Source organism: Citricoccus sp., assembly GCF_035445025.1.
Taxonomy (GTDB): domain Bacteria; phylum Actinomycetota; class Actinomycetes; order Actinomycetales; family Micrococcaceae; genus Citricoccus.
In genome coordinates this window covers 1-56,383 of the sequence record NZ_DAOMPX010000003.1, presented here as the reverse complement: position 1 = coordinate 56,383, position 56,383 = coordinate 1, and the positions used below count along the sequence as shown (strand labels likewise).

Sequence of the window (56,383 nt, the reverse complement as noted above, 5' to 3'; positions counted from 1 at the left end):
GCGGAACAGGTGACTGGGCATGGGACGAGCGTAGCCCGCCGAAGCCCGCTCAGAACTCGACGTCGGTGGGATTCAGCACGCGGGCCAGGAAGTCCTGGGTGCGCGGCTGCTGCGGGTTCCCGATGACCTGGGCGGCCGGGCCCTGCTCGACCACTACGCCGCCGTCCATGAACACCACGCGGTCGGCCACCTCGCGGGCGAAGCTCATCTCGTGGGTGACCACGAGCATCGTCATCCCCACGCCGGCCAGCCGGCGCATCACCGCCAGAACCTCGCCGACGGTCTCGGGGTCCAGCGCGGAGGTCGGCTCGTCGAAGAGCATCAGCTGCGGGTCCATGGACAGCGCGCGGGCGATCGCCACGCGCTGCTGCTGGCCGCCGGAGAGCTGGTCCGGGTAGCGTCCCTCCATCCCGGCCAGCCCCACGCGCTCGAGGTTGGTCCTCGCGACGTCGGCGGCCTCGGCCTTGCCCCGGTGCAGCACCTTGACCTGGGCGACGGTGCAGTTCTCCAGGACGGTCAGGTGCGGGAAGAGGTTGAAGTGCTGGAAGACCATGCCCACGTGCCGGCGCATGGCGTTGAGGTCCACGTCCTCGTCGGTGGCCTCGAACCCGCCCACGGTGACGGTCCCGGAGTCGGGGACCTCCAGCAGGTTCACGCAGCGCAGCAGGGTGGACTTGCCGGAGCCGGACGGGCCGATCAGGCAGACCACCTCGCCGGGGGCGACCGTCAGGTCGATCCCCTTCAGCACGTGGTTGGAGCCGAAGGACTTGTTCAGTCCGGTGATGGAGACGCCGGAGGCGTGGACGGTGCCGGCGGCCGGGGAGGCGGGGGAGGGATTCGTCATGGGATCGGCTTTCTCGGGATCGTCGTCCGGGCCGTCAGGACCGGGAGCGGCGAGCCCCGCGGGACTCGAAGCGGCGGGCGAGCAGGGACAGCGGCACCGTGATGATGAGGTACATCAGCCCGGCCACCAGCACGGGGGTCAGGCCGGCGCCCAGGGCGGTGATCCCGTCCCGGCCGAACTTGGTCAGCTCGAACTCGTGGGCGGCCAGGCCCAGGACGTAGACCAGGGAGGAGTCCTTGGTGAGCAGGATGACCTCGTTGGTCAGCGGCGGCAGCACGAGGCGGAAGGCCTGCGGGATGACGATCGTGACCATGGCCCGCCAGCCCGGCATGCCCAGCGAGCGGGCGGCCTCGTACTGGCCCTTCGGCACGGCCTGCAGGCCGGCCCGCAGCGTCTCCGAGATGTAGGCGGCGGACACCAGGCCCAGCGAGGCCATGACGACGACCGGGATCGGCCACTGCACCCCGAAGGCGAAGGGCACGCCGTAGCCGAAGGCCAGGAACACCAGCAGGGCGGGCACGCCGCGGAAGAACTCGGTGTAGACGGTGGCCAGCCAGCGGTAGGGCGGGAACGCGGACATCCGCATCAGGGCCAGCACGATGCCGCCCACCAGGCCCACGGCGAACGAGGTCGCGGTGTAGAGCAGCGTGTTGCCGAACCCGATGAGGATGATGTCCGGGAACATCGGGGCCACCGCGGCGAAGTTGAACACCGACTCGCCCACGGTCTGCCAGTCGACGGCCAGCAGGACGACGATGATCGCCGCCACGAAGACCGCCGCCTGGATGCCCAGGGAGATCCGGCGACGGCGGCGCGCGCCACCCGGCCGGGCGGCGTCCGGGTCCCGGGACGTCGCCGGGGCGGAGCCGGCGCCGGGCTCCGGCTGCGGGACCGGGGCGTGCCCGGGCTGGTTCTCACTCACTGCGCGGCCTCCTCGCCGAACCAACGGACCCGGGACTCGTTCAGGGTGCCGTCCTCTTCCATGTCGAGCAGCGTCTGGTTGACGAAGCTCAGCAGCAGTGCGTTGTCCGGGGAGATGCCCATGCCCAGCTGCTCACCGGTCTCGAAGGTCTCCACGACCTCGTAGGCCGGGTCGTCCTTGAGCTGGTAGAGCAGCACCGATCCGTTGCCGAGCACGGCGTCCGCGCTGCCGGAGCGCAGGCCCTCGACCTGCATGCCGCCGTCCTCGAACTGCACGATGTCCAGGCCGTTCTCCTCGGCGAAGAACTCGCCGGTGGTCGCCTGCTGGACGCCGATGCGCTTGCCCTGCGCGGACTCCAGGTCCGTGATGCCCGAGTCGACCGGGGCCACGAGCACGAGGTCGTCGTCCAGGTAGGGGATCGAGAAGGCCATCGTCTGCCGGCGCTCGTCCGTGATGGTGATCGAGGAGATGTTCACGTCGCAGCCGGTCAGCGAGGCGCCGGACTGGATGGCCTCGAAGGAGGAGTCCACGATGCTCAGCTCCGCGCCGAGGTCGTCGGCGATGCGCTGCACGATGTCGATGTCGTAGCCCACGGTCTTGCCGCCCTGCTGGAACTCGAACGGGGGGTAGGGGATGTCCGAGCAGACGGTGAGCTGGCCGGGGTTCAGCAGCGGGACGGACTCGTTCACGGCGACCTCGCCGCCGTTGCCGGTGCCGCCGGAGTCGGCCGGACCGAGCACCGCGCACCCGGACAGGGCCAGGGTGCCGGCGCAGAGGGCGGTCGCGGCGAGTCGCCGGACGCGTGAGGGGGGCATGATCGGCCTTCCGTGGAGCGGGGATGGTCCAAGGCAGTCAGGATAGTGCCCAGTGGGTCCGCCGTCGACGCGCACCGCCGTCGGGGACCCCGGGACAGCCCGGTACCGCGCGCGTACGGTGGTGCCGATGGCCGCCTGAACCGGGGAATAGCGCGGTGCGCGGCAGGGTTGAGTCAAGTACACTCAAGTTCGAGTAGGAATCCACGTTCCGCCAGTGACCGCCCGGGGGACCGGGAGGGAGGAGTACGCCATGGACGCGAAGTTCACCACGAAGAGCCAGGAGGTGCTGTCCGCCGCGGCCATGCACGCCTCGACGGCCGGCAATCCGCAGATCGAGCCGGCCCACCTGCTGAAGGCGCTCATGGACCAGCGCGGCTCCGTCGCCGTCGCGGTCCTCAAGGCCGCCGGCGTCGACCCGGACGTGGTGTCCACCGCCGCGTCCACCGCCATCAAGCAGATGCCCGCCACCTCCGGCACCTCCGTGGCCCAGGCGCAGCTCTCCCGCCAGGGGCTGCTCGCGGTGCAGGCCGCCCAGCAGCAGGCCGAGGCCCTTGGGGACGACTACGTCTCCACCGAGCACCTGCTCCTGGGCCTGGCCGCGGACGCCGGCCGGGCCGGGGCGGCCCTGCGGGACGCCGGTGCGAGCCTCGAGGCCCTGTCCGCCGCGGTCAAGGAGGTCCGGGGGGACACGCGCGTGACCACCCCGGACCCGGAGAACACCTTCCAGGCGCTGGAGAAGTACGGGACCGACCTCACGGAGATCGCCCGGGCCGGCACGCTGGACCCCGTCATCGGCCGTGACGCCGAGATCCGCCGCGTGGTCCAGGTGCTCTCGCGCCGGACCAAGAACAACCCCGTGCTCATCGGCGAGCCGGGCGTGGGTAAGACGGCCGTCGTGGAGGGCCTGGCCCAGCGGATGGTGGCCGGGGACGTCCCGGAGTCGCTGCGCGGCAAGTCGCTGATCAGCCTGGACCTGGGATCCATGATCGCCGGGGCCAAGTACCGCGGTGAGTTCGAGGAGCGGCTCAAGGCCGTGCTGGAGGAGATCAAGGCCTCGGACGGGCAGATCGTCACGTTCATCGACGAGATCCACACCGTGGTCGGCGCCGGGGCCTCGGAGGGCGCCATGGACGCCGGCAACATGCTCAAGCCCATGCTGGCCCGCGGCGAGCTGCGCCTGATCGGCGCCACCACCCTGGACGAGTACCGGGAGAACATCGAGAAGGATCCGGCCCTGGAGCGCCGTTTCCAGCAGGTCTACGTGGGCGAGCCCTCCGTGGACGACACGATCGCCATCCTGCGCGGCCTCAAAGAGCGCTACGAGGCGCACCACAAGGTGGCCATCGCCGACTCGGCCCTCGTGGCCGCGGCGAACCTCTCCGACCGGTACATCTCCGGCCGGCAGCTGCCGGACAAGGCGATCGACCTGGTCGACGAGTCCGCCTCCCGGCTGCGCATGGAGATCGACTCCGCCCCGGAGGAGATCGACCAGCTGCGCCGCTCGGTGGACCGCCTGACCATGGAGGAGCTGGCCCTGCAGGACGAGACCGACCCCGCCTCGGTGGAGCGCCTGGCCGCGCTGCGCGAGGAGATGGCCAACCAGAAGGAGCAGCTCGCCGCGCTCAACGCCCAGTGGGAGTCCGAGAAGGCCTCCCTCAACCAGGCCGGTGACCTGCGCGTGCGGCTGGACGAACTGCGCTCGGCCGCGGACAAGGCGCAGCGCGACGGCGACCTGGCCGAGGCCTCCCGCATCCTCTACGGCGAGATCCCGGCGCTGGAGAAGGCACTGCAGGCCGCGGTGGAGGCCGAGTCCGGCGCGCCCAGCGGCGAGCAGGCGATGGTCTCCGAGGAGGTCACCGCCGATGACATCGCCGAGGTCATCTCCGCCTGGACCGGGATCCCGGCCGGCCGCATGCTCCAGTCCGAGCAGGACAAGCTGCTGACCATGGAGGACCACATCGGCGAACGGCTGATCGGCCAGCGCCAGGCGGTGAGCTCGGTGTCCGACGCGGTGCGCCGCTCCCGGGCCGGGATCTCCGACCCCGACCGGCCCACCGGCTCGTTCCTGTTCCTCGGCCCCACGGGCGTGGGCAAGACCGAGCTGGCCAAGGCGCTGGCGGAGTTCCTGTTCGACGACGACCACGCCATGGTGCGCATCGACATGTCCGAGTACTCGGAGAAGCACACCGTCTCCCGGCTCGTGGGTGCCCCTCCGGGGTACATCGGCCACGAGGAGGGCGGCCAGCTGACCGAGGCCGTGCGGCGCCGCCCGTACTCGGTCATCCTGCTGGACGAGGTGGAGAAGGCCCACCCCGAGGTCTTCGACATCCTGCTGCAGGTGCTCGACGACGGCCGCCTCACCGACGGCCAGGGCCGCACCGTGGACTTCCGGAACGTGATCCTCATCCTCACCTCGAACCTGGGGTCCCAGTTCCTGGTGGACCCGGCGCTGGACGACGCGGCCAAGCGCGCGGCGGTGATGAAGGTGGTGAACGCGTCCTTCAAGCCGGAGTTCCTCAACCGGCTGGACGACATCATCATGTTCGACGCGCTGTCCATCGAGGACCTGACCCGGATCGTGGACCTGCAGGTCGCCTCGCTCGCGCGGCGGCTGGCCTCGCGCCGGCTGAGCCTGGAGGTCTCGGACGCGGCCCGGGAGTGGCTGGCGCTGACCGGCTTCGACCCGGCCTACGGCGCCCGCCCGCTGCGCCGGCTCGTGCAGCGGGAGATCGGCGACCAGCTGGCCCGCGCCCTGCTGTCCGGAGAGATCGCGGACGGGGACACGGTGACGGTGGACCGGACCGGGGACCAGGGCTCGGAGCAGGACCGCCTGAGCGTGGCCCGCAGGGGCTGAGCGTCAGGACCCCGCGGCGCCCGGGGTGCTCCAGTCCTGGAACGCGGGCTCGTCGACGAGGGAACCGGTGAGGGTGCCGTCATGGGCCACCGCCACGCAGTCCACGCGGCGGTCACCGGCGGCCCAGGTGCCCTCGGTCGGGTGGGAGATCTCGACGACGACCTGGGCGTCACCGGTCTGCCCCAGCTGGATGGTCCCGCAAAACTCCTCGGCCTCCGGCCGCATCCGGTCCCCGGGGAACTGGCCGTCGGCGGGCCACAGCTTGCGTCCCACCAGCTCGGCCTCGTGCTCGCGGCTGCACTCGACCACCGTGGCCGGCTCCGGCACGGCGGTGAAGTCCGTCAGGCAGTCACCCGGCTGGACCTGGCCCGGGGGCACGTCGCGGGCGATGATGCCGTCCAGGCCGGGGTCCGCGTCGCGGGACACGGAGGGCTCGGGGGTGCCGGCGTCCCCGGTGCGCGGGTCCAGCTGGGAGGAGACGAGTGGCCACACGACGAACAGGGCCAGCGCCAGGACCACCGCCGCGCCGATCGCCACCCACCAGCCGCGGCGTGGCCGCTGCGGGGGGACGTCCTCGGACGGCCTCGGCGGCAGGTAGGGGACGGAGCCGGACCCCTGCTCGCTGGGGCGGTCCTCGTTCGTGTCCATCAAGGGGTCCTTCCGTACCGGTGGGACACCCCCGTCGGCGCGGCCGGCGGGCCCGCGCGGCCGGCGTCGTGTGGTCGCCGGCGTGAGGGGGCGGACGTCACGTTCCGGGCGGCGCCAAGGGGTGCTGAAACATGTTAACCTAGTGAGCACGAACCATCATGACAGCGCATACTCCGGTCCAGCCCTGCCTAGAAGCTGACCACCCGGAGACGGAGAACAAAGGGGGTCACGCTCATGGGGCGCGGCCGTCAAAAGGCTAAAGCAACCAAGCAGGCCAGGGACATGAAGTATTTCTCCCCGGCCACAGACCTGTCGGCGCTCGAACGTGAGCTCGCCGGCAGCCGTGGTTCCAGCCGTGACGATGACCAGTACATCGCCTACGCGGACAAGTACACGGACGTCGAGAATACCGAGGAGGACGACGATCCCCGTTACGCGGGTTGATGGTCGTCATGACTGCTGAAGGACCCCAGGACCCTGACCTCACGACGCCGACCGGCTCCGTGAGGTCAGGGTCCTCCTTGCGCCCCGGGCATCCCGCGGCCGACGGCCATCGCGCCGCCCTGCGCTCGATCGCCCGCGTGGTGGAGGACTCCGCCCCGCTGCAGGACCCCGAGGTGGCCCGGGCCGGGATCCGGGAGCTGCTGGCCGGCGCCGCGCCCCTGGTCATCACGGGTGCCGGGGTGTCCACCGACTCCGGGATCCCGGACTACCGCGGGCCCGGCGGCTCGCTGCACCGGCACCGCCCGATGACCTACCAGGAGTTCCGGCACGACGACGGCGCCCGGCACCGCTACTGGGCGCGGTCCTTCGTCGGGTGGCGGCAGATGGACACCGCGGAGCCGAACGAGTCGCACCACATCCTCGCCGGCTGGCAGCGCGAGGGCCTGCTGGCCGGGATCGTGACCCAGAACGTGGACGGGCTGCACACCGCCGTGGGGACCCCGGGGCTGGTGGCCCTGCACGGGGACCTGGACCGGGTCGTCTGCCTGCACTGCGGCGCCGTGGAGGACCGGCGTGACTTCGACGCGCGGCTGGTGGCCGCCAACCCCGGCTACCTCGAGGCCGTGCGGGTGGACCCGGAGCTGGTGAACCCGGACGGGGACGTGACCCTGGGCCAGGAGTGGGTGGACCGGTTCACCATGGCCGGCTGCCGGGAGTGCGGCTCCGTGGAGCTGAAGCCGGACGTCGTGTACTTCGGGGAGAGCGTGCCGGCCGAGCGCAAGGCCGCGGCCCGCGAGGCCTTCGAGCGCGCCGGCGCGGTGCTGGCGATCGGCACGTCGCTGGCGGTGATGAGCGGTTTCCGGTTCGTGCTGGACGCGGAACGGGCCGGCAAGCCGGTGGCCGTGATCAACGGCGGCCCCACCCGGGGGGACACCCGGGCCACGTTCCGCTGGCGCACCCGCGTGGCCCCGGCCCTGGCCTGGCTCGACGCCCGGCGCTGATCAGGCGCTCCGGGACCTGGTCGGGGCCGACGGTGGCCCGGCCGGGCCCGACGACGCCCGATCAGGACTGGGCGTAGGCTCCCGTGAGCAGGACGGCGCCGCCGTCCACGCCCTTGGCGCCCTGCATGAAGTCCTCGCCCGCACCGGCGGCCTCGTCGGTCAGCGTGCCCACGGTGCCGGCGACCCAGGACCTCAGGCCGCGTGAGTGCAGTCGGGCCACGGCCTCGTCGGCGGCCTCGGGGGCCACCACGGCCACCATGCCCACGCCCAGGTTCAGGGTGCGCTCCAGGTCCGCCAGCGGCACCCGGCCCAGCTGGGTGATGAGCTCGAAGACGGCCGGGATGGCCCACGTGCCGCGGTCCACGGTGGCCATCAGGCCCTGGGGCAGCACGCGCGCCAGGTTGGCGGCCAGCCCGCCGCCGGTGACGTGGGAGAAGCCGCGCAGGGCCGGCTCCCCGGAGGCCGTCGTCACGGAACCGGCCGAACCGGTCACGGGATCGCCGTTGAGGTGGCGCACCAGGTCGAGGCAGTCGCCGGCGTAGATGCGGGTCGGCTCGAGCAGCTCCTCACCGAGCGTGCGGCCGAAGTCGGTGACCTCCCGGTCGAGGGACCAGCCGGCGGAGTTGATGACACGGCGCACCAGCGAGTAGCCGTTGGAGTGGATGCCGGAGGAGGCCATCGCGATCACGACGTCGCCCTCGCGCACCCGCTCCGGGCCGAGCAGGGCCGAGGCCTCGACCACGCCCGTGACCGCACCGGCCACGTCGTACTCGTCCACGCCCAGCAGTCCCGGGTGCTCGGCGGTCTCCCCGCCCACCAGGGCGGCGCCGGCGATGGAGCAGCCCTCGGCGATGCCCCGCACGATGTCCGCGATGCGCTCCGGGACGACCTTGCCGCAGGCGATGTAGTCGGTCATGAACAGCGGCTCGGCGCCGACCACCACGATGTCGTCCACCACCATGCCGACCAGGTCGAGGCCGATGGTGTCGTGCTTGTCCAGGGCCTGGGCGATGGCGACCTTCGTGCCCACCCCGTCCGTGGACGTGGCCAGCAGCGGCTTCGAGTACTTCAGCAGGGCCGAGACGTCGTACAGGCCGGCGAAGCCGCCGAACCCGCCGACCACGTCAGGACCGTGGGTGGCCTTGACGGCCTCCTTCATCAGGTCGACGGCGCGGTCACCGGCCTCCACGTCCACACCGGCGGCGGCATAGGTGATGCCAGCGTGGCTGGCGGACTCGGCGGGGTTCACGGCATCGGTCACAGCGGGGTCCTGTCGGTCTCGGTCAGCAGGGGTTCCAGGGAGGCTCCGGGGCCCGGGTCCTCACCGTCGGCACCCGGCCGCTCGGCCGGGTCCACCGTGGGGGCCGGTCCGGCGGTGGCCTTCTCCAGCAGGTGCTTGCCGCGCTCGTCCTCGACGGGCAGCGCGATGGGGTAGTCGCCGGTGAAGCAGGCGGTGCACAGCCTCTCGCGGGGCTGCTCGGTGGCCTGGATCATCCCCTCCTCGGAGATGTACTTCAGCGAGTCGGCGCCGATGGAGGCGGCGATCTCCTCCACCCCGGCGCCGTTGGCGATCAGTTCGGCCCGGGAGGCGAAGTCGATGCCGTAGAAGCAGGGCCACTTCACCGGCGGGGAGGAGATGCGCACGTGCACCTCGCGGGCTCCGGCCTCCTTGAGCATCCGCACGATGGCCCGCTGGGTGTTGCCGCGCACGATCGAGTCGTCCACGACCACCACGCGCTTGCCGGCCACCACGGCCGGCTGCACGTTGAGCTTGAGCCGGATGCCCAGCTGCCGCAGGGTCTGGGAGGGCTGGATGAAGGTGCGTCCCACGTAGGAGTTCTTGACGAAGCCCTGGCCGAAGGGGATGCCGGACTCCGTGGCGTAGCCGACCGCCGCGGGGGTGCCGGACTCGGGGACCGGGATGACGACGTCGGCGTCCACCGGGTTCTCCCGGGCGAGCGCCCGGCCCATCTCCCCGCGGGACTCGTACACGGAGCGGCCGTTGATGGCGGCGTCCGGGCGGGCGAGGTAGACGTACTCGAAGACGCAGTGCGCGGGGGTGGGCTCGGCGAAACGGGTCGAGCGGATGCCCTCCTCGTCGATCGCGATCATCTCGCCGGGGGAGACCTCACGGATGAACCCGGCGCCCACGGTGGCCAGGGCGGACTGCTCGGAGGCGACCACCCAGCCGCGCTCCAGCCGGCCCAGCACCAGCGGGCGCACCCCGTGCGGGTCGCGCGCGGCGTAGAGGGTGTGCTCGTCCATGAACACGAAGCTGAACGCGCCGCGGATCTGCGGCAGCAGCGCCACGGCGGTCTCCTCGAGGGTGGATCCCTCCTCGCCCTGCAGCAGCGCGGTGACCAGGGCGGTATCCGTGGTGTTGCCCTGGGCCAGCTCGCCGCGGGTCTGCCTGCCGTAGCGCGCCTCCACCATCCGGAACAGCTCGGCGGAGTTCACCAGGTTGCCGTTGTGCGCCAGCGCGACGGTACCGGCCGACGTCGCCCCCAGCGTGGGCTGGGCGTTGGCCCAGTTGTTCCCGCCGGTGGTCGAGTACCGGCAGTGCCCGACGGCGATGTGCCCGGTCAGGGTGTTCAGGGTCGCCTCGTCGAACACCTGCGAGACCAGGCCGAGGTCCTTGTAGACGGAGATGCGCTGGCCGTCCGAGGTCGCGATGCCCGCGGACTCCTGGCCGCGGTGCTGCAGGGCGTAGAGGCCGTAGTAGGCCAGCTTGGAGACGTCCTCCCCGGGTGCCCAGACGCCGAAGACGCCGCACTCGTCCTGGGGCCCCTTCTCCTGGGGATCGAGGTCGTGGGTCAGCCTGCCGTCACCGCGCATCGTCGTCACGTCCCTCATTGTCCCACTTCTCCCGCCACTGCTGCAGGTCGGAGGGGTCCACGGCGTAGTCGGCCTGCGCCGGGTCCGTCACGGCCCGGGCGTGCACCGTGCGGGCACGCGCGCGGGACCGCCGGTCCAGGACCAGCCAGACCAGTCCGGCCACGCCGACGCCGATGATCCCGAAGACCACCACGAAGTACCCGAAGACGGACCCGAAGGTGAACTCCGGGTTCTGCCGTCCGGTCAGGGAGACCGCCAGGGCCGCGAGGACCCCGAGCGCGGCGCCGCCCAGCAGGAAGACGTGCACCTTCGGGGCACGCCGGACCACCAGGTCGCGGTGTTCCAGGGCGTCCGGGTCCGGCCGCATCGGGGTGGCGGCGGGATCGTCCGCGGGGCCGTCGGAGGCAGAAGTCATGCCGTCCATGGTACTGGGGTGCGGGCGGGGGCCGGGCCGTGCGTCGCCGCCCGCGGCGCCGGTCCCGCGCTGACGCTACCGGGCCAGCGGCAACCAGGCGGACAGGTCGGCCCGGGACCCGGAGGCCAGCACCCGCCCGTCGGCGACGGCGGCGTCCCAGCCGATCAGTCCCGTGGCCAGGTCCAGCCAGGTGGCGGGGTCCGTCTCGATCACGTTCGGCGGGGTGCCGCGGGTGTGCCGCGGACCCTCGATGCACTGGCACACCCCGAACGGCGGGACACGCACCTCCACGGAGTTGCCCGGGGCCCGTTCCGCCAGTTCCTCCAGCAGGTACCGCACGGCCGTGGCCCGGGTGGAGCGGGGCAGGGCGGCGGCCTCCTCGGGCCCGTCCCGGCGGGCGGCGGACCAGGCACCGACGGCGGCGCGGCCGGCGTCGGGGGCGATGCGGCGCTTGACGGACACGGCCTCAGTCCAGCAGGTCCAGCACGGGCCGGGCCAGCTGCACCCGGCCGACCGGTTCGCCGCGGCCCAGGATCTTCGGGACGACCGTCTCCAGCACGCCCGGCAGGGCCTCGAGGTCCACCTGCCCGGGGGCGAACTGGGCGAGCAGCACCAGGGCCACGAGGTTGCCGGCGCGCGTGCCGCCGTCGAGCGCCTTGACCGCCACCGAGGTGCCGTCCGGGGCGGCCATGGCCATGACGCCGTCGGCGCCGAGCTTGGCGAGCAGGCCCAGCTCCCGGATCACCACGGTGTTGGTGTTGGTCTCCCCGTGGACGGCCCAGGGGTGCTCGAGCATGGCGGTGGCCACCGCGGCGGCGTGCACCTCGGCGTCCCGGCGGTCCGGGGCGGCCGCGACCGCGCCGAAGCCGCGCGCGAGACCGGTCAGCGACAGCACCGGGGCCGGGGCCCCGCACCCGTCCACGCCCCAGCGGGTCACGGGCTCGCCGCAGTACTGCTCCAGCACGGCGGCGACCTCGCCCTGGACCGGATGGTCCAGGTCCAGGTAGGTGGCGGGGTCGTGCCCGCCGTGCTTGCAGGCGGAGAGGAAGCCGGCGTGCTTGCCGGAGCAGTTGTAGGCCAGCGGGGTCTGCACCGGGCCCTCGGGGCCGGCGTCGCGGGCCAGCTGGATGATGCCGGCCGGGTCCGCGGGCCAGGCCGGCGGGCACTGCAGGAAGGACTCGTCCATGCCCGCGTAGGACAGGATGGTCGCCGCGGCCTGGCGGTGCCGGGCGGTGCCGCGATGGGAACCGCAGGCCAGGGCGATCTGCTCGTCCACCAGCCGGGCGCCCTGGCGCAGCGAGGCGATGGCCTGCAGCGGCTTGAGCGTGGAGCGCGGGTAGATGAGCGCCTCCGGCGCCCCCAGGGAGGCCAGCACGGACCCGTCCGGGGCGGTGACCACGGCGGAGCCGGTGGTGCGGGACTCGATGAAACCGTTGCGGACCACGTGGACCAGTTCCACGGCCTCGGCGGGGGAGAAGGTGGCGGAGGGCGACTGACGCGCGGCGGACTTCTGGGGCATGGTCACCACTGTAGGCGCGCACCCGGCGCAGGGCCTCCCGGACCGGCCGGTCAGAGTCGTTCCCGTCGGCGCCGTCAGCGCCGGCGGCGCCGGACCCAGGCGGTGATCGCGATCGCGGCGGCCAGCGAGCACGCCAGGGACACCACCGCGACGGTCACGTCGCCGCGCTCGAAGCCGAACAGCCGGCTGCCGAACCACATGATCAGGGCCGTCGTCATCCACACCAGCACGAACGTGTAGACCGTGGACAGGGTGCTGGCCCCGGCGCCACCGGTGCGGGGCGCCCGGCCGTAGAGCCGGCCGTAGGAGAAGTCGTCGTCATCCGGGCCGCGGGACGGGGTGCTCATGGGTTCAGGCTACGGGACCGTCTAGGCTTGGGCACCGTGAAGATCCTCGTCCTCGGCTCCGGCGGCCGTGAGCATGCCATCGTCCGCGCCCTGCTGCGCGACCCCTCCGTCCGCGAGGTCCACGCGGCACCCGGCAACGCCGGCATCGCGCTCGACGTCCCCGTCCACCCGGTGGACGCCACGGACGCCACGACCGTCACCGAGCTGGCCGGCGAGCTGGGGGCCGACCTCGTCGTCGTGGGGCCCGAGGCCCCGCTGGCCGCCGGCGTCTCCGACGCCCTGCGCGAGGCCGGGTTCACCGTCTTCGGCCCCTCGCGGGCCGCGGCCGAGCTGGAGGCCTCGAAGTCGTTCGCCAAGGACGTCATGGCCCAGGCCGGCGTCCCCACCGCCGCCGCGCACTCCTGCGCCACCGCCGAGGAGGCCGCCGCGGCGCTGGACGAGTTCGGCGCCCCCTACGTGGTCAAGGATGACGGGCTGGCCGCCGGCAAGGGCGTGGTGGTCACCTCCGACCGCGACGAGGCCCTGGCCCACGCCCAGGCCTGCTTCGCCGCCCACGGCACCGTGGTCATCGAGGAGTACCTGGACGGCCCCGAGGTCTCCCTGTTCGTGCTCTCGGACGGCACCAACGCCGTCCCGCTGGCCCCCGCGCAGGACTTCAAGCGGATCGGCGATGCCGACACCGGTCCCAACACCGGCGGCATGGGCGCCTACACCCCGCTGGACTGGCTGCCCGAGGGATTCGTGGACGAGGTCATGGACCAGGTGGCCCGCCCCGTCATCGCCACCATGGCCGACCGCGGCACCACGTTTGCGGGCGTCCTCTACTGCGGACTGGCCCTGACCGCCCGCGGGATCCGCGTCATCGAGTTCAACGTGCGCTTCGGGGACCCCGAGACCCAGGCCGTGCTGGCCCGGTTGCGCACCCCGCTCGGCCGGCTGCTCATGGACGCCGCCACGGGCTGCCTGGCCGGGGTGCGGGCACTGGAGTGGTCGGACGAGTACGCCGTGGACGTCGTCGTCGCGGCCGAGGGCTACCCCGAGGCCCCCGTCAAGGGCGGCCCCGTGACCGGGGTGGAGGACGCCGAGGCCCTGGAGGGGGTGTCCGTCCTGCACGCGGGCACCGGCCCCGGGCCCGACGGCGGACTGGTCGCCGCCGGCGGACGCGTCCTGGCCGTCGTCGGGCTGGGACAGACCCTGGCCGCGGCGCGCGAGCGCGCTTATGCGGGCGTGGAACGGATCACGCTGCCGGGGTCCCGGCACCGCACGGACATCGGGCTGAAGGCCGAACGCGGGGAGATCACCGTTCCCGCGGGGGAGGCGCTCTGATGGCCGACTACTCCAAGGGGCTCGGCGCGACGGTTCTGGAGCTGCCCGGCTGGCGGCACGTCTACTCGGGCAAGGTCCGGGACCTGTACGAGCCGGCCGACGCCGCACCGGGGCAGTCCGCGACGCTGCTGGTGGTGGCCTCGGACCGGATCAGCGCCTACGACTTCGTGCTGGAGACCGAGATCCCGGACAAGGGCGCGGTCCTGACCCAGCTGTCCCTGTGGTGGTTCGAGCAGCTGGACGTGCCGCACCACGTGGTCTCCGTGGACGTCCCCGCGGCCGTGGCCGGCCGGGCGATGGTCGTCAAGCGGCTGGACATGTTCGAGGTCGAGTGCATCGCGCGCGGTTACCTCACCGGCTCCGGCCTCGCCGAGTACCGCGAGTCCGGGACGGTGACCGGGATCCGGCTGCCCGCAGGGCTCGTGGACGGCTCGCGGCTGGCCGAGCCCATCTTCACCCCCTCGGCGAAGGCGGACGTGGGCGAGCACGACGAGAACATCACCTTCGCGCAGATGTCCCGGCTGATCGGGGAGACCCCGGCGCAGCGACTGCGGGAACTGACCCTGGACGTGTACACGCGGGCCGAGCGGATCGCCCGGGAGCGCGGCATCATCCTGGCGGACACCAAGGTCGAGTACGGGCTGGACGCCGACGGCCGGATCGTGCTCGGTGACGAGGTGCTGACCCCGGACTCCTCCCGCTTCTGGGACGTCGGGGACTACGAGCCCGGCCGCGCCCAGCCGTCCTTCGACAAGCAGTTCGTCCGCGACTGGCTGACCTCGGCCGCATCCGGCTGGGACCGGCACTCCGGCGAGGCGCCCCCGGCGCTGCCGGCCGACGTCGTGGCCAGGACCCGCGCGCGGTACGTGGAGGCCTACGAGCGGCTGACGGGACGGGCGTTCACCGCCTGATCCCGCATCCGGGCCACCAGGTCGTCCAGCCAGGTCCCCACGTTGCGCCGGGCCTCGTGCGTGTCCGGGTAGCGGCAGCGCAGGTGCACGCCGGTGCCGTCGATGATGAACCACAGCATCACCCCCGTGGTCCGGATGGCGGCGCTCACGTACTGGGCGTTCAGCGCGTGTGAGTCGACCTGCACCGGCAGGCGCCGCAGGTCCAGCCAGGAGACGGCGAGCATCCCGGGGGCCTCCGGCATGCCGCCCCACGGGGCCATGATCCCGGCCAGCGGCCAGGATCCCAGCCGGATGGCCTCCCGCACGGCCCCCGCACACGCGCCGGGATCGGGATCGGCGGACTCGAGCACCGAGTTGGTGATGAACCAGCCCACCGCATCGTGCCACCGCTCCTCGTAGCGGCTGTGCACGGGGAACACCGCACGCAGGTCCGCGCCGGCCACCTCGCGGGTGGTGACGGTCAGGACCGACACGGTCATCGCCAGCGTGGACACGCCGGCTTCCCGCGCCCGGGTGGCGAAGGCGGTCATGCCCGTCACGTTCAGCACGTCCCGGACCTCCACGCGTTCCGGCTGCGGGGCCGGATCCCCCAGGGGCAGCGGGAACCGGGGCATCACCCCGCCCCCGGCCTCGATGACCTCCGCCCAGCGGCGGTGGACCTCGGCGGGGGCCCCGGGCCGGTCCAGCAGGCACCGGCTGTGCTCGGCGAAGGCCGGGGCGCCCGTCAGCCCGGGGTCCAGGCCGTCCGCCAGCCGGTCGAGGGCGGTGAGCAGGTCGCGGGCGATGACCAGCAGGGACCACATGTCCACGTGGGCGTGATCGGCGCCGACCACGATGGTCGGCCCGTCGGCGGTCTCGATGACGCAGAACCGGTGCGAGGGCCGGGCGAAGGGCGTGCACCCGGCGTCCAGGACGGCGCGCAGGGCGTCGTGCATCGCCTGGCCCGGGGCCACCTCGTGCCGGACCCACGTGCCCGGGCCGATGCCGGCCTCGCGCAGGGTGGGGGCGCCGTCGTCGTCCCGGACGAAGACCGTGCGCAGGGTGCCGTGCGCGGTGACGACGGCGCGCCAGGCCGCCGCGAGGTGATTCCGCGGCACCGGGGCCGGCAGGCTGAAGGCCAGCGCCATCCAGGAACCGGGCCGGTCCCCGCCGCCCACGTGCCGGGCCTGGTCGAAGGACACGGGGAGGGTGCCCTCCGCGGGGGACACCGCCAGGTCGTAGGAGAGCAGCGGACCGAACGGCAGGCGCAGGGACGCGACATGCGTGAGGCGCATGGCAGTACTGTAGCCTGCTGTCCTCTCAGGACGGCACGGGAGAACGGAGCTGACATGCACAGGTTCACGGTGCCGGGCGCCGAGATCGCCTGGTCGTTCAGCGATGAGTCCGGCCATCCGGTCGTGCAGCTGCACGGGCTGACCTCGAGCCGGTCACGGGACCGGGTCCTGGACCTGGACCTGGGCCGCGGACTGTCCGGCACCCGGTTGTTGCGCTACGACGCCCGGGGACACGGCCACTCCACCGGCCGGCGCGAGCCGGAGGACTACCGCTGGCCCGCGCTCGCCGAGGACCTCCTGCGCCTGCTCGACCACTGGTTCCCGGGAGAGGCCGTGCACGGGGTGGGCCCCTCCATGGGTGCCGCCACCCTGTTGCACGCCGCCGTCCGGGACCCCGACCGGTTCAGCGGGTTCACGCTGCTGCTGCCCCCGACCGCCTGGGACACCCGCACCGCGCAGGCCGGTGACTACCGGCGCCTGGCGCGGTTCATCGAGGACCACGGGGTGGAGCGGTTCGTCGCGGCCAGCCGGTCCATGCCGCGGCCCCCGGCCACGGTGGGCACGCCGGACACGGTGCCCCACGTCAGCGGTGACCTGTTGCCGTCCGTCTACCGGGGGGCGGCGATGAGCGACCTGCCCACCCGGGAGCAGGTGGCGGGGATCGGGGTTCCCACGACGGTGCTGGCCTGGGCGGACGATCCCGCCCATCCCCTCTCCACCGCCCGGGCGCTGGTCGAGCTCATGCCCCGGGCCACGCTGCAGGTCGCGACCACCCCGCAGGACGTGTCCCGCTGGCCGGCCGTGCTGGCCGAGGACGTCCCCCGCGCCTGACCGCCCCCCCACGCGGCCCCGCCCCGCGGGCGCCGGAAGGCGGGGATCACCCGACCAGGGAGTCCTGCCAGGCGGCGTGGAGTTCGGCGAAGCGGCCTCCGGCGGCGATCAGCTCCTCGGGGGTCCCGTCCTCGACGATCCGCCCGTCGTGGACCACGAGCACGCGGTCGGCGATCTCCACGGTGGAGAGCCGGTGCGCGATGATCAGCGCCGTCCGGTCACCGAGCAACCGCTCCAGGCCGGACTGCACCAGGCGCTCGCTGGGCAGGTCCAGGGACGAGGTCGCCTCGTCCAGGATCAGGACCGCGGGGTCGGCGAGGAACGCGCGGGCGAAGGACACGAGCTGCCGCTGCCCGGCGGACAACCGCCCGCCGCGCTTGGTGACGTCCGTGTCATAGCCCTCGGGCAGGGACAGGATGAACTCGTGGGCACCCACGGCCCGCGCCGCCGCCTGGATCTCCTGGTCCGAGGCATCGGGCCGGCCCAGCGCGATGTTCTCGGCCACCGAGCCGGAGAACAGGAACGCCTCCTGCGTCACCATCACCACGTTGTGCCGCAGGTCGGCGGCGGAGAGCTGGTCCAGCTCCACCCCGTCCAGGGTCAGCGAGCCGGAGCTCAGGTCGTAGAAGCGCGCGATGAGCTTGACCAGGGTGGACTTGCCGGCGCCGGTCTGGCCCACCACGGCCACGGTCTGACCGGCCGGGATCGTCAGGTCGAACGCGGGCAGGATCACCTCGCCCTGGCCGTAGCCGAACTCGGCGTCGCGGAACTCCAGGCGCCCCTGGGCCCGGGGCAGCGGCACCGGGGTGGGGGACTCCCGCACGGTGGGCGCCTCCTCGAGCAGCCCGGAGACCTTCTCCAGGGCGGCCGTGGCGGACTGGAAGGAGGAGTAGAACATCGCCACCTGCTCCATCGGCTGGAACACGCGCTTGCCGGCCAGCAGCAGGGCCACCAGCACGCCCACGGCCAGGGTCCCGTCCAGCACGCGGAACCCGCCGAGGACCAGCAGCGCCACCACGGTCAGGTTGCCGGTGACCAGCAGGGTCGGCTGCAGCACGCCGAACAGGTTCAGCGAGTGCACCATGTCGTCGCGGTACCTCGAGGCCAGCCGGTCGTAGGTCTCGTCGTTCGTCCGCTCCTTGCGGAACGCCTGCACCGCGCGGATGCCGGTCATGGTCTCCACGAAGTGCACGATCATCCGCGCGGAGGACACCCGGGACCGGCGGTACACCGCCTCCGAGCGCACCTGGTACCAGCGCACGGCGATCGCCACGGGCACGAAGGCCCCGAGCAGCACCAGCCCGGAGCGCCAATCCAGCACGAAGACCGAGACGGTGGTGAACAGCATGAACATCAGCCCGGACACCAGCGAGGACACGCCCTGGTCCAGCAGTTCCCGCAACGAGTCCAGGTCCGAGGTCTGCCGCGAGATCACCCGGCCGGAGGTGTAGCGCTCGTGGAACTCCAGGCTGAGCCGCTGCGTGTGCCGGAAGACCCAGACGCGCAGGTCCAGCAGCATCGCCTGGCTCACCCGGGCGGTCAGCCAGGTGTAGGTGCCCAGCAGCAGCCCGGCCGTCAGCGCGGCCGCCACGTAGGTCCCCCCGACGGCGGCCAGCACGGGGGCGGGGGAGTCCCCGTCCCGGAGCGTGGAGACGACCTGCGGCAGCCCCCAGTCGATGCCCCAGGCGATGATCAGCGGGAACGACGCGCGGGCGGCGTTGGAGACCACCACGAGCACCACGGTCAGGAGGAGCTTCCACCGGACCGGCCGGGCGAGGTCCTTGAGCAGCGTCCAGGACCGGGCCCGCACGTAGCGCCGCTCGGCGGCATCCAGGTCCAGGCGCTCCTCGCCCCGGGTGCCCAGGAGGGTGGCGTCCCGGCGGCTCATGCCCGGTCTCCCTCGGTGCCGGTCATCGCGGTGATCCCCCCGGAGTCCATGACCGACTCGATGGAACGGTCGGCCTCGAAGCTGGAGATGATGAAGCGGTAGTCGGCGGAGCGGGCCAGCAGCTCGGCGTGGGTGCCCACGTCCAGGATCCGCCCGTCCTGCAGCACCGCCACCCGGTCGGCCAGCGCCACCGTGGAGGGCCGGTGGGCCACGATCAGCGTGGTGGTCCCGGCCAGCACGCTGCGCAGCCGGCGGGTGACCGCCTCCTCGGTGCGCACGTCCAGGGCGGAGAGCGGGTCGTCCAGCACGAGGACCTCGGGCCGCGCGGCGATGGCCCGGGCGAGGGCGATGCGCTGGCGCTGGCCACCGGACAGGCTCAGCCCCTCCTCGCCGATCTCGGTGTCGAGTCCCTCCGGCAGCCGACGGGCGAACTGGGCCTGGGCGGTGTCCAGGGCCAGGTCCAGCAGCTCCTGGGCCGCCGCCGGGTCCGCGAGCACCTGCTCGGGTGCGCCCAGCAGCACGTTGTTCCGGATGGAGTCCGAGAACAGGGTGGAGTCCTCGAACGCGATCGAGACCCGTCGCCGCAGCTCCACCAGCTCGTACTCCCGCACGTCCCGGCCGCCCACCAGCACCTGCCCGGCGGTGACGTCGTAGAGCCGGGGGACGAGCTGGACCAGGGTCGACTTGCCGGAACCGGTCAGCCCCACCAGGGCCATCGTCTCCCCGGGGCGCAGGTCCAGGGTGATGTCCCGCAACAGCGGCTCGGCGCCCTCGGGGACATCGGGGTAGCGGAAGCGGACGCCGCGGAAGGCGAGGGCCCCGGGGATGCCGGTGGCACCGCCGGTTCGGGGTGCCACCGGATCCGCGATGTCGACCGGGGTGTCCATGACCTCGGCGTGCCGGTCGATGGCGGTCTTGGCGGACAGGGACATGCCCATCAGCTGCCCGACGGACTCCACCGGTCCGCCCAGCACCGCGGTGGTGGCGAAGAACCCGGCCACGGCGCCCACCGTGAGGTCCCCGGTGGCCACGAGGTAGATGCCGACGCCCAGGGACAGCCCGATGACCGTCTCCGGCAGGGCCACGATCAGCGAGATGAACTTGGAGAGCACGGCGGCCTTGTGGACCTCGGTGCCGCGCAGGGTGTCGGCCTGGCCGCGGAAGCCCTCCAGCGCCTCCCCGCCGCGGCCGAAGGCCTTGAGCACCCGGATGCCGTGCACGGACTCCTCGACGGTGGTCGCCAGGTCCCCGGCCTGGTCCTGGGAGAGCCGGGAGGCGGCGCGGAAGTCGTTGCGGAAGTGGAAGGAGCGCCACATGATCGGCACGGCCCCGGCCAGGTAGATCAGCGCCAGGACCCAGGAGGTGGCGAACAGCAGCACCAGGCCCACCACGATCGTCACGATGGAGACCACGAACATCACGGTGCCGAACGCGATCCACCGCCGCAGCAGGGACAGGTCACCCACGGACCGGGAGAGCAGCTGGCCCGAGGGCCAGGAGTCGTGGAAGGACACCGGCAGCCGCTGCAGCCGCCGGAACAGGGCGACCCGGGCACGGTTCTCCACCCCCGCGGCCGGGGGCAGGATGAAGACACGGCGCAGGTAGACCAGCGCTCCCTCGGCCACGCCGAGCACGGTCATGATGGCCACCGCCGTCCACACGTCCGAGGCGTCCCCGCCGGGGCGCAGCACGGAGTTGACCAGTTGCTGGATCACCTGGGGGATGGCCAGGGCCACGAGTCCGGCCAGCATGGCGGAGGCCAGCCCGGCTCCCCAGCGCCAGCGGATGCCCTCCAGGTAGGGCGAGAGCCGCCGGAGGGCCTCGGCGAGGCTGCGCTCCTCGCCCCGCACGCGCCGCAGGGATGGACGGGCGGACGTGGACACGGCGGGACCTCCGGGTCGAGGGGGTGGGCGATCCACCATCCTACGGGCGCCCGGGACGTTCTGAAAGACTCCTTTGACGCAGGTCAGCGCGCGACGACGTCCAGCACCACGGCCTCGGGCCGGCAGGCGAACCGGAAGGGCGCTGTGGGGGAGGTGCCGATGCCCGCGGAGACCTCGAGGGGGACGGTGCGGCCGTCGAGGCTCCACTGCGTCAGTCCCGAGGCCTGCCACGTGGGCAGGTCGCAGTTGGTGACGAGGGCGCCGTACCCGGGCACGCAGACCTGGCCGCCGTGCGTGTGCCCGGCGAAGATGACGTCGGCCCCGTCCGCGACCATGGCGTCCAGCACCCGCCGGTAGGGGGCGTGGGTGACGCCGATCCGCAGCGACCGGGCCGGCGTCGCACTGGAACCGCGGAAACCGGGCCAGGCGTCGCGGTCCAGGTGCGGGTCGTCGGTGCCGGCCAGGTCCAGCCGGATCCCCTGCAGCACCACGGACGTGTTCCGGTTGGCCAGGCCGGTCCAGCCGCGGGCCTCGAAGGCGCTGAACAGCTGGTCCGCGGGCAGCCGGACCCGGTCCGGGTCCTGGCGGGACGGTCCGGCGAGGTAGCGCAGCGGGTTGGCCGGCGTGGGCGCGTAGTAGTCGTTGGAGCCGGGGACGAAGACCCCCGGCACGTCCAGCAGTGGGCCCAGGGCCTGCAGCAGCGGACGGATCGAGGCGGGGGAGGCGATGTTGTCCCCGGTGTTCACCACCAGGTCCGGCTGGAGCGTGTGCAGCGTGGACAGCCACCGCAGCGTGTCCGCGTGGGCCGGCATCAGGTGGATGTCGGACAGGTGCAGGATCCGGAACGGCCGGCCCCCGGGGGGCAGGATCGGCAGCCGCTCGGTGCGGACCGCGAAGTTCCGGGCCTCCACCAGGGTGCCCCAGGCCACGGCCGCCGCGGCGGACAGGGCACCGGCCCCGGCCACCGCGGCCGGGATCGCCCACGTCCTGCGCGGACCGGTCACCTTCTCAGCCCCCACGGCGGGCCTCCTCACTCCGTCGAGACGACGGTGTCGGGATCGTAGTACGGACGGGGTCCACCGTAGTTGCCGACCGGGATCCGCTGTCCACCCTCGCGCGACCCCTCGGTGCGCGGATCCGAGCTCGGGCCGTCGAACGCGGTGAAGTCGTCGGTCGGGTAGTTCCCGGCCACGTCGCGCATGTAGTCGGCCCACATGGGCCCGGCGATGATGGAGCCCCAGACGTCGTCATAGGTGATGCCGGCGATCCGCTTGCCCTCCAGGGAGACCTGGTTGCGGAAGTTCCCGACCCACGAGGCCGTGGTCAGGCCGGTGGTGGAGCCGATGAACCAGGTGGACGAGGACCAGTTGTTCGTACCGGTCTTGCCGGCGATCTCGAACGGCATGTCCGTGGCGATCCGCTCGGAGGCGATCGCCTTGAGGGTGTTGTTCAGTTCGGCCACCTCCTGGGAGTCGGCGACCTTCTCGCACTCCACCGGGGGCACCTGGTAGGTGTTGCCCCGGGTGTCGGTCACCTCGGAGATGACGCGGGGTGCGCAATAGTTGCCGTCGTCCGCGAGGGTGGCGTAGGCGGCGGCCATCATCAGCGGCGACACCTCCTCCGAGCCCAGCACGAAGGACGGGTTCCGCGGGTCGATGGACTCGCCCGTGCCGGCGTTCTGGATGCCCACCCGGTCCAGGAGCCCAGTGATGGCGCACAGGTCCTGGGTGTGGGCCGCCGCCACGGTGGCGGTGTTGATGGACCAGTACAGCCCGTAGTCCGCGCGCATCGGCTTGTTCATGTCGGCGATCGCGTTGCGGACGGTCCAGCCGTTGCCGTCGACCAGGAGCGGGATGGTCCCGCCCTCGCCACAGGAGCCCTTGAACCGCGTGTAGGTCGGGTACTCGTTGATCCGCGCGTCGAGGGTGTCCGTCATGGAGTGCCCGGACTCGATGAACGAGAGGAACACGAAGGGCTTCATGGTGGAGCCGGCCTGGAACCCGGCGCCGCCGCCCATGGTCTTGTTGACGTTGAAGTTGATGGTGGTGCCGCCCTCGGACTCACCCGGGTCATAGGTCGTGTTCTGGGCCATGGCGCGGACGTTGCCGGTGCCCGGCTCGACCGTGACGAGGGAGGCTCCCAGCTCGCCGACCGTGCCGCGGTCGCTCTCGAAGGTGGTGTACGGGGCGTTCTCGCGGGCGACCTTCTCCGCCTCCTTCTGAAGGGTGGAGTCCAGGGTGGTGGTGATCTGCAGCCCGCCGCGGTCCAGCAGCCGCTGGCGGGACTCGAGGTCCGGGCCGAACGCCTCGGAGGACTCCACGGTGCGCTTGACGTAGTCGCAGAAGTAGTTGCCGAAGTCGGCGGACATGCACCCGGAGGACAGCGGGGTGACGTCCAGCGTGATCTCCGTGGCCACGGCCTGGTCGTGGGTGGCCTGGTCGATCTTGCCCGTGCGCAGCATGGCGGCCAGCACGGTGTTGCGGCGCTCCAGGGCGCCGTCCGGGTTGTTCACCGGGTTGTAGCCGTTGGGGGACTGCACCATGCCGGCGAGCAGGGCCGACTCCGGGATGGTGAGGTCCTTCGCGTTCTTGTTGAAGAAGTAGCGGGATGCGGCCTCCACGCCGTAGACACGGCCGGAGAACAGCACGATGTTCAGGTAGCCCTCGAGGATCTCGTCCTTGGTCATCTCCTTCTCGATGGCCACGGCGAGCTTCATCTCACGCAGCTTGTCCGCCACGTTCTTGGTGCCGGAGATGGTGGTGCGCTCGTTGTTGAGGTACTGCGCGTTGACGAGCACGTTGTTCACGTACTGCTGCGTGAGGGTGGAGGCGCCCTGCGTGGTGTCCGAGGTGGCGTTGTTCACGAGGGCGCGCGTCAGGCCGCGGGGGTCCACGCCACCGTGCTCGTAGAAGCGCTCGTCCTCGATCGCGACGATCGCGTCCTTCATGTTGTCCGAGATCTGGTCCAGCTCCACCGGGACCCGGTTCTCCGCGTAGAAGGTGGCCAGGACGTTCCCGTCCTTGTCCAGGACGCGGGAGGGCACCGAGAGCGGCTCCTCCTTCAGCTCCGCCGGCAACTGGTCCAGCATGTCCCCGCCGGCCGTGGCCGTGGCCCCACCCATCGCGGCGGCGGGCAGCAGCAGCCCCGCCGCGAGCACGCCGCACAGGGCGCTGACGCCGAGGAAGGCGACGATCTTGCCCAGCGTGGTGGCAGTGTCGAAGAAGGGGGACGTGCGGTTGACCATGGGGGCGATTCTACCGGCAGCATTCTCCCCCGCGCGCGAGGGAGGTCCGGCTAGGGTGGAGCCCATGACAACCTGGGAATACCTGATCACCCCGCTGCCCCTGCACACCCCCAAGCAGGTCCTGGACCTGCACGGCTCCGAGGGCTGGGAGCTGGTCACCGTGATGACCGGCCCCGAGGGCGGCGCGGTGGCCTACCTGAAGCGGCCGAAGCAGTGACCGGCGCACAGTCGGCGGTGGAGACCCGCCTCGCCGAGCTCGGGCTGACCCTGCCGCCGGTGACCGCCCCCGTGGCCGCCTACGTGCCCGCGATCCTCGACGGGGACCGGGTGCACACCTCCGGCCAGCTGCCGTTCGAGGGCGGACAGCTCGGCGCCACCGGCAAGGTCGGCGCGGAGGTCGACCCGGCGCGGGCCGCCGAGCTGGCCGCCGTCTGCGCGGTCAACGCGCTGGCCGCCGTGAAGTCCGTGATCGGTGACCTGGACCGCGTGGAGCAGGTCGTGAAGGTGGTCGGGTTCGTCGCCTCCGACCCCTCGTTCACCGGTCAGCCGCAGGTCATCAACGGTGCCTCCGAGCTGCTGGGCAAGGTCTTCGGCGACGCCGGCGCCCACGCCCGCTCCGCCGTCGGGGTGGCCGTGCTGCCGCTCGACGCGCCGGTCGAGGTCGAGATCTCCGTCCGTATCCGCTGAACCGCACCGGAGGGCGCACATGACCGAACCGTATGCCCCGCGCACCGGCATGGCGGTGGGGCACGGTCCGGTCCACCGCCCGGTCCGGCCGCCGCGACGCCGCACGTTCGAGCTGCCCGAGGACCAGCAGGCCGCGGCCCGCAGCTGGCTGGTCCACGGGGAGCGGCGGCCGCGGGCGGCCCGGCGGGCCTCCTCGGTGGCGATCGTCCGGGACGGGCTCAACGGCGTCGAGACCCTGTTGCGCTACCGGGCCGGGGCCACGCCGCTGGGCGCCGTGGCCTTCCCCGGCGGCTCGCTGGAGCCGTCCGACGAGGACGAGTGCGACTGGTACGGCCCGACGCCGGCCCAGTGGGCCCGGGTGCTGGGGCTGGAGGACCACCGGCTCGCCCGCCGGCACGTGGCCGGGGCGATCCGTGAACTCTTCGAGGAGACCGGCATCCTGCTGGCCGGCACGGACCCGCACTCGGTGGTGGAGAACCCCGGGGGAGGGGAGTGGATGGAGGCCCGCCGGGCCCTCGACGAGCAGCAGACCACCCTCCCGGCGCTGCTGAACCGGCGTGGGCACGGGCTGCGCACGGACCTGCTGCGGGCGGTGGGGCGCTGGCACAGCCCGCACTTCGCGCACCGCCGCTTCGACACCCAGTACTTCGCCGTGGCCGTGCCGCACGGCCAGGACGCCACGCTGCTGGCGGGCAAGGGACTGTGGGCGGAGTGGATGCCGGCCGGCCTGGTGCTCGCCGGCCGGCGGGGCACGCGGCTGGGGGACGGGATCGGCCGGCCGGAGACCGTCGGCCGCCGGCTCGGGGCGCTGACCGTCCCCGCGGTGGAACTGCTGCTGGAGCGGATGGCCACCGCGGGGTCGACCGTGGAGTTCCTGATGGGCCTGACCATCCGCGGCGGCGTCCCCGAGTACACCCCGGAATTGCTGGAGACCCTGGAACTGGAGGTCACCCTGCCGGGCGGGCGGTGGGGACGCTAGGCCCTCAGCGGGAGCGCTGGCGCAGGCGCTGCAGGTCCAGGACGACGACGGCGCGGTTCTCCAGGCGGATCCAGCCGCGCTGCACGAACTCGGCCAGGGCCTTGTTCACGGTCTCGCGGGAGGCGCCGACCAGCTGGGCCAGCTCCTCCTGGGTGAGGTCGTGGGCCACCAGCAGGCCGTCGGCGGCCGGCCGGCCGAAGCGGTCGGCCAGGTCCAGCAGGGCCTTGGCCACGCGGCCCGGCACGTCCGAGAAGACCAGGTCCGCCAGGGACTCGTTGGTCTTGGACAGGCGCTGGGCCAGGGCCCGCAGCAGCTGCATCGAGACCTCGGGGGTGGACTGGATGACCTTGCGCAGGTTGTCGTGGCGCAGCCCGGCCAGCCGGGTGGCGGAGACCGCGGTGGCCGAGGCGGTGCGCGGCGCCGGGTTGAACAGCGCCATCTCACCGAAGATCTCGCCCGGGCCGAGGACGGCCAGCAGGTTCTCGCGGCCGTCCGGGGCCGTGCGGCCGAGCTTGATCTTGCCGGACATGATGACGTAGAGCTGGTCGCCCTGGTCACCCTCGTGGAAGGCGGAGGCGCCCCGGGAGAGCTCGACCTCCGTCAGCTCCGAGGTCAGGGCCGAGAAGACCTCGTCATCCAGGTTGGTGAACAGCGGGGCCTTGCGCAGTACCTCGAGATCCATGTGTCCTTCGTCCTCACTGTTGACAGGCGTGTACGGGCATGCCGCCGGAAACGACATGCAATGACTCACGGACCATTCTGCCCCATGCCCGGCCATCGTGACGGTAAAATGGGTTCTCACGCGTGCGCCGGTGGCGGGACGCAGGATGGAGGGGTGCTTGGTGCTCGGACTGACCTGGCTGGACTGGGTGCTGCTCGTCGTCCTGCTGGTCTTCCTCCTGGCGGGGTACCGCCGGGGCTTCTGGGTGACGCTCGGCACCATCGTCGGGCTGGTCGCCGGTGCGGCCGCCGCGTTCTTCTCCATCCCCCTGGTCTCGGACTGGGTGCCGGATCCGTCGTGGCGCCTGATCGCGATCATCGCCGCCGCCCTCGTGCTGGTGCTCATTGGCCAGGCCGTCGGCGCCGGGATCGGCCGCGCCATCCGGTTGCGCATGGCGCTGCCGGCCCTGCGCACCGCCGACCGCCTGGCCGGGGCCGTGGTCAACACCGCCGTGGCGGCCGGCCTCATCGCCTTCGTGGCCTTCTCCGCGTCCTCCATGGGGCTGCCGCCGGTGACCGGCGCCATCTCCCAGTCCCGCGTCATCACGGTCATCAACGCCGGGGTCCCGGAATCGGCCAAGACGATCATCGCCCAGGTCCGGTCCACCGTCGCCGGTTCCGACGTGGTCCCCGAGCTGGAGGAGCCGATCGTCCACGCCACGCCCACCGCCGACCCCACGGCCCCGGAACCGGACAACGCCATCGACCTGGCCCGGGCCTCGGTGGTGCGGATCAGCGGCACCGCGTTCGTGTGCGGGCAGAACCAGACCGGTTCCGGCTTCGCCGTCACGGATGACCGCGTGGTGACCAACGCCCACGTGGTCTCCGGCCTGACGGAACCGGCCGTGGAGGACGCGGAGGGCACCGTCTACGCCGGCCGGGTCGTGCACTTCGACGCCGCACGGGACCTGGCCGTGGTGGCGGTGGACGACGCCGACCTGCCCACGCTGGACACCGGGGCCCAGATGACCGACGGTGACAGCGGCTACATCATGGGCTACCCCTCCGGGGGCCCGTTCTGGATGGGTCCGGCCGAGGTCCAGGCGCGCGGGGAGGTCACCGTGAACAACATCTACGGCGGGGACCCCGGTCCGCTGGACATCTACCAGCTCAACGCCGACGTCCAGCTGGGCAGCTCCGGTGGCCCGCTGCTGGACGATGCCGGTGACGTGGCCGGCGTCGTCTTCGCCCGGGCCGCGGGGGACGTCAAGGTCGGCTACGCCATCACCGGCGAGGAGGCCGAGGCGGTGCTCACCGGCGCCGGGCAGATGGAGGAGACCGTCTCCACCGGACAGTGCATCCAGGGCGGCTGAGCACCCGGACCTGACGTGCGGGTCTGGGGGCGGGAAGTGTACGCGCGCACAAGGACTGCATTAGTGTGGTCGCCACCACTTTCCGCACCGCAGCGCAGGACCGCACCGTCCCTCCATCCTCACGGGGCGGACCGTGACCCTGCGCGGCCGAGGTACTGACCGGGAGGGACCGTGTCGTCCACCACCGCATCACCCCAGAAGGCGAGCCGCGAGCAATTCGCGGGCCGCTGGGCGTTCATCTTCGCCGCGATCGGGTCCGCCGTCGGACTCGGCAACATCTGGCGCTTCCCCTATGTCGCCTACGAGAACGGCGGCGGCGCCTTCATCGTCCCGTACCTGGTCGCCCTCCTGACGGCCGGCATCCCGCTGCTGTTCTTCGACTACGCGATCGGGCACCGCTTCAAGGGCTCGCCCCCGCTGGCCTTCCGGCGGCTCAGCAGGTGGACGGAGTCGATCGGCTGGTGGCAGGTGCTGATCTGCTTCGTCATCGGCGTCTACTACGCGGCCATCATCGCCTACGCGGCGATGTACACCTGGTTCTCCTTCGACGAGCGCTGGGGCGATGACCCGGAGGCGTTCTTCTTCGGCGAGTACCTGCGGGTGGCGGACGACGTGGCACCGAACCTGGAGTTCGTCCCGTCCGTGTTCTGGCCGATGCTGGTGGTCTGGCTCATCCTGCTGGTGATCCTGGGGGTGGGCGTCAAGAAGGGCATCGCGATGGCCTCGCTCATCGGGATCCCGGTGCTGGTGGTCATGTTCGTCATCCTGGTGGTCGTGGCCCTGTTCCTGCCGGGTGCCCCCGAGGGGCTCAACGCGCTGTTCACCCCGAACTGGGAGGTGCTCACGAATCCCCAGGTGTGGATCGCGGCCTACGGCCAGATCTTCTTCTCCCTGTCCGTGGGCTTCGGCATCATGATCACCTACGCCTCGTACCTCAAGCGCCGGACCAACCTGACGGGCTCGGGCCTGATGGTGGGCTTCTCCAACTCGAGCTTCGAGATCCTCGCCGGCATCGGCGTCTTCGCGGCGCTGGGCTTCATGGCCCAGGCCAACGGCGTGGAGGTGGCCGAGGTGGTCACCAACGGCATCGGCCTGGCCTTCATCGCCTTCCCGACCATCATCTCCGAGGCCCCGGCCGGGGCGCTGATCGGCGTGCTGTTCTTCGCCTCGCTGGTCGTGGCGGGCTTCACCTCGCTGATCTCGATCCTCGAGGTGGTCGTCTCCGCGGTGAAGGACAAGCTGGGCTGGAGCCGCTGGACCACGGTGATCGTGGTGGTCGGGACCTCCGGGCTGATCTCCCTGCTGCTGTTCAGCACCACCTCCGGCATCAACGTCCTGGACGTCACGGACGCCTTCGCGAACAACTTCGGCATCGTGGGCGCCGCCCTCGTGGCGGTCGTGGTGGTGTCCTGGCTCCTGCGACGCCTGGACAACATGGTGAACCACCTCAACGCGGTGTCCTCCTTCCGCGTCGGCCGGGCCTACAAGGTCCTCGTGGCCGTGATCCTGCCCATCGTGCTGGCCTACATGTGGGTCTCCGACGTGGTGCTGAAGGCCACCGAGGGCTACGGGGACCTGCCGTCCTGGTTCGTGGGCACCTTCGGCTGGGGCATGTCGATCGCGCTGATCGTGGTCGCCGTCCTGCTGTCCCTGCTGCCGTGGACCCAGAGGTCGGCCCTGCACAGCGAACTGAACGACAACCTCGAGTCCGAGGACCTGCCGGAATACCCGGAACACGAGGGCACCGGCCCCGGCGTCCAGTGGGACACCGTCGGCCAGCACCATCACGCCGAGCACCCGAGAAAGGGGCACTGACATGGACCCGATCGCCATCCTGTTCTTGGTCGTCGCCATCGTGGTGGTGTGGGGCGGCATGGTCGCCTCGCTCATCCACCTGCTGAAGAACCCGGACCACCTCTCCGGCGAGGAGGGCATCGCGCCCGGCCCGACGACCTGACACCTCCGCCAACGACGAAGGCCCCGGACCTCGCGGTCCGGGGCCTTCGTGTCACCGCGGTTACGTGCGCAGCGACTGGGCGATCTGCTGCATGATCGTCGGGTCGGACAGGGTCGAGGCATCGCCCGGGTCCCGGCCCTCGGCGACGTCCTTGAGCAGGCGGCGCATGATCTTGCCGGAGCGGGTCTTGGGCAGCTCGGGCACCACCAGGATGTGCTTGGGCTTGGCGATCGCGCCGATCTCCCGCGCCACGTGGTTGCGCAGCGTCTGCTCCGTCTCGGCCTGGTCGACCTGACCGGCCTCCTCCGTGACGATCACGAACGCGACGACGGCCTGGCCGGTGGTGGCGTCGGTGGCGCCCACCACGGCGGACTCGGCCACGATCGGATGCGAGACCAGGGCGGACTCGATCTCCGAGGTGGACAGCCGGTGCCCGGAGACGTTCATGACGTCGTCCACGCGGCCGGTGACCCAGACATCCCCGTCCTCGTCCCGGCGGGCCCCGTCCCCGGCGAAGTACATGTCCTCGAACCGGGACCAGTAGGTGTCCTTGTAGCGCTCGGGGTCACCCCAGATGCCGCGGAGCATGGCCGGCCACGGATCCCTGATCACGAGGAAGCCGGCGGAGTCGTTGGGCAGGGAGTTGCCCGCCTCGTCCACCACGTCCACGGTGATGCCGGGGACGGGCACCTGGGCGGAACCGGGCTTGGCGGCGGTGACGCCGGGCAGCGGGGCGATCATGTGCGCGCCGGTCTCCGTCTGCCACCAGGTGTCCACGATCGGGGCAGGGTCCTGCTTGCGCGGACCCGGGGTGACGGAGCCGTCGTCGTTCTTCGTCCCGGCCCCGGCGTTCGCACCGATGACGTCCCGGTACCACAGCCACGCCTCGGGGTTGATGGGCTCGCCCACCGAGCCCAGGACGCGCACGGAGGACAGGTCGAAGGAGTCCGGGATGGACCGGCCCCACTTCATCATGGTGCGGATCGCGGTGGGCGCGGTGTAGACGATGGTGATCCCGTACTTCTGCACCAGCTCCCACCAGCGGCCGTTGTGCGGGAAGTCCGGGGTGCCCTCGTAGAGCACCTGGGTGGCGCCGTTCACCAGGGGGGCGTAGGCGACGTAGGAGTGCCCGGTGACCCAGCCGACGTCGGCGGTGCACCAGTACACGTCCGTCTCGGGGTGCAGGTCGAAGGTGTCGCGGTGGGTCACGGCGCCCTGGACCAGGTATCCGCCGGTGGTGTGCAGGATGCCCTTGGGCTTGCCGGTGGTGCCGGAGGTGTAGAGGATGAACAGCGGGTGCTCGGAGTCGTGCCAGACCAGTTCGTGCTCGTCGGAGGCGGCCCGGAGCGCGTCGTGCCACCACAGGTCCCGGCCGTCGGTCCACTCCACGTCCTGCTCGTTGCGGCGGACCACCAGGACGTTGGACACGGCGTGGCCGGGCGCGGACAGGGCCGCGTCCACGGCGGGCTTGAGCATCGAGGGCTTGCCGCGGCGCCAGGAGCCGTCGGCGGTCACCACGAGCTTGGCCTCGGCGTCGTCGATGCGCGAGCGCAGGGCGTCGGCGGAGAAACCGCCGAACACCACGGAGTGCACCGCGCCGATGCGCGCACAGGCGAGCATGGTGATGACGGCCTCGGGGATCATCGGCAGGTAGACGGCCACGCGGTCGCCCTTGGTCACGCCGAGGGACTCGAAGGCGTTGGCGGCGCGACGCACCTCGGCGGCCAGCTCGGCGTAGGTCCAGGTCCGGGTGTCCCCGGGCTCACCCTCGAAGTGGATGGCCACGCGGTCACCGTGGCCGGCCTCCACGTGGCGGTCCAGGGCGTTGTACGCGGCGTTGGTGGTGCCGCCCACGAACCACTTCGCGAACGGGGCGTCCGACCAGTCCAGGACCTCGGTGAAGTCCTGCTCCCAGTGCAGCACCTCACGGGCCTGGTCGGCCCAGTAGCCCAGCCGGTCGGCCGCGGCCTGCTCATAGCGCTCGGCGGTGGCCACGGCCTGCGCGGCGAACTGCTCGGAGGGCGGGAAGGTGCGCCTCTCCACCAGCAGGGGGTCCATGGAGCCGGAGGCGGATTCGCCGGAAGTGGACGTCGACATGCGTACTCCTTCGGTGCGGAAGATCTCGTACCGGGCCACGCCTGAGTCGTTGGTGTAACGCCCATCACAGGGCCCGCAGGGACAGCCTAACGTCCGAGGCCATCGCGTGCAGAGCATTGCGCGCGAAGACTGATTGAATGGTTCCCGAGAAGAACACGGGCCTGAGGGGGCCCGAAGGGGACACCAGGAGGACGCACATGAGCATCGCATCGCACCGTGGCCGGAAGGCGCCCGCGCGTACCGGCGGAGGACTGCGGCTGGACCGCTGGGACCTGGGCTTCTTCCTCGCCGTCCTGGTGATCCTCGTGGGCTCCGTCGTGCCGCTGGGCACCCTGCGGCAGAACCTGTGGAACACCCCCGGCGTGTTCTTCCTGGGCGTGGGCGTCGTGGTGCCCCTCGTGGCCGCCGGCCTCGTGCTGTCCCGGGGCGTCAGCGGCCTGGACGGACCCCGCGTGGGATCGCTGTCCACCGAGCAGTTCTGCCACGTGGCCTCCTGGCTCGCGCTGGCCTTCTTCTTCAGCAGCGTCGTCACCACGCTGAACCCGGTCTTCCTGATCGGGCTGCTCGGCGCGCTCGGCATGGTCCTCACCTCGCCGCTGCGCGGCGTGATGACCCGCGTGCTCGCCTCGTCCGCGGCGCGCCGTCCCCGGCCGGCCGCCGTCGCGGCCCCCGAGACCCCGGCGCCCCGTGAGGCCCCCGAGGCCGCCGAGGGCACGACGTCGGCACCGCAGCCGGGTGGGACGGCCTCCGGCCCGTGGCCCACCCCCGCCGCGGTCGCCCACGCGCAGGACACCCACGCGCAGGAGACTCCGGAGCCCGGGGCGGAGCCGGGACAGCCCTCCGGGGCCGAGATCGACGAGGACCTGGGCGCGACGCGGTTGCGCCCGCGGACCACGGAGGAGGCCGAGGCCTCCGCGACCGCCGCCTTCGGTGCTCCCGGCACCGAGGTGCCGGAACCCGTCGAGGAGACGGAGGAACCCCTCGGGGAGCCGGCCGCGCCCCGCGGGACCGAGCCGGCGGGCTACGAGGCGTTCTGGTTCGCCGTCGGGACCCCGCGGTGGACCGTGAACCCCGAGGACGGCAGCCCCGCGTTCGGCCTCGAGCCCGGCGGCTGGATCCTCGCGCTCGAGGACCGCGGCCACGAGTTCCTGGTGCAGAACACCGACGGACGGACCGGGGTGCTGAGGGACCTGTCCGACATCGAGCGGGCGTGAGCGAGACCCGGCTCGGCCTCACCCGCCGGGCCCGCAGGATCAACCGGGTCCTGGCGGAGGCCTACCCCTACGCGGTCGCCGAACTGGACTTCACCACGCCCTTCGAACTGCTCGTGGCCACGGTGCTGTCCGCCCAGACCACGGACGTGCGCGTCAACGCGACCACCCCGGCGCTGTTCGCTCGGTTCCCCGACGCCGAGGCGATGGCCCACGCGGACGAGCGCGAGCTCCAGGAGCTCGTCCGGCCGCTGGGGTTCTACCGGAACAAGGCGGCGGCCATCCAGGGGCTGTCCCGGGTCCTCGTCGAACGCCACGGCGGGGAGGTCCCCGGCCGGCTGGACGACCTCGTGGCGCTGCCCGGGGTGGGCCGCAAGACCGCCTTCGTGGTGCTCGGCAACGCCTTCGGTGTCCCCGGGCTCACCGTGGACACCCACTTCGGCCGGCTGGCCCGGCGCCTGGGGTTCACCGCGCAGCAGGACCCGGTGAAGGTGGAGCAGGAGGTCGCCGCCCTGTTCGAGCGCCGGGACTGGACCATGCTCTCCCACCGGCTCATCTTCCACGGCCGCCGGGTCTGCCACGCCAAGCGTCCGGCCTGCGGCGCCTGCCCCGTGGCGCGGTGGTGCCCCTCCTACGGGATCGGGGAGACGGACCCGGTAGCGGCGGTGGGACTGCTGAAGTACGAACTGGCCCCGGGGCGCGAGGAACTGCACGCGCGGATGCTGGCCGGGGCCACGCGGGCACAGCTGCGGGCCGAGGGATACAGTCTGGGAGCATGATGGAGATCGACGGTGCGCTGGCGGACCTGCGAGCGCTGGTGGCCCGGTACGGCGTCCTGGGGCCCGGCATGGCCCGGGGCGACCGGCCGAACCGGCTTCCCGACGACGGCCGCGGCTGGGACTTCGGCGTGGACCTGGAGCCCGGGGCGGGGGTACCGGCCGAATCGGCCGTCCTGGTGCTCTTCGGGGCCCTGGACCGGCGGCCCTCGCACTTCCACACCGACGCCGTGCCCGAGGACCTGGACCTGCTGCTCACCCAGCGGGCCCTGCACCTGCGCAAGCACCCCGGGCAGGTGGCCTTTCCCGGGGGCCGGAAGGACCCCGAGGACGCCGACCACGTGGCCACCGCCCTGCGGGAGGCCCAGGAGGAGACGGGACTGGACCCTCACGGGGTCCGGGTGCTGGGGAGCCTGCCGCCGGCGCCGTTGACGGTGACGAACTTCCGGGTCACCCCCGTGGTCGGCTGGTGGGACCGGCCCTCAGACGTGTTCGTGGTGGATGAGGGGGAGGCCACCCGGGTGTTCCGGGTGCCCGTGGCCGACCTGGTGGACCCGGCCAACCGGATCACGACCAGTCGCAGCGCCGAGCCCTCCGTGGGCGCCCGCCGCTTCCGCAGCCCCGGGTTCCTCGTCTCGGACACCCTCGTCTGGGGCTTCACCGCCATCGTCCTCGACCGGATCCTCGAACTGCTCGGCTGGGCCCAGGACTGGGACCGGGAACGGGTGATCGACATCAGCGGCTGGGACGCCTCCCAGCCGGTCCCCGTGCACCGGCCCTGAGCACCCCGCCCGCTCCTGCACAGGGGCCCGCCCCCGGGGAGCCGTCCCCGGGGCGAGGCGCCCGGCCTGCACCGCACCGGCCCGGACGGGCACGCTCGGACCATGACCAGTACCGCTGCGGTCCCGCTCCCCGTGCTGTATCTGCCACCCCCCGAATCCGGGACGCTCGCGACCCGGCTGCTGCACGAGGTCGCGGCCTGCGTGGCGGCCGTCGGGCACCGGTTGCACGTGCAGTCCCCTCAGCCGGGGACCGTCCCCGACGCCCTCGCGCAATTCTCGTCCGCCCACGGACGGGAACCGGTCATGGTCATCAGCGGCCACCTGGCGGGCGGGCCCACGACCGGGCCGCGAACCAGCGCCGTCGGCGTGGCCGCCGTGACGCTGGACGGGACGGCATCGACGAACCCGGATCCGTCCACCCTGACGCTGCCCACCCGGTCACGGCCGCTGTGCCGCATGCTGGCCCGCAGCGTCGACCCCCACCTGCCGGGCCGGGCGCTCATCCTGGCCCACCAGGGTGACGGCCCCGGTGGTGATGACGGCTGGCCCGGCCTGCCGTGGGGACTCACCCTGCTGCTGGGCGGGCCCGGCCGCGGGGTGCTCGTGGACCTGCGGGGCACCGGGGGCGGGCTGGACGCCCGCCTCCGGGCGAACTCCGAGGCCTCCGCCCTGACGGAGGTCCTGGGACCGACGCCCGGCCCCGCCCTGGCCGGCCGGCTCCCGGTGGCCGGCGGGGTGCGCTGGGGGAGCATGACGGGTCCTCCCGCGCAGCTGCTGCCCGTGATCGATGCCACCGTCGACACCTTCCGCTGGACCGTGCTCGACGTGGGCCGCGACGCGCACCTGGCGACGACGCTGGCCGCCGAGGGGTTTCCCCTGCTGTCCGTGACCGGCCAGGGAGGAACCTGCTGTCTCGAGGTCCCGGGCCGGCCCCCGGCGCGGTTGGCCCTGGACCCCTCCCTGTGGGGCGGACCCACCCCCGCGTCCTGGGCCCGGTCCGCCCGCCGTAGGGTCTCCCTCGACCTGGCCGCGCGGCTGGCCTCCCTGCTGTCCCGTGATCCCGCCGGGGTCCGGCGGTGAGCCGCGGCTGGGCGCCGTCGCGGCCGCCGTCGCCGTCCCGGCAGGAGAGGGCACGTCGCTGGCTGGCCGCGCGCGTGGCCGCGTCCGGGACCCGGCAGTCCGGCTCCGGGGGCGTGGACCTGCCCCCGGAACTGCTCGGCGAGGCCGTCCGGCGTCACCTGCCCGTCCACACGCCCGAGGAGGCTGCCCGGCAGATGACGGTCCTGGCCGACGGGCTCACCGGCCTCGGTCCGCTGGCGGAACCGGCACGCGGTCCCGGAGTCACGGACGTCCTGGTCGACGCGGAGGGGGCCGTGTGGACGGACGGGGCCGAGGGTCTGCGGCGCACGGGACAGAGGCTGGCCCCCTCCGAGGCCCGGCAGCTGGCGGTGCGACTGCTGGCCCAGGACGGGCGCCGCCTGGACGAGGGACAGCCCTACGGGGACGCTCAGGTCGCCGGTGCCCGGGTGCACGCGGTCCTGCCCCCGATCACCACCGGCGGACCCCAGATCAGCGTGCGACTGCCAGCGCCCGAGCCGCCGGCGCTGGACCGGCTGGCCGGGCGGTGGCCCCACGGTGAGCGGTGGCTGTCCGTGCTGCGCCACGTGCTGGCGGTCCGGGCCAACCTGCTCATCAGCGGGGCCACGGGGTCGGGCAAGACCACCCTGCTCGGCGCCCTGCTCGCCGAGGTCCCCGCGGACGAGCGGATCATCACCGTGGAGGACACCCGGGAGCTGCGGCCGGCCCACGGTCACGTGGTCTCCCTGCAGGCCCGCCCCGGCAACGCCGAGGGCTCCGGTGCCGTCAGCCTGGCCGACCTCGTCCGCCAGGCGCTGCGGATGCGGCCGGACCGGCTCGTGGTGGGTGAGTGCCGCGGTGCCGAGGTGGCCGACTTCCTGGCGGCCATGAACACCGGACACCGCGGTGCGGCCGGCACCGTGCACGCCAACTCCGCCCGGGACGTCCCGGCCCGGCTCCAGGCCATGGGCGCCCTGGCCGGGCTCGGACCCGAGGCGACGGCCCTGCAGGCCGCCAGCGCGGTCGACGCCGTCCTGCACGTGGAGCGCACAGCCGCCGGCCGCCGCCCCGTGGAACTGGCCGTCCTGGACCGCCCGGAGGGTGCGGAGGCCCGCACCCTGCGCGTCGTGCCGGCGATCACCGCCACCGCGGAGGGATTGTGCTTCGGCCCGGGACTGGATGCGCTGGAGGCCCTGACCGGGTCCACCCGGAGCGGAGGACGCCATGCGCTGGACCGGTGAGCCGCTGCGTCGCCTGCTCCCCGGCGCGGCCCGACGGCGGCGCGAGCACCAGACGGAGGAGTTCATCACCCTGCTGCGCCAGGCCGCGGCCCTGCTGCAGGCGGGCCGGAGGACCGAGGGTGTCTGGGCCGAACTGGCCGGACTCCACGATCCCTGCCGGTCGGGCACCCGGCGCCCCGGGTGCTGCCTGCACCACGCCCTGGTGGACGCGGACACCGCGGTCCTGCTCGGCCGGCCGCCCGGGCACGAGGAGGCCGGCCGGCACTGGGAACAGCTCACCGGGTGCCTGGCGGTCTCCCGGGAGGCCGGGGTTCCCCTGGCCGGGCTGCTGGAGCGGCTCGCCGACGCCTTGGAGGACGGTCAGGACGCCCATCAGGCCCGTGAGGCGGCCTCGGCCGGTCCGAGGTCCACGGCCCGGTTGCTCGGGCTGCTGCCCGTGGCGGGCCTGGGGCTGTCCGCGCTCGTCGGGGCCCCGCCCACGGAGCTGTTGGCCGGCCCGCTGGGCTGGCTCGTGGTGGGCACCGGGGCGGCGCTCGCCGTCGTCGGGCACCTCTGGACCCGTGCCCTGGCCCGCCGGGCAGAGGACGGGGCCTGACGTGGACGCGGCGCTGGCCCTGGACCTGCTGGCCGGACTGCTGGAGAGCGGGCAGGGGCTCGTTCCCGCCCTGGACCTGCTGGGGGCGCACCTGCCCGGGGCGGCACCGCTGCGCCGCGTCGCCGCCCTGTTGCGCCTCGGCGTGGACTGGGACGAGGCCTGGGAGACGCAGGACGAGGACCTGCGGGAACTCGCCCGGGAACTGCGCTTCGCCCACCACACCGGGGCCCCGACCGCGGCCCTGCTGCGGTCCACGGCCACCTCCCTCCGGCGCAACCGGCGGCGCAGGGCCGAGCAGCGCGCTGCCGAACTGGCCACGCGCCTGGTGCTGCCCCTCGGGCTCTGCCAGCTGCCCTCCTTCCTGTGCCTGGGCATCGTCCCCCTGGTGCTGGCACTGCTTCCCTAGGGGCGGTCTGGGGACTGACCGCTCCTCCACACCGCACCGGTGTCCGCGACCCGTCCAGAACCGGCGCCCCTGAGGACCCCACGCCGGAGCCCCCGCCAGCAGTCTGGAGGCGGGCGGCCGAATCCACCCGTCCCATCCACCGCGACACACCCCAGAAGAACCCAAGATGAACCCACGAAGAACCCAAGGAGACACCATGAACCCCTCACCCGCCACCGCGGACATCGCTCCGGGCACGGCCCCGGGCCCCGCCCACAACCCCGCCCACAACCCCGCCCAGACCCCCGCGCAGGCCCCCGTGCCTGTGCTCGACTGGTCCGACGAGACCGGGGCACAGACCGCCGAGTACGGCATCGTCACGCTGGCCGCCGTGGGCTTCGCCGGAGTCCTCGCCGTCGTCCTGGCCGGCGCCGACGTCCAGGGCCTGCTGCTGGACATCGTCAAGAACGCCCTCAGCTTCGGCTGACGGACCACCGCCACCGCTCCCGTGGTCCTCCGGCCCGCGCCGGAGGGCCACGGAAGCCCAGCCCGGGAGGCCCTCGTGCATCCATCACCGTCCGAGCGAGGATCGGTCACCGCCGAGTACGCCGTGCTGCTGCCGGGTGCCGCCGTGGTCCTGGCCGGGGCCCTGCTCGCCGGGGCCGCCACGCTGCAGCAGATCCGCCTGGAGGAGGCCGCTGCCGCCACCGTGCGCGAACTGGCCCGCGGGGAGACGGACGCCCAGGCCATCGGCACCGCCCGGCGCATGGCCGGTGACGGCGCCCGGCTGAGCAGTTCCCGCACCCCCGGCTGGGTCACCGTGACGCTCGCCCACACCCCACCCGGTCCGCTGGGCTGGTGGGACGGCTGGCAACTCGAGGCGACCGCCCACGCTCCGGACCAGTGGGTCGTGCCTCCCGCTGGAGCGCCGTGATCACCGGCGACCGGGGCGCCGGTGCGGTGACGGTGCTGCTCACCGTGTTCACCACCCTGGTCCTGCTGGCCGCGGCGACCGCGCTGGGCACGGCCGGCGTCGCCGCGGCCCGGGCCTCGGCCGCCGCGGACCTCGCCGCCCTCGCCGCCGCAGACGCCGCGCGAGGGCTGGTCGCGGCGGACCCCTGCGCGCTCGCGGGGGAGGTCACCGGGCGTCACGGCGGCCGGCTCACCGGGTGCTCGAGGGCCGACGGCGGCACCGTCCTGGTGCGGGTCCGCTACGCCTCGCCGCTGCCCTGGCCCGCCGAGGGCGTCTCCCGGGCCGGCCCGCCACCGGTCGCCTGGGAGTCCTCGGCCTCTCCGACGCCTCCCGCCCCGTCGACGTCCTCGACCGGATGACCCCGCAACCGGTCCAGGACGAAGGCCAGGAGCGTGCCCGCCCCGTCCTTGTCCAGGGGATTGTTGCGGTTGCCGCACTTGGGGGACTGCACGCAGGACGGGCAGCCGTCGGCACAGGCGCAGGAGCGGACCGTGTCCAGGGTCGCCCGGAGCCAGACCTCCGCCTGGGCGAACCCCCGCTCCGCGAAGCCGGCACCCCCGGGGTGGCCGTCGTAGACGAACACCGAGGGCTCGCCGGTGTCCGGGTGCAGTGCCATGGAGACCCCGCCGATGTCCCAGCGGTCGTTGGAGGCCACCAGCGGCAACAGGCCGATCATCGCGTGCTCGGCGGCGTGCAGGGCGCCGGGCAGCCGGTCCATCGTCAACCCGGCGGCCACCAGGTGCTCCGACGGGCAATGGAACCAGACCGCGGTGGTGAACAGCTCCCGGGCCGACAGCTCCAGGGGCTCCTCGCCCAGCACCTCGCCCGAGACCAGCGCCTTGCGCTGGAAGGAGACCACCTGGGTGGTGACCTTCACGGGCCCCGTGCACCACTGCAGGTCACCGCCGTCGCGACGACGGACCGTGTCCAGGACCTCGATCTCCGTGATGTCCCGGGCCTGGGTGTAGTACTCCGGCCAGGCCCGTGTCACCAGGACCGCGTGGGCGTCCTCGTCGAGGTCCTCCACCAGGTAGGTCCGGTCCTGGTGCACGTACACCGCCCCGGGGTGCGCCTGGTAGTGGGTCTGCGGCGAGCCCATGGTGCCCAGCACCGCCCCGGTGTCCGCGTCGATGATGTCCACCGGGCCGCCGCCGTCGTCCCGCAGGGAGACCAGGGCCGCCGCGTGCTCGGGATGGGTCCAGAACCAGCCGGCCGGCCGGCGTCGCAGGTAGCCCTCCGCCACGAGCCGGTCCACGAGGCCGCGCACGTGGCCGGGCTCTCCGAAGGCCGCCAGGCCGTCCGGGACCAGCGGCAGCTCGGCGGCCGCGGCACACAGGTGGGGGGCCAGGATGTGCGGGTTGGACGGGTCCGTCACCGAGTCCTCCACGGCGAGCTCGAACACCGCCTCCGGATGGTGCACCACGAAGGTGTCCAGGGGGTCGTCACCGGCCACGTACACGGCCAGGGACTCCTGGCCGGCCCGGCCCGCCCGCCCCACCTGCTGGAAGAACGAGGCCCGCGTCCCGGGCCAGCCGGCCACCAGCACCGCGTCGAGCCCGGCGATGTCGATGCCCAGCTCCAGGGCCGGGGTGGAGGCCACCCCCAGCAGCCGTCCCGTGCGCAGGGCGGTCTCCACCTCGCGACGCTCCTCCGGCAGGTAGCCGGCGCGGTAGGCCGCCACCCGCGGGGGCAGGGACGGGTCCACCTCCGCGAGCTCCCGCTTGGCGGCGGAGGCCATGGCCTCCGCACCGCGCCGGGACCGGATGAAGGCGATGGTCCGGGTCCCGGCCACGGCGAGGTCCGCCATCATCCCGGCCGACTCCGCGGTGGCCGAACGGCGCACCGGGGCACCGTTCTCACCGCGCGCGTCCGTCAGCTCGGGTTCCCAGAACCCGACCGTCACCGCACCGTGGGGCGAGGCGTCCTCGGTGACGGCCACGGCGTCCGCCCCGATCAGCCGGGTGAACGACCCGGCGGGGTCCGCGCTGGTGGCGGAGGCGCCGATGAACACCGGCCCCGCACCGTAGTGCGCGCAGACCCGGGCCAGCCGGCGCAGCAGCACCGCCACGTGGGAACCGAACACCCCCCGGTACACGTGCGCCTCGTCCACGATGACGTACCGCAGCCGGCGGAAGAACCGGCCCCAGCGCTCGTGGTGGGGCAGGATCCCGATGTGCAGCATGTCCGGATTCGTCAGCAGCACGTTCGCGTGGTCCCGGGCCCAGGAACGGTCCGCCGGGGCGGTGTCCCCGTCATAGGGGGACGGGCGCAGCCAGCCGGCCCCGTCCCGGGCCAGGGCGCGCCAGGCGACGAGCTGGTCCGCGGCGAGGGCCTTGGTGGGGGAGAGGTACAGCACGGTCCCGGCAGGGTCATCGGCCAGGGCGGTGCCGGCCGCGAGCTGGTAGCCCAGGGACTTGCCGGAGGCGGTGCCGGTGGCCAGCACCACGTGCCGACCGGAGGCGGCGAGCCGGGCGGCCTCGACCTGGTGGTGCCACGGCTCGAGCACGCCCGAGCCTCCGAAGGCCTGCACCAGGCCCTCCGGGGTGCCCTCGGGCCACGGCTCGGTCCGCGCCGGACGCTCCGGAAGGTAGCGCACGTGCACCAGCTGGCCGGGGACGGACGGCCTCCCCAGGGCCCGGGCCAGGGCCTCGGCGTCCCGGGGATCGTCGGTCCGGACGGGAGGGTTCAGCTGAGGTCCGAGTGGGAGGGGTTCTCGGTGTGGTCCTCGAGGGCCCCGAAGACGGTGACGTCCGCCAGCTCGGTCCAGCCCAGGTGCCCGTACAGGGCCTGTCCCTCGGCGCCGGCCACCAGCAGGCCCTCCTGCACGTCGTGCTCGAGGGCGAGGGAGGCCAGGTAGCGCATGACGAGCGAGCCCAGGCCCTGACGGCGGAACTCGGGAGAGGTCCAGATCCGGTCGAACACCGCGTAGCCGTCCACGGCGGCCACCCGGCCCCGGGCGGCCACGGCGCCGGCCCCGGCGGAGTGCTGGTCCGTGGAGGTGATGGTCAGCAGGAACCAGTCCGGCTCGTTGCGCTCGATCGCGGCCTCGAACTCCTCCGGCACGATCGGTGCCTCGACGTCCTGGCCGGTCATGTCCACCACCATGAGCTTCTCGCCCGTGGAGACCCGCTTCAGCGGCACGCCCTCCGGGATGGCCGGGGCGGTGCCCACCACGGTGAGCAGCCGGCCCGGGTGCTGCTGGACCTCGACCGAGGCGGCCGTCAGGGCGTCCTCATCGGGATTGGCGAGAACGTACTCCCAGTCCTGGCCGTCCGTGGACTGGTGCCCGGTGCGCAGCGAGGCGTGGACGGGGCCGTCGTGGCGTACCTCGTAGTCGCGGCACCGGGACCACCCGGTGACCCACGTGCTGACCAGAGCGTCGTTCAGGGCAGAAGTCATGGCAAGAGACTATCCCGTGACGTCGGGGGACCGCACGGGCATAACCTCTCCCGGTCCAAAACGTCACCTGGGGGTAGTCTGCAGCCCGCCGCCGACCCTGGCAACCACCCGGCCGCGTCCCACTACCCTTGGAGCGGTGAGCCAGTCCAAGATCGCCCTCTACTACCGCTTCGCCCCCGTGGCCGACCCCGAGGCCGTGCGACTCTGGCAGCACGCCCTGGCCGAACGCTGGGGACTGACCGGCCGGATCATCGTGGCCCCCCACGGCATCAACGGCACGGTCGGCGGGCCGATCGACGCGGTGAAGCAGTACGTCAGGACCACCCGGACCTATCCGCCGTTCGCCGGCCTGGAGGTCAAGTGGTCGGACGGGTCCGCCGAGGACTTCCCCCGGCTCTCCGTGAAGGTCCGGCCCGAACTGGTCGCCTTCGACGTCCCCGGGGAGGTCACCGTCACCGCGGACGGGGTGCGGGACACGGGCACCCACCTGGACCCACAGGCGCTGCACCGCCTCGTCGCCGAGAAGCGCGACGCCGGCACCCCCGTGGTGTTCTTCGACGGGCGCAACGCGGTGGAGGCCAAGATCGGCCGGTTCCGCGACGCCGTCGTGCCGGACACCACGACCACGCGCGACTTCGTGGCCGAACTGGACTCCGGCAAGTACGACCACCTCAAGGACCAGCCGGTGGTCACCTACTGCACCGGCGGCATCCGCTGCGAGGTGCTGACGGCCCTGATGCACCACCGCGGCTTCGGCGAGGTCTACCAGCTGGATGGCGGGATCGTCCGCTACGGCGAGGCCTTCGGGGACGCCGGGCTGTGGGAGGGCTCGCTGGCCGTCTTCGACCGCCGGATGCGCGTGGAGTTCTCCGACCGGGCCGCCGTCGTCGGCCGCTGCAGCCTGTGCGGGACGCCGACCGCCGAACTGCGCAATTGCGCCGATGCCTCCTGCAAGACGCTGGACACCGTCTGCGACGGCTGTGCCGAGGCCGCCCCGGACCGGGTCTGCGCGGTATGCACAATGGACGCATGACCCAGATGCACGAACCCCCGCCGCCCGGCCGGGACCGGGACGCGATCACCCGCCTCGCGGCCGGCCTGCGCGCCCTGCCCTACACCACGGACGCGGTCGGGGACCTGCTCGGGGAGACGGCCGGCGCCGCGCTGGACCGCGAGCAGGCCGAGCCTGCCCGGCGGCGCGTGGCCCAGGTGCTGGACGACGACGGCGCCCCCGCCTCCCAGCGCGCGCTCGCCGCCGTCGTGTCCTGCTGGATGCTCGGCGACGCGGTGCCGGTCGCGGCGCTGGACGCCGCGCTGCCCTCGCTGGGCGCCGGCGGGGCGGTGGGACTGAACCTCGGCCGGATCGGCGAGGGGCACTTCCACCCCGTCGTGGACCTGTCGCCCTACTCCGCGGATGACCTCGGCGAGGCGTGGATCGCCAGCGACCAGACCGCACTGCAGACCCGCGGCGTGCTGCCGCCCTGGCACGTCCTGGGCATCGGGCGGGCCTCGTTGACCCTGGCCGGGAACGTCATCCGCCGGCCGGTCGCCCGGGCCCTGGACCTCGGGGTCGGCTGCGGCATCCAGACCCTGCACCTGCTCGCGCACGCCGGGCACGTCACGGCCACGGACCTGTCCGGGCGCGCCCTGGACTTCACCGCCTTCAACCTGGTGCTCAACGCCGGGGCGCTGGGCCTGGACCCGGACGAGGACCCCTTCGCCCCGGGCGGGCGGGTCACCCTCCGGGCCGGGGACCTGCTGGACCCGGTGGCCGGGGAGCGGTTCGACCTGGTGGTCTCCAACCCGCCGTTCGTCATCACGCCGCGCACGGCGGGCGACGCGGACGGCATCAACACCTACCGCGACGGCGGCCGGGAGGGAGACCGGCTGCTCGCCGACCTCGTGCGCCGGCTGCCGGGCCACCTGGAACCGGGCGGGACGGCGCAATTGCTGGGCAACTGGGAACTCCACGACGCGGACGGCGGCTGGGACGCCCGGTTGCGCGACTGGATCCCGGCCGGCACCGACGCCTGGCTCATCCAGCGCGACGTGGCCGATCCGGCCCGCTACGCCGAGACGTGGCTGCAGGACTCCTCCGAGCAGTACGACCCGGCCGGCTACGCGGCCGGTTACCGGCGCTACCTGGAGGACTTCGACGCCCGGGGCGTGGCCGCCGTGGGGTTCGGTTACCTGTGGCTGCGCCGCCCGGAGGCCCCGCGGGCCGGGCGGGTCCGGGCCGAGGACCTCCAGGGCGAGCTGCAGCAGCCCCTGGGCCCGGCCTGGGGCGCGGCGGTGCAGCGGTGGGACCTCGTGGAGGGGCGGCCCCTGGCCGGACTGCACGTGCGGGTCCCGGCGGACGTCACGGAGGAGAGGCACCAGCGGTTCGGCGCCGAGCACCCCGAGGTCATCCTGGCCCGCCAGGGCGGCGGGTTCCGCCGGGTGGCCCACCTGGACACCGCCACCGCCGGTTTCCTCTCGGCGGCGGACGGCGAGTTCACCGTCGGCCAGCTGACCGGGGCCGTCGCGGGGCTGCTGGAGCTGGACGCCGAGGCCGAGGGTGCCCTGACGGAGGCCGTGCGGCACCTGCTCCTGGAGGGGTTTCTCGAGGCAGTGTGAAGCACCTCACGCGAAATGTGAAACACCTGCCTAGAATGTCTGTCCATGACCGAACTTGAGACCGCTCCGGCCCCCGGGAGCGAGTCGGACCAGGGCGGGCGCCGGCCCGTCGTCATCTCCGACCCGCAGGCCATCCGGGCGCTGGCCCACGAGGCCCGGCTGGAGGCACTCGAGGAGCTGTACGCGTCCCAGTCCACCCGCACGGCCACCGAGCTGGCCTCCCGCTGCGGTCTCTCGCCCTCGGCCATGAGCTACCACCTGCGCGCCCTGGAGAAGTACGGCTTCGTCGAGCGTTCGCCCTCGGAGGGGGACGGCCGGGAGCGGCGGTGGAAGGCCGCCGGGTACTCCCTGCTGGTGGACTCGCTGAACCACACCCCGACCTCCAAGCTGGCGTTCATCGACGTCCAGCTCAACACCTTCCGCGACCGGATCATGAAGGAGGTCGCCCGCCGCGAGGCGGAGGACAAGGAGGCCGAACGGTCCGCGGAGGTCCGCCGTCCGCCGGTGCTGTCCACCGGGATGATCTTCGTCGACTCGCAGCAGCGGGCGGAGTTCCAGTCCCGCCTGGCGGCCCTGATCGACGAGTTCGAGGAGCTCAACCCCGCCTCGGAGCGTTCCGTGGACGCCGAGCGCGTCTACTACCTGGTCTCCGTCCTCGCCGACGCGGCGCCCGGCCCCGCCGACACGGCCTGATCCGGCAGCGGTCGCCGGTGCCGTTACATTAGAGGGGCACCGGGCGGTCCGCCCGGCGACCGAGAAGGAGCCTGAGTGTCAGAGAAGGTCGACGGGACCAAACTCGTCATCGTGGAGTCCCCCGCCAAGAGCAAGTCCATCGCCAAGTACCTGGGCGAGGGATGGGTGGTGGATGCCTCGGCCGGTCACATCCGGGACCTCCCGCAGCCCTCGGACCTGCCGGCCGACATGAAGAAGGGCCCGTACGGCAAGTTCGCCGTGGACACCACCAACGGCTTCGAGCCCTATTACGTGGTGTACCCGGACAAGAAGAAGCGGGTCACCGAGCTCAAGCGCGAGCTCAAGGACGCCTCCGCCCTCTACCTCGCCACGGACGCCGACCGCGAGGGCGAGGCCATCGCCTGGCACCTGCTGCAGGAGCTCAAGCCCAAGGTCCCCGTCTACCGGATGACCTTCACGGAGATCACCAAGGAGGGCATCGCCCGCGGCCTGGAGAACATCCGCGAGATCGACGCCGACCTCGTGGACGCCCAGGAGACCCGCCGCATCCTGGACCGGCTCTTCGGCTACGAGATCTCCCCGGTGCTGTGGCGCAAGGTGGCCCGTGGCCTGTCGGCAGGTCGCGTGCAGTCCGTGGCCACCCGGCTCGTCGTCGAGCGCGAGCGCGAGCGCATGGCGTTCGTCCCGGCCTCGTACTGGGACCTGGACGGCACGTTCACCGCACAGGAGGGCCCCGGCGCGGGGGAGTCCTTCACCGCCCGGCTGGCCACCGTGGACGGCCGGCGGATCGCCAGCGGCCGGGACTTCACGGACCGCGGGGTGCTCAAGGACTCCGCCGAGGGCAAGGTCGCCACGCTGACCGAGGCCACCGCGACCGCCCTGGCCGAGGGCCTGCAGGGCGCGGCGTTCACCGTGGACTCGGTGGAGGACAAGCCCTACACCCGCCGCCCGGCGGCCCCGTTCACCACCTCCACGCTGCAGCAGGAGGCCTCGCGCAAGCTGCGGTTCTCCTCGCGGGTCACCATGCAGGTGGCGCAGCGGCTGTACGAGAACGGCTACATCACCTACATGCGTACGGACTCGGTGATGCTCTCGGACGAGGCGATCACCGCGGCCCGCCGGCAGGCCACGGAGCTCTACGGCCCGGAGTCCATCCCGCAGGCCAAGCGCGTGTACAAGGCGAAGAACGACTCGGCGCAGGAGGCCCACGAGGCCATCCGCCCCGCCGGTGACTCCTTCCGCACCCCCGGCCAGGTCTCCGGTGCGCTGCGCGGGGACGAGTTCCGCCTCTACGAGCTGATCTGGAAGCGCACCATCGCCTCCCAGATGGCCGACGCCAAGGGCTACACGGCCACCGTGAAGCTCTCCGGGACCGCCACCGGCGGCGAGGTCGCCGGGTTCACGGCCTCGGGCACGGTCATCACCTTCCCCGGCTTCCTGGCCGCCTACGAAGAGGGCCGGGACACCGAGTCGGAGAAGCCGGAGGGCAAGGACAAGCGCCTGCCGGACCTGGCCGCCGGCCAGTCCCTCACGGGCCGGGACGTCATCGCCTCCGGCCACGAGACCAGCCCGCCGCCGCGGTACACCGAGGCGTCCATCGTCGCCGAGCTGGAGAAGCGCGAGATCGGCCGGCCGTCCACCTACGCGCCGACCATCTCCACGATCATGGACCGCGGTTACGTGACCAAGCGCGGCAACGCCCTGGTCCCGTCCTGGACGGCCTTCAGCGTCATCCGCCTGCTCGAGGAGCACTTCGGCCGGTACGTCGACTACGACTTCACCGCCCGTATGGAGGACGACCTGGACCGGATCGCCGCCGGTGAGCTCCAGCGGGAGGCCTGGCTGCAGGCCTTCTACTTCGGCGCGGAGTCCGGCACCGAGGGGCTCAAGGCCGTGGTGGACAACCTGGGCGACATCGACGCCCGGGCCGTGAACTCCATCCCCGTGGCCGAGGGCATCACCCTGCGCGTGGGCAAGTTCGGCCCCTACCTGGAGAAGGACCTGCCGGCGGACGCCCCGGAGGGCACCGACCCGGAGCGCGCCAACGTCCCCGAGGACCTGGCCCCGGACGAGCTGACCCCGGCCAAGGCCGAGGAGCTGTTCGCCACCGCGGGGCCCTCGGAGCGCGTGCTCGGGGTGGACCCGGAGAGCGGGCGCACGATCGTGGCCAAGGACGGCCGCTACGGCCCCTACGTCACCGAGGTCATCGAGGAGATGACCGAGGAGCAGCTGGAGGCCTGGATGGAGGCCCAGCCCACCGAGTACTACAAGAACGGCAAGCCGAAGCCGAAGAAGAAGCCGGCCAAGGTCAAGCCGCGCACCGGCTCGCTGTTCAAGTCCATGTCCCTGGAGACGATCACCCTCGAGGACGCCCTGAGGCTGATGAGCCTGCCGCGCGTGGTGGGCCAGGACGCCGAGGGCACCGAGATCACCGTGCAGAACGGGCGTTTCGGCCCCTACCTGAAGAAGGGCACGGACTCCCGCTCACTGGAGTCCGAGGACCAGATCTTCACCATCACGCTCCAGCAGGCGCTGGACATCTACGCCCAGCCCAAGCAGCGCGGCCGCGGGGCGGCCAAGCCCCCGCTGGCGGAGTTCGGCGAGGACCCCGTCTCGGGGAAGAAGGTGGTCGTCAAGGAGGGCCGCTTCGGGCCCTACGTGACGGACGGCGAGACGAACATCACCGTGCCGCGGGCGATGGACCCGGAGTCGCTGACCGCCCAGCAGGCCTACGAGCTGCTGGCGGACAAGCGGGCCAAGGGCCCGGCGAAGAAGCCGGCGCGCAAGCCGGCGGCGCGGTCGAAGAGCACGGCGAAGAAGTAGCCATGCGCCTGGGTGTGCTGGACATCGGCTCGAACACCGTCCACCTGCTGCTGGTGGACGCCCACCCGGGTGCCCGTCCGTCCGCCTACGCGGACCACAAGCGCTCACTGTCCCTGCTGCAGCACCAGGACGATCAGGGACGGATCAGGGCCTCCGGCCAGGACGCCCTGGTCACCTTCATCCAGGAGGCGGTGCGCTTCGCCGTGGCCAACGGGGCCGAGGACCTGATCGCGTTCTGCACCTCGGCCATCCGCGAGTCCGCCAACGGCGCCGAGGTCCTGGACCGGGTCACCCGCGAGACCTCGGTGCACCTGACCGAGCTCTCGGGGGACCAGGAGGCGGCCATGACCTACTTCGCGGTCCGCCGCTGGCAGGGCTGGGACGTGGGGTCCATCCTGAACTTCGACATCGGGGGCGGCTCGTTCGAGATCGCCTACGGCACGGACGAGCTGCCCAGCTACGCGGCGTCCATCCCGCTCGGCGCCGGCCGCCTGACCAGGGACTGGCTGCCCGCGGACCCGCCCACCCCCAAGTCCGTCAAGAAGCTGCGCAAGTACGTCCGGGTCACCATGGCCGAGGCCGCGGGCGGCTTCCCCGCGCTGACGGCCCCCGTGCTGGTGACCGGCACCTCCAAGACCTTCCGCTCCCTGGCCCGGATCACGGGGGCGGCGCCGCTGGCCGCCGGGCCGTTCGTCAAGCGGCACCTGCGGATCGAGGACCTCAAGCTCTGGGTCAACCGGATGGCGGCCATGACGGCGGCGGAGCGGGCCGGGCTGCCCGGGGTCTCCGAGGTCCGCGCGGCCCAGATGCTCGCGGGCGGGATCGCCGCGGAGGCCGCGATGGAGCAGTTCGGGATCGCGCAGCTCGAGATCTGCCCGTGGGCACTGCGCGAGGGGCTGATCATGCGTAGGCTGGATGCCTTGGTCCAGGAGGGAATCCTGGGCCAGGAGGCGGTCCGGGGTGTCGGCAACGTCCGGCTCAACCCGGACCCGATGCTGCCGGGCTTCTCCGTGGGGGTGACCGTTGACTGAGAGCGCTGAAGAGATCGCCGCACGCGCGGAGCAGGCCGCCGCGGCCGCGGCCGCCGAGCGGGAGTCCGACGCCGAGCGCCACACCGGTCCCTGGGGCGGGGCCGTCGCCGAACGCGAGTCCCGTCCGGCCCGGGTGCGTGAGGGCGCCACCGCCACGCTGGGCGGAGCCGCCCGGCCCGCCCTCGGTCCCGGCCGGCTGGCCGCCGCCCTGGAGTCCACGCGCCAGCCGCCCGGCACGCCCGACGTCGGGCCCCAGGTGCCGCGGGACATCCCCGTCACGCTGTCCTCGTCCTCCGTGTTCCCGCTGGGCACCCAGGACGTCTTCGCCACGGCCGAGGACCTCGGCTACGACGCCGTGGAGGTCATGGTCACCCACAACTCGTGGTCCCAGGACGGACTGCTGCTGAACCGGTTGGCCCAGAAGCACCGGATGCCGATCCACTCGATCCACGCCCCCACGCTGCTGTTCACCCAGCAGGTGTGGGGTTCGGCGTGGAACAAGCTGGCCAAGAGCGCGGACCTGGCCCGAGAGGTCGGGGCCGAGATCGTGGTGGCGCACCCGCCGTTCCGCTGGCAGGGCAACTACGCCTCCGGTTTCGCGGCCGGGATCGAGGAGATCATGGACGCCACCGGCGTGAAGATCTGCGTGGAGAACATGTACCCGTGGCGCGCCGGCGCCCGCGAGGCCAAGATGTACCTGCCGCACTGGGACCCCGTCTCGCAGGCCTACGAGCACGTCACGTGGGACTTCTCCCACGCGGCGATCGCCCAGGAGGACTCCCTTGAGGCCTTCCAGGTGCTGGGGGAGCGGTTGCGCCACGTCCACCTCACCGACGGCACCGCCAACGGCAAGGACGAGCACCTGCTGCCCGGCGACGGCGACCAGCCGGTGGCCGCCTGCCTCGAGTTCCTCGGCGAGACCGGCTGGGACGGCGCCATCTGCGTGGAGGTCGGCACCCGCAAGGCCAAGTACGCCGGCCAGCGCGAGGAGATGCTCGGCTACTGCCTCGAATACGCCCGCAACCACCTGGCCGTCGGCGTCGAGCGCGCGGCCGCAAGGAGTGCCCAGTGAAGATCGCGATGCTCGGACTCGGCAACATGAACGGGGCCATCCTGGCCGGCATGCTGGCCGCCGGGACGGACCCGGCCGGGGTCTGCGCCACCGTCCACTCGGAGGACAGCGCGCGCGCCGCGGAGGAGCGCCACGGGATCGCCGTGAGCTGCACCGAGCGGGATCCCGAGGCGAACCGAAACGCCGCCTCGGGGGCCGACGTCGTGGTGCTGGGCGTGAAGCCCAGGTACATCCGCACCCTGTGCCGGGAGATCTCGACCGCGCTGGCACCGGAGACCGTGGTGGTCTCCGTGGCCGCGGGGATCACCACCGCGGCGATGGAGGAGAGCCTGCCCGAGGGCCAGCCGGTGGTGCGCACGATGCCGAACACGCCGCTGACCGTGGGGATGGGCGCCGTCGGGCTGGCCGGCGGCCGGACCGCGACGGAGGAGCACCTGGAGATGGCCGAACGGCTGTTCGCCGGCTCCGGGTCCGTCCACCGGGTGGCCGAGGACCAGATCGACGCGGTGGCCGCCGTCTCCGGCTCCGGACCGGCCTACGCGTTCCTGCTCGCCGAGCTGATGGCGGCGGGGGGCGCGGAACTGGGCCTGGACGAGCCGCTGGCGAAGGAGCTTGCCCGGTCCACCGTGGCCGGCGCCGGGCGGATGCTGGCCGATCCGGACGTGGACCCGGCCGTGCTGCGGCGGGCCGTGACCAGCCCGAACGGCACCACCGAGGCGGCCGTCGAGTCGTTCCTGGACGCGGGACTGGCCCGGCTGATCGCGGACGGCATGCGCGCCTCCGCGGAGCGCGGGCGGCAGATCAGCCAGGAGAACTAGGGCCGGGCCGCGAACCGCTCCAGCAGGTCGGTGTGGCCGGAGACGATCAGGGTGTCCCGGGGGCCGACCTTGGTGTCCGGCTGCGCGTAGGTGAAGTCCTCGCCCGGGGTCTTCACCCCCACGATCGTCACCCCGTACTTGGCGCGGATGTTGGACTCGGCCAGGGTGAAGCCCACGGCCTCGGTGGGCGGGTACATCTTGACGATCGCGAAGTCATCGTCGAACTCGATGAAGTCCAGCATCCGTCCCCCGACCAGGTGGGCGGCGCGCACGCCGGCATCGTGCTCGGGGAAGATCACGTGGTGGGCACCGATGCGGCGCAGGATCTTGCCGTGGGCCGGGGTGATGGCCTTGACCCAGATGTGGTCCACGCCCAGGTCCACGAGGTTGACGGTGATCAGCACGGAGGACTCGATCGAGGTGCCCACGCCCACCACGGCCGTGGCGAACTCCTGGGCGCCGAGCTGGCGCAGGGTCTCGATGTCCGTGGCGTCGGCCTCGACCACGTGGGTCAGGGACCCGGCCCACTTCTGCACGAGGGCGGGGTCGCGCTCGATCGCCATCACCTCGCGTCCCTGGGCCACGAGCTGCTCGCCCACGGCCGCGCCGAAGCGACCCAGGCCGATCAGCAGCACCGGAGCATGGGGGTCCGGACGGTTCTCAGCCAATGATCGGCCTTTCCTCGGGGTACCGGAACAGGTTGCGCCGCTGGCGCAGGGCCAGCGCGGACGCGAAGGTGATCGTACCAACGCGGCCGGAGAACATCAGTGCCGCCAGCACGTACTTGCCCGAGGGCGGTAACTCCTCGCTGAGGCCGGTGGTCAGGCCGCACGTGCCGAACGCGGACAGCACCTCGAACAGCGGCCGCTGCAGCGACTCGTCGGCGATCGCCACGAGGGCCATGGTGCCCACCAGCACGAGGGTGGCGCCGAGCGCGAGGACGGCGATGGCCACGCGCAACGACTCGGGGGCGATCGTGCGGCCGTGCGCGGTGACCTCCCGGTCGCCGCGGGCCTCGGCCACGATGGCCAGGAACATCACGGCGATCGTGCTGACCTTGATGCCGCCGGCCGTGGAGGCCGAGCCGCCGCCGGCGAACATCAGCGCATCGGTCAGCAGCAGCGTCTCGGGGGACTGGGCGTTCATGTCGAACACCGCGAAGCCGCCGGACCGGGGCATGACGGAGGTGAACAGGGCGTACTGGATGCGGCCGGCCGGCCCGAACTGGCCCAGGGTCTGGGCGTTGTTCCACTCGAAGATCCCGATCAGCACGGCCCCGCCCACCAGCAGGGCCAGGGTGGTGTTGACGGTGAGCTTGGTGTGCAGGTTCCACCGGGAGTAGTGCCACCGCTGCTGCATCAGGACCATGACGACCGGGAAGCCCAGGGCCCCGGCGAAGACCCCCACCATGATGGTCCAGATGATCCAGGGATCGCCCATGAAGGACTCCAGGCCGTCCACGTGCAGCACGAAACCGGCGTTGTTGAACGAGGACACGGCGTAGAAGACGCCGTTCCACAGGCCCTCCCACAACGAGCCGGTGTGCACCATGAAGCGCGGGACCAGCACGAGGGCCAGGAGGCCCTCGAGCGTCAGGGAGGTCAGCACGACCACCCGCAGCAGCGAACCGACCTCGCCGATCCGGCCGGTCGTCATCCCCTCCTGGGTGATGAGCTTGGAGCGCACGCCCAGCCGCTTGGACACCGCCAGGGAGAGCAGTGCGGCCATGGACAGGATGCCCAGGCCGCCGACCTGGATCGCGACGAGGATGATGGCCTGGCCGAGCAGGCTCCAGTGCTCGGCGGTGTTGACGGTGGTCAGTCCCGTCACCGAGACCGCCGAGGTGGCCACGAACAGCGCGTCGTGGAACGGGGTGACCCGTCCGCTCTGGGTGGCGGCCGGCAGCGAGAGCAGCGCCGTGAACAGCACGGTGACGAGGGCGAACGCCGACAGTGCGGCGCGCGCGGGGGAGGCGCCGGCAACGGTGGAGACCAGCCTGCGCAACCGCGTCGCGGCGCCGCGCAGCCCGGCCGGGACGTCCACGGGGGCCAATGGGCCGCGGGGCACGGAGGCCGGGCGGACCATGGGGCCGGACGACGGCGTCGGGATCCGTCCCGCGGCACGCCGCCGGGGCCTGGGAACGGGTATCTGCCGGGTCACGTCCACCATCATCCTCCATCGACCGCTCATGTCACCGGAAGGCGGGGTGAGCGTCATGACGAGCGCGTCCCGGGCCGGGAGGCCTAGTCTGTCAGTGATGACCAGCACATCCCCTGATCGCGTTCCCGCCGCCGTCGTCTGGGACGAGGCGCTGCTGAAGTATGAGTTCAGCAGGGCCCACCCGATGGCGCCGGTCCGCCTGGACCTGACGCACCGGTTGGCCGAGGCGCTGGGGCTGATGGACCGCGAGGGCCTGCGGATCATCCGTCCCGAGGTGGCCTCCGACGAGCTCCTGGCCTCCGTCCACGATCCCGCGTACGTCCGCGCGGTGCGCTCCGTGAGCTCGGGCGAGGTGGAGCACCGGCGGGACATGGGACTGGGCAGCGACGACAACCCGGTCTTCCCGCACATGCATGAGGCGGCAGCCCGCATCCTCGGCGGTTCCGTGGCCGCGGCCGAGGCGATCTGGGCCGGCGAGGTCAGGCACGCGGTCAACATCGCCGGTGGCCTGCACCATGCGGCACGCGGCCAGGCCAGCGGATTCTGCGTCTACAACGACTGCGCGGCGGCCATCCAGCGGCTGTTGGACCTGGGCGCCGAGCGGGTGGCCTACGTGGACCTGGACGCCCACCACGGGGACGGCGTGGAGTCGATGTTCTGGCACGACCCGCGGGTGCTGACGATCTCCGTGCACGAGACGGGGATCTCCCTGTTCCCGGGCACCGGCTTCGCCAACGACGTCGGCGGCCCGAACGCGCAGGGCACCGCCGTGAACGTGGCAGTGCCCCCCGGGACCGGGGACTCCGGGTTCCTGCGCGCCGTGCACGCGGTGGTGCCCCAGTTGTTGCGGGTGTTCGCCCCGGACGCCCTGGTGACCCAGCACGGGTGCGACGGTCACCGGGAGGATCCCCTGACGAACCTGACGATGTCCGTGGAGGGCCAGCGCCAGCTCGCCCTGGACGCCGCGGACTGGGCCGCCGACTTCGCCCACGACCGCTGGCTGGCCACCGGCGGAGGAGGGTACAGCCCGTTCTCGGTGGTGCCCCGGACCTGGAGCCACCTGCTGGCGGTGGCGACCGGCCGGCCGGTGCGCACGGACGCGGAGATCCCCGAGACGTGGCGTCGGTACGCCGCCCGGGCCGCGGGACTGGATCTCTCCCAGTCCCGGGAGCAGGGCGGGATCCCGCACCTGATGTCGGACGGCGTGGACGTGTGGTGGCGTTCCTGGGAGGTCGGCTACGACCCCTCGGACGCGATCGACCAGACGATCATGGCGACCCGCAAGGCGGTCTTCCCGTACCACGGACTGGATCCCTGGTTCGACTGACCCGCCGATGAACACTCTGATCCTGTGCACGCCGTGACTAGAGTGTGGCGAGTATTCGACAGGACGCCCGAGGATGCCCCGTCTGGGAGGGGGGCGGGCGTCGGTCGACACCAGTGGAAAAGAGGAACACACCGTGGGTGATGCCGGTACCTTCGCCGAAGCGCGATTCATGACCGTCACGGAGGTGGCGGAGATGATGCGGGTGTCTCGTATGACCGTCTACCGCATGATCCACGCCGGTGAACTCCCCGCCGTCCGCTTCGGGCGCTCCTATCGGGTGCCCCAGGCCGCCGTGGAGGAGATCCTCCAGACCGGGACCACGGAGGTCCGTGTCACGGGCACGGAGGACCACCGCGGCTGATCGCCGCCGCCCCAACGCACACGGTTCGTTCCCCGGGCCCGGGTCAGGGTAAGGTGTTAGGGAACGTTTTGACCTATGACGCCGGATCGTCAGCAGTCGTCTGCTGGCGGTTCACCAACCAAGCAAGAGGTTTCCCTATGGGTTCTGTGATCAAGAAGCGCCGTAAGCGTATGTCCAAGAAGAAGCACCGCAAGCTGCTTCGCAAGACCCGTCACCAGCGCCGCAACAAGAAGTGAGCTGAGTCTCCGCTCGTTTCCGGGGCCGTCCCGCCGCAAGGCAGGACGGCCCCGTTGCGTCTGCCTACGATGACGGGGTGAAGAGTTCTCCTGATGTGGTCCTGCTGGTCAAGGACGGTTGCCACCTGTGCGCCGACGCGGTCGCCGTGGTCGAGGAGGTCTGCGGCCGGCTGGGTGTGCCCTGGCGGGAGGTGGACATCGCCGGGCAGCCGGACCTGGCCGCGCGCCATGCCGAGGAGATCCCGGTCCTGATGGTGGACGGTGTCCAGCGCGACTTCTGGCGGATCGACCCGGTCCGTCTGGAACGCCTGCTGGGGGCGGACCGCCCGTGACGGGGGGACCTCCCACCGGGTCCGGTCCCGAGGCACGCACCGCGGGACCCTCGCTGTCCCGCCGGACCGTGGGGCGGCTGCCCGTCTACCTCCGTGCCCTGGCCGCCCTGGCCGCCGAGGGGGCCACCCGCGTGTCCTCCGTCGTGCTGGCCGAGCGGACTGGCGTCGGTTCCCCGCTGGTCCGGAGGGACCTGGCCGGGCTCGGACACCTGGGGCGCCCGGGGGTCGGTTACCCGGTGGGGGCCCTCCAGCGGGCGATCAGCCAGGTCCTCGGGCTGGCCGAGGACCAGCCCGTCGTCCTCGTCGGCGCCGGTCACCTCGGTTCGGCGCTGGCAGGGTATGACGGCTTCGTCGAGCGGGGACTGCGCATCTGTGCCGTGCTTGACGCCGATCCCCGGGTGATCGGACAGGCCCGCGGTCCCAGCGTGGTCCGGTCCATGGACGACCTCGAGGAGGTGGTGTCCGACACCCGTGCCCGGCTGGCGATCCTGGCGGTGCCCGCGGGTGCCGCACAGTCCCTGGCGGACCGCCTGGTCGCTGCCGGGATCCAGGGGGTGCTGAACTTCGCACCCGTGGAGTTGACCGTCCCGCAGGGCGTGTCCGTCCGGGCCGTGGACCTGTCCACCGAGCTGCAGATCCTGGCGTTCCACCAGGCTGCACTTCATGTCGACTGATATGTAGTGGACGTCTGTCAAGTGGCAGGGTGAGGCGCCCGTCCCCG

The 56,383-nt window shown here is 72.6% G+C and carries 55 protein-coding genes and 1 pseudogene (1 of these 56 cut by a window edge); 34 read left to right on the top strand and 22 right to left on the bottom strand.

Annotated features, from left to right (window positions below):
* From PLJ28_RS02005 to PLJ28_RS01990, 4 genes are all read right to left on the bottom strand, one after another.
* On the bottom strand, positions 1–21 hold the 5' portion of the coding sequence (locus PLJ28_RS02005) for a YihY/virulence factor BrkB family protein (protein ID WP_183527828.1). Its footprint begins 1,119 nt before the window's first position; the window shows 21 of its 1,140 coding nt (coding positions 1–21); the start codon lies at positions 19–21; its stop codon lies beyond the left edge, outside the window.
* A gap of 28 nt (positions 22–49) precedes the next feature.
* Positions 50–844, bottom strand: coding sequence for an amino acid ABC transporter ATP-binding protein (locus PLJ28_RS02000; protein ID WP_255459478.1), 795 nt, complete (start codon positions 842–844; stop codon positions 50–52).
* Positions 845–878: 34 nt separating this feature from the next.
* Positions 879–1,643 (bottom strand): amino acid ABC transporter permease, encoded by a 765-nt coding sequence (locus tag PLJ28_RS01995; protein ID WP_183528575.1) that lies wholly within the window; start codon positions 1,641–1,643, stop codon positions 879–881.
* Between the two features lie 119 nt (positions 1,644–1,762).
* Positions 1,763–2,581 (bottom strand): ABC transporter substrate-binding protein, encoded by an 819-nt coding sequence (locus PLJ28_RS01990; protein ID WP_183527826.1) that lies wholly within the window; start codon positions 2,579–2,581, stop codon positions 1,763–1,765.
* 250 nt (positions 2,582–2,831) lie between these two features.
* On the opposite strand from PLJ28_RS01990, the gene clpB reads away from it, so the two are divergent.
* Positions 2,832–5,435, top strand: coding sequence for an ATP-dependent chaperone ClpB (gene clpB / locus PLJ28_RS01985; protein ID WP_183527824.1), 2,604 nt, complete (start codon positions 2,832–2,834; stop codon positions 5,433–5,435).
* Positions 5,436–5,438: 3 nt separating this feature from the next.
* Here clpB and PLJ28_RS01980 read toward each other — a convergent pair whose 3' ends face one another.
* A complete protein-coding gene (locus tag PLJ28_RS01980) occupies positions 5,439–6,083 on the bottom strand; it encodes a hypothetical protein (protein WP_183527822.1) in 645 nt (214 codons plus the stop codon).
* Positions 6,084–6,317: 234 nt separating this feature from the next.
* Here PLJ28_RS01980 and PLJ28_RS01975 point away from each other — a divergent pair, with 234 nt between their 5' ends.
* Together PLJ28_RS01975 and PLJ28_RS01970 are read left to right on the top strand one after the other, a co-directional pair.
* The gene (locus PLJ28_RS01975; RefSeq protein WP_029138985.1) at positions 6,318–6,527 is read left to right on the top strand and encodes a DUF3073 domain-containing protein; all 210 of its coding nucleotides are present in this window, start codon (positions 6,318–6,320) and stop codon (positions 6,525–6,527) included.
* Between the two features lie 77 nt (positions 6,528–6,604).
* Positions 6,605–7,528, top strand: coding sequence for a Sir2 family NAD-dependent protein deacetylase (locus tag PLJ28_RS01970; RefSeq protein WP_183528574.1), 924 nt, complete (start codon positions 6,605–6,607; stop codon positions 7,526–7,528).
* A gap of 61 nt (positions 7,529–7,589) precedes the next feature.
* Here PLJ28_RS01970 and purM read toward each other — a convergent pair whose 3' ends face one another.
* From purM to PLJ28_RS01940, 6 genes are all read right to left on the bottom strand, one after another.
* Positions 7,590–8,789 (bottom strand): phosphoribosylformylglycinamidine cyclo-ligase, encoded by a 1,200-nt coding sequence (purM, locus tag PLJ28_RS01965; protein WP_183527820.1) that lies wholly within the window; start codon positions 8,787–8,789, stop codon positions 7,590–7,592.
* Positions 8,786–10,381, bottom strand: coding sequence for an amidophosphoribosyltransferase (gene purF / locus PLJ28_RS01960; protein WP_324589856.1), 1,596 nt, complete (start codon positions 10,379–10,381; stop codon positions 8,786–8,788). The genes purM and purF overlap by 4 nt, the downstream gene beginning before the upstream one ends.
* Positions 10,353–10,778, bottom strand: coding sequence for a hypothetical protein (locus PLJ28_RS01955; RefSeq protein WP_183527818.1), 426 nt, complete (start codon positions 10,776–10,778; stop codon positions 10,353–10,355). The genes purF and PLJ28_RS01955 overlap by 29 nt, the downstream gene beginning before the upstream one ends.
* Positions 10,779–10,853: 75 nt before the next feature.
* Positions 10,854–11,240 carry a sterol carrier family protein gene (locus PLJ28_RS01950; RefSeq protein WP_183527816.1) on the bottom strand — a complete coding sequence of 129 codons (387 nt, stop codon included), beginning with the start codon at positions 11,238–11,240 and terminating at the stop codon, positions 10,854–10,856.
* A 4-nt stretch (positions 11,241–11,244) separates the two neighbouring features.
* Entirely contained in the window at positions 11,245–12,297 is a 1,053-nt protein-coding gene (locus tag PLJ28_RS01945) for an asparaginase (protein WP_183527814.1), read from the bottom strand.
* Positions 12,298–12,371: 74 nt separating this feature from the next.
* Positions 12,372–12,644, bottom strand: a complete 273-nt coding sequence (locus PLJ28_RS01940) for a hypothetical protein (protein WP_183527812.1) — start codon at positions 12,642–12,644, stop codon at positions 12,372–12,374.
* A 36-nt stretch (positions 12,645–12,680) separates the two neighbouring features.
* Here PLJ28_RS01940 and purD point away from each other — a divergent pair, with 36 nt between their 5' ends.
* Together purD and PLJ28_RS01930 are read left to right on the top strand one after the other, a co-directional pair.
* A complete protein-coding gene (gene purD / locus PLJ28_RS01935; RefSeq protein WP_183527810.1) occupies positions 12,681–13,970 on the top strand; it encodes a phosphoribosylamine--glycine ligase in 1,290 nt (429 codons plus the stop codon).
* On the top strand, positions 13,970–14,881 hold the full coding sequence (locus tag PLJ28_RS01930) for a phosphoribosylaminoimidazolesuccinocarboxamide synthase (protein ID WP_298044141.1): 912 nt from the start codon (positions 13,970–13,972) through the stop codon (positions 14,879–14,881). Before purD ends, PLJ28_RS01930 begins: the two co-directional genes overlap by 1 nt.
* Here PLJ28_RS01930 and PLJ28_RS01925 read toward each other — a convergent pair.
* Positions 14,845–16,155, bottom strand: coding sequence for a condensation domain-containing protein (locus PLJ28_RS01925; RefSeq protein ID WP_298044142.1), 1,311 nt, complete (start codon positions 16,153–16,155; stop codon positions 14,845–14,847). The genes PLJ28_RS01930 and PLJ28_RS01925 overlap by 37 nt on opposite strands.
* Before the next feature lie 54 nt (positions 16,156–16,209).
* Between PLJ28_RS01925 and PLJ28_RS01920 the strand changes: the two genes are divergently transcribed.
* Complete coding sequence (locus PLJ28_RS01920; protein WP_183527804.1) at positions 16,210–16,986, top strand: alpha/beta fold hydrolase; 777 nt, start codon at positions 16,210–16,212, stop codon at positions 16,984–16,986.
* A gap of 46 nt (positions 16,987–17,032) precedes the next feature.
* Here the strand turns inward: PLJ28_RS01920 and PLJ28_RS01915 are convergent, their stop codons facing one another.
* From PLJ28_RS01915 to PLJ28_RS01900, 4 genes are all read right to left on the bottom strand, one after another.
* Positions 17,033–18,874, bottom strand: a complete 1,842-nt coding sequence (locus tag PLJ28_RS01915; protein WP_183527802.1) for an ABC transporter ATP-binding protein — start codon at positions 18,872–18,874, stop codon at positions 17,033–17,035.
* Positions 18,871–20,757, bottom strand: coding sequence for an ABC transporter ATP-binding protein (locus PLJ28_RS01910; protein WP_298044143.1), 1,887 nt, complete (start codon positions 20,755–20,757; stop codon positions 18,871–18,873). Before PLJ28_RS01910 ends, PLJ28_RS01915 begins: the two co-directional genes overlap by 4 nt.
* An 83-nt stretch (positions 20,758–20,840) precedes the next feature.
* The gene (locus PLJ28_RS01905) at positions 20,841–21,776 is read right to left on the bottom strand and encodes a metallophosphoesterase (RefSeq protein WP_183527798.1); all 936 of its coding nucleotides are present in this window, start codon (positions 21,774–21,776) and stop codon (positions 20,841–20,843) included.
* A gap of 11 nt (positions 21,777–21,787) precedes the next feature.
* On the bottom strand, positions 21,788–24,001 hold the full coding sequence (locus tag PLJ28_RS01900) for a transglycosylase domain-containing protein (RefSeq protein WP_183527796.1): 2,214 nt from the start codon (positions 23,999–24,001) through the stop codon (positions 21,788–21,790).
* A 64-nt stretch (positions 24,002–24,065) separates the two neighbouring features.
* Here PLJ28_RS01900 and sp36 point away from each other — a divergent pair, with 64 nt between their 5' ends.
* From sp36 to PLJ28_RS01885, 3 genes are read left to right on the top strand one after another with little or no spacing between them, the layout of a single operon-like run.
* Complete coding sequence (sp36, locus tag PLJ28_RS01895; RefSeq protein ID WP_010143091.1) at positions 24,066–24,218, top strand: Sp36 family protein; 153 nt, start codon at positions 24,066–24,068, stop codon at positions 24,216–24,218.
* On the top strand, positions 24,215–24,688 hold the full coding sequence (locus PLJ28_RS01890) for a RidA family protein (protein ID WP_183527794.1): 474 nt from the start codon (positions 24,215–24,217) through the stop codon (positions 24,686–24,688). The genes sp36 and PLJ28_RS01890 overlap by 4 nt, the downstream gene beginning before the upstream one ends.
* Before the next feature lie 19 nt (positions 24,689–24,707).
* Positions 24,708–25,667 carry an NUDIX hydrolase gene (locus tag PLJ28_RS01885; RefSeq protein WP_183527792.1) on the top strand — a complete coding sequence of 320 codons (960 nt, stop codon included), beginning with the start codon at positions 24,708–24,710 and terminating at the stop codon, positions 25,665–25,667.
* A 4-nt stretch (positions 25,668–25,671) separates the two neighbouring features.
* On the opposite strand, the gene PLJ28_RS01880 is transcribed toward PLJ28_RS01885, so the two are convergent.
* A complete protein-coding gene (locus tag PLJ28_RS01880) occupies positions 25,672–26,349 on the bottom strand; it encodes a Crp/Fnr family transcriptional regulator (RefSeq protein ID WP_010143094.1) in 678 nt (225 codons plus the stop codon).
* Positions 26,350–26,509: 160 nt separating this feature from the next.
* Here PLJ28_RS01880 and PLJ28_RS01875 point away from each other — a divergent pair, with 160 nt between their 5' ends.
* The 3 genes from PLJ28_RS01875 (at position 26,510) to PLJ28_RS01865 (ending at position 29,657) form a co-directional block, all read left to right on the top strand.
* Positions 26,510–27,700: a MarP family serine protease gene (locus tag PLJ28_RS01875; RefSeq protein WP_298044146.1), complete on the top strand. Its 1,191-nt coding sequence runs from the start codon at positions 26,510–26,512 to the stop codon at positions 27,698–27,700.
* A 171-nt stretch (positions 27,701–27,871) separates the two neighbouring features.
* A complete protein-coding gene (locus PLJ28_RS01870) occupies positions 27,872–29,515 on the top strand; it encodes a sodium-dependent transporter (protein ID WP_183527782.1) in 1,644 nt (547 codons plus the stop codon).
* 1 nt (position 29,516) lies between these two features.
* Positions 29,517–29,657: a methionine/alanine import family NSS transporter small subunit gene (locus PLJ28_RS01865; RefSeq protein WP_083843252.1), complete on the top strand. Its 141-nt coding sequence runs from the start codon at positions 29,517–29,519 to the stop codon at positions 29,655–29,657.
* Positions 29,658–29,717: 60 nt separating this feature from the next.
* On the opposite strand, the gene PLJ28_RS01860 is transcribed toward PLJ28_RS01865, so the two are convergent.
* Positions 29,718–31,754: an acetate--CoA ligase gene (locus PLJ28_RS01860; protein ID WP_183527780.1), complete on the bottom strand. Its 2,037-nt coding sequence runs from the start codon at positions 31,752–31,754 to the stop codon at positions 29,718–29,720.
* A gap of 197 nt (positions 31,755–31,951) precedes the next feature.
* Between PLJ28_RS01860 and PLJ28_RS01855 the strand changes: the two genes are divergently transcribed.
* The 10 genes and pseudogenes from PLJ28_RS01855 to PLJ28_RS01810 all read left to right on the top strand — a co-directional run.
* On the top strand, positions 31,952–32,968 hold the full coding sequence (locus PLJ28_RS01855) for a superantigen-like protein SSL4 (RefSeq protein ID WP_183527779.1): 1,017 nt from the start codon (positions 31,952–31,954) through the stop codon (positions 32,966–32,968).
* Positions 32,965–33,744: an endonuclease III gene (gene nth / locus PLJ28_RS01850; protein WP_183527777.1), complete on the top strand. Its 780-nt coding sequence runs from the start codon at positions 32,965–32,967 to the stop codon at positions 33,742–33,744. The genes PLJ28_RS01855 and nth overlap by 4 nt, the downstream gene beginning before the upstream one ends.
* Positions 33,741–34,523 carry an NUDIX hydrolase gene (locus PLJ28_RS01845; protein WP_183527775.1) on the top strand — a complete coding sequence of 261 codons (783 nt, stop codon included), beginning with the start codon at positions 33,741–33,743 and terminating at the stop codon, positions 34,521–34,523. The genes nth and PLJ28_RS01845 overlap by 4 nt, the downstream gene beginning before the upstream one ends.
* A gap of 102 nt (positions 34,524–34,625) precedes the next feature.
* Positions 34,626–35,603, top strand: coding sequence for a hypothetical protein (locus PLJ28_RS01840; protein WP_183527773.1), 978 nt, complete (start codon positions 34,626–34,628; stop codon positions 35,601–35,603).
* Positions 35,604–35,677: 74 nt separating this feature from the next.
* Entirely contained in the window at positions 35,678–36,841 is a 1,164-nt protein-coding gene (locus PLJ28_RS01835; RefSeq protein WP_183528570.1) for a TadA family conjugal transfer-associated ATPase, read from the top strand.
* Positions 36,825–37,436 carry a type II secretion system F family protein gene (locus PLJ28_RS01830; RefSeq protein ID WP_183527771.1) on the top strand — a complete coding sequence of 204 codons (612 nt, stop codon included), beginning with the start codon at positions 36,825–36,827 and terminating at the stop codon, positions 37,434–37,436. Before PLJ28_RS01835 ends, PLJ28_RS01830 begins: the two co-directional genes overlap by 17 nt.
* A gap of 1 nt (position 37,437) precedes the next feature.
* Entirely contained in the window at positions 37,438–37,842 is a 405-nt protein-coding gene (locus PLJ28_RS01825; RefSeq protein ID WP_183527769.1) for a type II secretion system F family protein, read from the top strand.
* A gap of 196 nt (positions 37,843–38,038) precedes the next feature.
* Positions 38,039–38,308 carry a DUF4244 domain-containing protein gene (locus PLJ28_RS01820; protein ID WP_183527761.1) on the top strand — a complete coding sequence of 90 codons (270 nt, stop codon included), beginning with the start codon at positions 38,039–38,041 and terminating at the stop codon, positions 38,306–38,308.
* A gap of 75 nt (positions 38,309–38,383) precedes the next feature.
* Complete coding sequence (locus PLJ28_RS01815; RefSeq protein WP_183527759.1) at positions 38,384–38,755, top strand: TadE family type IV pilus minor pilin; 372 nt, start codon at positions 38,384–38,386, stop codon at positions 38,753–38,755.
* Positions 38,680–39,024, top strand: a pseudogene (locus PLJ28_RS01810) (Rv3654c family TadE-like protein); the annotation flags it as partial. The gene PLJ28_RS01815 and the pseudogene PLJ28_RS01810, both read left to right, overlap by 76 nt.
* Before the next feature lie 8 nt (positions 39,025–39,032).
* On the opposite strand, the gene PLJ28_RS01805 reads toward PLJ28_RS01810, so the two are convergent.
* The gene (locus tag PLJ28_RS01805) at positions 39,033–41,396 is read right to left on the bottom strand and encodes a DEAD/DEAH box helicase (protein WP_183527757.1); all 2,364 of its coding nucleotides are present in this window, start codon (positions 41,394–41,396) and stop codon (positions 39,033–39,035) included.
* 83 nt (positions 41,397–41,479) lie between these two features.
* Complete coding sequence (locus PLJ28_RS01800) at positions 41,480–42,193, bottom strand: GNAT family N-acetyltransferase (protein ID WP_183527755.1); 714 nt, start codon at positions 42,191–42,193, stop codon at positions 41,480–41,482.
* 136 nt (positions 42,194–42,329) lie between these two features.
* Between PLJ28_RS01800 and trhO the strand changes: the two genes are divergently transcribed.
* The 7 genes from trhO (at position 42,330) to proC (ending at position 51,246) form a co-directional block, all read left to right on the top strand.
* Positions 42,330–43,226: an oxygen-dependent tRNA uridine(34) hydroxylase TrhO gene (trhO, locus tag PLJ28_RS01795; RefSeq protein WP_298045140.1), complete on the top strand. Its 897-nt coding sequence runs from the start codon at positions 42,330–42,332 to the stop codon at positions 43,224–43,226.
* Between the two features lie 5 nt (positions 43,227–43,231).
* Positions 43,232–44,809, top strand: coding sequence for a DUF7059 domain-containing protein (locus PLJ28_RS01790; protein WP_183528568.1), 1,578 nt, complete (start codon positions 43,232–43,234; stop codon positions 44,807–44,809).
* Positions 44,810–44,854: 45 nt separating this feature from the next.
* Positions 44,855–45,502, top strand: a complete 648-nt coding sequence (locus PLJ28_RS01785; RefSeq protein WP_010143114.1) for a MarR family transcriptional regulator — start codon at positions 44,855–44,857, stop codon at positions 45,500–45,502.
* Between the two features lie 75 nt (positions 45,503–45,577).
* Positions 45,578–48,325, top strand: a complete 2,748-nt coding sequence (topA, locus tag PLJ28_RS01780; RefSeq protein WP_183527750.1) for a type I DNA topoisomerase — start codon at positions 45,578–45,580, stop codon at positions 48,323–48,325.
* A gap of 2 nt (positions 48,326–48,327) precedes the next feature.
* Positions 48,328–49,356: a Ppx/GppA family phosphatase gene (locus PLJ28_RS01775; protein WP_183527748.1), complete on the top strand. Its 1,029-nt coding sequence runs from the start codon at positions 48,328–48,330 to the stop codon at positions 49,354–49,356.
* Between the two features lie 208 nt (positions 49,357–49,564).
* Entirely contained in the window at positions 49,565–50,428 is an 864-nt protein-coding gene (locus PLJ28_RS01770; protein WP_502876459.1) for a sugar phosphate isomerase/epimerase family protein, read from the top strand.
* A gap of 8 nt (positions 50,429–50,436) precedes the next feature.
* Positions 50,437–51,246, top strand: coding sequence for a pyrroline-5-carboxylate reductase (gene proC, locus PLJ28_RS01765; protein ID WP_298045144.1), 810 nt, complete (start codon positions 50,437–50,439; stop codon positions 51,244–51,246).
* Here the strand turns inward: proC and PLJ28_RS01760 are convergent.
* Positions 51,243–51,914: a potassium channel family protein gene (locus PLJ28_RS01760; protein WP_010143119.1), complete on the bottom strand. Its 672-nt coding sequence runs from the start codon at positions 51,912–51,914 to the stop codon at positions 51,243–51,245. The genes proC and PLJ28_RS01760 overlap by 4 nt on opposite strands.
* Positions 51,907–53,331 carry a TrkH family potassium uptake protein gene (locus tag PLJ28_RS01755; RefSeq protein ID WP_502876458.1) on the bottom strand — a complete coding sequence of 475 codons (1,425 nt, stop codon included), beginning with the start codon at positions 53,329–53,331 and terminating at the stop codon, positions 51,907–51,909. Before PLJ28_RS01755 ends, PLJ28_RS01760 begins: the two co-directional genes overlap by 8 nt.
* 172 nt (positions 53,332–53,503) lie before the next feature.
* On the opposite strand from PLJ28_RS01755, the gene PLJ28_RS01750 reads away from it, so the two are divergent.
* From PLJ28_RS01750 to PLJ28_RS01730, 5 genes are all read left to right on the top strand, one after another.
* Entirely contained in the window at positions 53,504–54,733 is a 1,230-nt protein-coding gene (locus PLJ28_RS01750) for an acetoin utilization protein AcuC (protein WP_298045141.1), read from the top strand.
* Positions 54,734–54,902: 169 nt separating this feature from the next.
* Positions 54,903–55,094, top strand: coding sequence for a helix-turn-helix domain-containing protein (locus tag PLJ28_RS01745; protein ID WP_050813571.1), 192 nt, complete (start codon positions 54,903–54,905; stop codon positions 55,092–55,094).
* A 137-nt stretch (positions 55,095–55,231) separates the two neighbouring features.
* Positions 55,232–55,330: a 30S ribosomal protein bS22 gene (locus PLJ28_RS01740; RefSeq protein WP_005504750.1), complete on the top strand. Its 99-nt coding sequence runs from the start codon at positions 55,232–55,234 to the stop codon at positions 55,328–55,330.
* A 77-nt stretch (positions 55,331–55,407) separates the two neighbouring features.
* A complete protein-coding gene (locus PLJ28_RS01735) occupies positions 55,408–55,662 on the top strand; it encodes a glutaredoxin family protein (RefSeq protein ID WP_298045142.1) in 255 nt (84 codons plus the stop codon).
* On the top strand, positions 55,659–56,336 hold the full coding sequence (locus tag PLJ28_RS01730) for a redox-sensing transcriptional repressor Rex (RefSeq protein WP_183527740.1): 678 nt from the start codon (positions 55,659–55,661) through the stop codon (positions 56,334–56,336). Before PLJ28_RS01735 ends, PLJ28_RS01730 begins: the two co-directional genes overlap by 4 nt.
* The last annotated feature ends 47 nt before the right edge of the window (positions 56,337–56,383 follow it).

Excerpts from the sequence above, each read along its gene's own strand:
- PLJ28_RS02000 (WP_255459478.1), bottom strand. The coding sequence starts at position 844 with ATGACGAATCCCTCCCCCGCCTCCCCGGCCGCCGGCACCGTCCACGCC.
- PLJ28_RS01990 (WP_183527826.1), bottom strand. The coding sequence starts at position 2,581 with ATGCCCCCCTCACGCGTCCGGCGACTCGCCGCGACCGCCCTCTGCGCC.
- clpB (WP_183527824.1), top strand. The coding sequence starts at position 2,832 with ATGGACGCGAAGTTCACCACGAAGAGCCAGGAGGTGCTGTCCGCCGCG.
- PLJ28_RS01980 (WP_183527822.1), bottom strand. The coding sequence starts at position 6,083 with ATGGACACGAACGAGGACCGCCCCAGCGAGCAGGGGTCCGGCTCCGTC.
- PLJ28_RS01975 (WP_029138985.1), top strand. The coding sequence starts at position 6,318 with ATGGGGCGCGGCCGTCAAAAGGCTAAAGCAACCAAGCAGGCCAGGGAC.
- purF (WP_324589856.1), bottom strand. The coding sequence starts at position 10,381 with ATGAGGGACGTGACGACGATGCGCGGTGACGGCAGGCTGACCCACGAC.
- PLJ28_RS01955 (WP_183527818.1), bottom strand. The coding sequence starts at position 10,778 with ATGACTTCTGCCTCCGACGGCCCCGCGGACGATCCCGCCGCCACCCCG.
- PLJ28_RS01945 (WP_183527814.1), bottom strand. The coding sequence starts at position 12,297 with ATGCCCCAGAAGTCCGCCGCGCGTCAGTCGCCCTCCGCCACCTTCTCC.
- PLJ28_RS01940 (WP_183527812.1), bottom strand. The coding sequence starts at position 12,644 with ATGAGCACCCCGTCCCGCGGCCCGGATGACGACGACTTCTCCTACGGC.
- PLJ28_RS01930 (WP_298044141.1), top strand. The coding sequence starts at position 13,970 with ATGGCCGACTACTCCAAGGGGCTCGGCGCGACGGTTCTGGAGCTGCCC.
- PLJ28_RS01925 (WP_298044142.1), bottom strand. The coding sequence starts at position 16,155 with ATGCGCCTCACGCATGTCGCGTCCCTGCGCCTGCCGTTCGGTCCGCTG.
- PLJ28_RS01920 (WP_183527804.1), top strand. The coding sequence starts at position 16,210 with ATGCACAGGTTCACGGTGCCGGGCGCCGAGATCGCCTGGTCGTTCAGC.
- PLJ28_RS01915 (WP_183527802.1), bottom strand. The coding sequence starts at position 18,874 with ATGAGCCGCCGGGACGCCACCCTCCTGGGCACCCGGGGCGAGGAGCGC.
- PLJ28_RS01900 (WP_183527796.1), bottom strand. The coding sequence starts at position 24,001 with ATGGTCAACCGCACGTCCCCCTTCTTCGACACTGCCACCACGCTGGGC.
- sp36 (WP_010143091.1), top strand. The coding sequence starts at position 24,066 with ATGACAACCTGGGAATACCTGATCACCCCGCTGCCCCTGCACACCCCC.
- PLJ28_RS01885 (WP_183527792.1), top strand. The coding sequence starts at position 24,708 with ATGACCGAACCGTATGCCCCGCGCACCGGCATGGCGGTGGGGCACGGT.
- PLJ28_RS01880 (WP_010143094.1), bottom strand. The coding sequence starts at position 26,349 with ATGGATCTCGAGGTACTGCGCAAGGCCCCGCTGTTCACCAACCTGGAT.
- PLJ28_RS01865 (WP_083843252.1), top strand. The coding sequence starts at position 29,517 with ATGGACCCGATCGCCATCCTGTTCTTGGTCGTCGCCATCGTGGTGGTG.
- PLJ28_RS01860 (WP_183527780.1), bottom strand. The coding sequence starts at position 31,754 with ATGTCGACGTCCACTTCCGGCGAATCCGCCTCCGGCTCCATGGACCCC.
- PLJ28_RS01855 (WP_183527779.1), top strand. The coding sequence starts at position 31,952 with ATGAGCATCGCATCGCACCGTGGCCGGAAGGCGCCCGCGCGTACCGGC.
- PLJ28_RS01845 (WP_183527775.1), top strand. The coding sequence starts at position 33,741 with ATGATGGAGATCGACGGTGCGCTGGCGGACCTGCGAGCGCTGGTGGCC.
- PLJ28_RS01840 (WP_183527773.1), top strand. The coding sequence starts at position 34,626 with ATGACCAGTACCGCTGCGGTCCCGCTCCCCGTGCTGTATCTGCCACCC.
- PLJ28_RS01830 (WP_183527771.1), top strand. The coding sequence starts at position 36,825 with ATGCGCTGGACCGGTGAGCCGCTGCGTCGCCTGCTCCCCGGCGCGGCC.
- PLJ28_RS01820 (WP_183527761.1), top strand. The coding sequence starts at position 38,039 with ATGAACCCCTCACCCGCCACCGCGGACATCGCTCCGGGCACGGCCCCG.
- PLJ28_RS01800 (WP_183527755.1), bottom strand. The coding sequence starts at position 42,193 with ATGACTTCTGCCCTGAACGACGCTCTGGTCAGCACGTGGGTCACCGGG.
- PLJ28_RS01790 (WP_183528568.1), top strand. The coding sequence starts at position 43,232 with ATGCACGAACCCCCGCCGCCCGGCCGGGACCGGGACGCGATCACCCGC.
- PLJ28_RS01785 (WP_010143114.1), top strand. The coding sequence starts at position 44,855 with ATGACCGAACTTGAGACCGCTCCGGCCCCCGGGAGCGAGTCGGACCAG.
- PLJ28_RS01775 (WP_183527748.1), top strand. The coding sequence starts at position 48,328 with ATGCGCCTGGGTGTGCTGGACATCGGCTCGAACACCGTCCACCTGCTG.
- proC (WP_298045144.1), top strand. The coding sequence starts at position 50,437 with ATGCTCGGACTCGGCAACATGAACGGGGCCATCCTGGCCGGCATGCTG.
- PLJ28_RS01755 (WP_502876458.1), bottom strand. The coding sequence starts at position 53,331 with ATGGTCCGCCCGGCCTCCGTGCCCCGCGGCCCATTGGCCCCCGTGGAC.
- PLJ28_RS01750 (WP_298045141.1), top strand. The coding sequence starts at position 53,504 with ATGACCAGCACATCCCCTGATCGCGTTCCCGCCGCCGTCGTCTGGGAC.
- PLJ28_RS01745 (WP_050813571.1), top strand. The coding sequence starts at position 54,903 with ATGACCGTCACGGAGGTGGCGGAGATGATGCGGGTGTCTCGTATGACC.
- PLJ28_RS01740 (WP_005504750.1), top strand. The coding sequence starts at position 55,232 with ATGGGTTCTGTGATCAAGAAGCGCCGTAAGCGTATGTCCAAGAAGAAG.